The organism is Shinella sp. (genome assembly GCF_052438155.1).
Taxonomy (GTDB): Bacteria; Pseudomonadota; Alphaproteobacteria; order Rhizobiales; family Rhizobiaceae; genus Shinella.
Genome location: NZ_JBQVPI010000013.1, coordinates 56041 through 113711, shown reverse-complemented (window position 1 = coordinate 113711; position 57671 = coordinate 56041). Strand labels below are relative to the sequence as shown.

The following is a 57671-nucleotide window of genomic DNA, read 5'->3' as shown; positions in this document are numbered from 1 at the left end:
CGGTAAAGGCTTTCACGAAGGTCGATGGCCGCTGGGTTTCGGCGCCGACCAATATCCACCGCGTCAACATGGTCTGGGGATCAAAGGCGGCCTTCGACAAGATCGGTGCCACCCCTCCGACGAGCTGGGAAGAGTTCAATGCGCTGGCGCCCAAATTCCGGGAAGCCGGCATCGTGCCGCTCGCCCATGGCGGCCAGCCCTGGCAGGACGTGACGCTGTTCGATAGCGTGGCGCTCGGCATTGGCGGGCCGGACTTCTACCGCAAGGCGTTCGTCGACCTCGACGATGCCACGCTGCGCGGCGAGACGATGGTGAAGGTCTTCGACCAGATGCGGCTGTTGCGCGGTATGGTCGACGACAATTTCTCCGGTCGCGACTGGAACCTCGCCACCGCCATGGTGATCGAGAACAAGGCGGCCATGCAGATTATGGGCGACTGGTCGAAGGGCGAGTTCACCAATGCCGGCAAGAAGGCGCAGGCGGACTTCCTCTGCTTTGCCGCGCCCGGAACCGGCAATGACTTCGTGTTCCTGGTCAACTCCTTCTCGATGTTCGAGCAACCCGACGCCGATGCGAAGAAAGCGCAGGCGATTCTCGCCAACGCGATCATGGACCCGCAGGTGCAGCTCAAGTTCAACATCGCGAAAGGGTCGATCCCCGCGGTTTCCAACGCTCCGACGGATGGTCTCGACAGTTGCGCGCTCAAGAACGTCGCTGACCTTGCAGCATCCTCGAAAAGCGGCACTGCAATGCCGACCGTGGCGTACACCCACGCTGCCAAAGCCTCGGTGACGGCCGCTATCACAGACGTGGTGACGCGCCATTTCAACTCGGAGCTTGCTTCCGCGGATGCCGCCGCCGAACTGGCCGACGCCGTCGCCGCCGCCCGTTGAGGAGGCAAGCAATGTGCCGGGGCGGTTAGCCCCGGCACTTTTTGTTTCGGCTGCGTCATGCCAGGTGCCGCGCCCCGCTTTGCTGCAAAGTAGCCCGGCCCTTCATTTTTTTACCCGGATCGTATGCTTGATCTTGCCCTTGAGCTCGGGATAGGCGATCGGGATCGAAGCGCGGTTCTCCTGTCTTCTTCTGGTCGAAATAGTCCTTGGTCAATTTGGTGACCGTGCCCGAGAGCAGCAGGATGGCAATCAGGTTCACCGATGCCATCAGGGCCATGGCGGCCGTGTTGAAGATCACGACGACCGTTGCATAGGCACCCCAGATGACTATCAGCAGCACGTCAACCTGACGCAACTTCGTGACAATCTCTTCCGCCTTGTGTCTTTTCACTGCCATTTCAACGGCCTTCTTCGGCTCATAAGCCGTACTTCAAAAAGGATCACTTTTCAGGGGGCAGGCCATTAGTGCACCAGCAAGTACGCCTTGCAGGCAGCAAGTCGCACGCCGTTTGCCTGCCCCTCGTCCAGGTCCTTGTGGAGGCTGGCAAAGGAAAAACCCGCAGCCTTGATCGGGACAGTGATGAGGCAGGCGCTTCGGGCGTTCCGAAGTAGCGACTCAAGCTGCTCAATTCTTTGCACTCGAACGTCAACGACAATCGCTCAACTGCTTCTGGGCTCGATAGTGGTGGAACAAGAACCGGACAATACGATATGACTTTAGTCGAGGCCATCCGACATACAGCGCCCCGTCGGCCAAAATTGATCGATGCCGGCAATCCCCCACCGTATATTGTTGCCGGAAAATCAACAATTAACGCCGTATTATGGCTCTTCTGGTGAATGCGCACCGGGCTTATCTCTTGCTCAACGATGAAGCCGTGAGTGAGGACACTGCCATGCTTACCCAGATCAAAGGTCTGCATCACGTCACCTCGATGGCCGCCGATGCCCAGGGAAATAACGACTTCTTCACCAAGGTGCTCGGTTTGCGCCGGGTCAGGAAGACTGTCAATTTTGACGCGCCGGGTGTCTACCATCTCTACTACGGCGACGAGGTCGGCTGGGCCGGCACCGTCATGACCTATTTCCCCCTCCCGCATATTGCTAGGGGGCAACCGCGGCGCGGGCGAGGTCTCCGAGACGATGCTCTCCGTGCCGAAGGGATCGCTTGGCTGCTGGAAGGAGCGTTTCACCGGCAATGGGCTGACAGCCCTTCAGGACGATGAGACCTTCGGCAAGAAGCGTCTACGCTTCTTCGGGCCGGACGGCGACGGCTTCGTGCTTGCCGAGGTCGATGGCGATAAGCGGCCGCCGTTCGTTGAGGGCACGGTGCCGGTTGAGGATGGTGTGACCATGCGGCTGCGTGGCGGAGGTGCCACGGGCGAGCTTCTGAAATACATGGGCTATGAGAAGGTCGATCGCCGCGGCGCGCTCACCGCTAGGCCGTCAAGGGCGGTAACGGCGCCGGCTCCGTCCACCATGTCGCCTTCGCGGGCGAAAACCGCGCAGCGCAGGAAGACGTTCGCAAGGCGCTGATGGACACGGGCTATCACGTCACTCCGGTCATCGACCGCGACTACTTCTGGGCGATCTATTTCCGCACACCTGCGGCGTGCTGTTCGAGGTGGCAGCCAACGAGCCCGGCTTCACCCGCGACGAAGACACCAGCCATCTCGGCGAGGCGCTGAAACTGCCGCGCCAGCATGCCCACCTGCGCGACCGGATCGAGGAGACCCTGCCGTCCATCATCGACTGACGCAGTCATCCCGCTGCCAGCCTCGCCTGTCGGCTGCGGACGCAAGAAGAGATTATCATGTCCCGTGACGTCTACCCCCATTTTGCCAGAGCGCAGGAATCTGGTGCCCCGCTGGCTTTCACTTTCCATGGCACCGGCGAGGACGAACACCAGTTCACCGGCTCGTGCACCAGGTCCTGCCGAAAGCCGGCATCGTCTCGCCACGCGGCGACGTTTCCGAACAGGGAGCAAACCGCTTCTTCCGCCGAAAGGCGGAAGGGATATATGACATGGACGACCTTGCGCTGCGCACGCGGAAGATGATCGGCTTTATCCGCGCCCACAGGCAAGAAAACCCGGACGCGCCGATCTACGGCCTCGCTACTCCAACGGCTCGAATATTCTCGCCTCGGTGTTAGTCGAGGCGCCAGACCTCCTCGGCCGGGCTGTTTTGATGCATCCGCTGATCCCCTGGACGCCCAAGCCCAATCCGGCACTCGGCGAACGGAAGATCCTGATTACCGCCGGCCGCACGACCCGATCTGCCCCTTCCTCTGACCGAAGCGCTCGCCGCCTGGCTTCAGGGCCAGGGGGCGAACTTGCCCTGCACGACGGCGGCCACGAGGTGCGCCAACAGGAAATCAAAGCAATAGCTGCCTTCCTCGCCGATCTGGTATAAGGCGACTATGCACGGCCGGTTCCCTTGGGAGCCGTGATCTGCGATTTGCCCCATCAAACTGGACCAGTTTGGGGTAAAGTTTTCCGGTGCATTTTCCTGGCGGGAAAAGGATCGGAAAACGATGACGGCATCGCAGGTTCCGGACGCCTAAAAGAAGTTCATTCCAAATCAGAGTGATGAGGGTGTGCTGGTGGCGGGGATTTGCGGGAAGGCGGAATCAGGCAGGTGGCCTATTTCAAATGGAAGAAAGAATACGCCGGTATTCCGCCACTTGAGGTGAAGCAACTCAAGGAAGAGAATTTGCGATTGAAGAATATCGTCGCGGATTTTACAAATATCTGACCCGAAATTGCGGAACAAGGCCCCAGCCGCAGGGTGAGGGCAAAGCTTCGGGACGATCGGCAGATTGCTATCGGGCCGAACGACCTGTGGGCAATGGACCTCGTGCATGACCAGCTCGCGACCGGAAAGAAGCTACGGGCTCTGACGGTCGTCGCACCTTCTCACGTCATGTGCCAGTGCTTGGTCTGCGTCACAGCCATTGAGGTGAGGGCGTTGTGCAAACGCTCGAATGAGTGTGCTGCGGGCGGGCTATCCCAAAACGATCCGTGTCGATCATGGGACGGAGTTGATGTCCCGCGATCTCGACCGGTGGGCCTACGCCAAGGGTGTGACCTCGACTTCTGACGTCCGGGAATGCCCACGGACAACGCCTTCACCGAGGCACTCAACGGTCGCTTCCGAGTGGAGTGCCTAAATCAGCACCGGTTCCTGACTCTTTCGGATGTCCGCGAAAAGATGGAGGGTTTGTGTCGAGACTACAACGAGGTTCGGCCACACGGTGCCGATCTCGCTGATGAAATCGGGAGGTGCAGCCAGCCCGCTTCCCTGAATGCAGCCGGAAAACTCTAGCCTTCGCTGGTCCAGAAACCTGGGCCGATCCACCGGCGTTGAAAATCCTGTCAACGAAGGGCTTTATCGAGGTAAAGCCGCAGCTTGGTACGCGTGCGGGGCAGCGGAACATTGGAACACGGCCGAGCAGCTTTTGAATCCGCCTTTCTATCGAGCCATTTGCAGGACGCCTTGCCGCCCGTTTCTTCGGTGAAGCCGGCCGCGCTCTCGATCAATATTCCGAAAACTATGGCCGCTGCCGCAACGCTTATCGCATCCACCCACAAGCGGAATTTCGGTTAAAAGGCGGCCACCGTGACGGAAGACGTCACGGAGCGTCTTCCGCCCGCGAAAGCCGTCGTGCGACGTCGAAAAATGCGCTGACGAGTTTGCCGTTGCTGCGCTCGCGCAGGCAGATCATCGCCTCGTCCATCAGCATTTCTGGCGCCTTGATGTAGATCGGAACAAGGCGGTTGTCCTGGCCGAATTCGGCGGAGGAGACAAAGCCCACGCCGCCGCCGGCCGCGACGATCTCGCGAACCGCCTCGCGTCCCTCCGCTTCGATGAGTGGTGTCAGGGTGACGCCGCATTGTTCGGCCATGGCCTCCAGCTTCTGGCGGGTCTTCGAACCGCGCTCACGCAGGACAAGGGGGTGTTTGGCAAGTTCGGCGAACGAGACTTCCTTCTGATCGCCCAGTGGATAGTCGCGGCTCGCGAAGGCGATGATCGGCGTGGAGTTGAGCTTCAGGATCTCGAAGTCGCTGGATTGCGGGATTTCGCCGAGAACGCCGATATCTGCCTCGTAGGCATGCAGGCTGGTGATGACCGTCTCCGTGTTGCCGGCATTGATCGAGACCTGCACGGATGGGTAGGCGCGGCGGAAGGCGGCGAGGATGTGGAGCAGGTGGTGTGCGGCGTCGGCGACGATCCGCAGTTTTCCAGCGCGCAGGGCCCGGGATTCCGAGAGCAGGTCGAGCGCCTGCTGCTCGACGTCGAACATGCGCCGGGTGATTTCCAGAAGCTGCTGGCCGGCCTGGGTCAGCGTTACCTGCTTCTTGTTCCGGTTGAAGAGGAGGACGTCATATTCTTCCTCGAGCTTGCGGACCTGGTCGGAAACCGCGGGCTGGGTGAGGAAGAGCGCCTCCGCCGCGCGCGAAAACCCGCCATGGATGGCCACGTTGTGGAAGGCGCGAAGCTGGACATAGCGCATACGGCACGCTCTCCTTTGCATAGGTTGAATTTATGAATTCATTAGAACGAACGATTTGATTTATGTAAAGCGGCGCGGGATAGTTTTCGGATTCCTATCCTCGTCGTGGAGCGCGTCCATGAATCTTCCGGCCGTCGCCCTTGAACTTGTCGCCGCAACTGTTCTGTTGCTCTACGCCGTGAGCCTTGTGAAAAAGGGCGTTGAAACGGCGTGGGGGGACGTGGTTGCGCGCACTGTTGGCGGCGCGGGCGGCCGACCGCGCGCTGCGGTCTATGGCTGCTTGGTGGCGATCGCCCTGCAGAGCTCGACGGCAGTCGCCATGCTCGCCGCCGGCTTTGCCATCAGCGGCGCGCTGGCTCTCGATGTTGGTCTGGCGGTGCTTCTCGGCGCCGATCTGGGCTCGGCGCTGGTCGTGAAGATCCTCTCCTTCGACCTGCATTGGCTGGGGCCGCTGCTGATCGCCGGCGGGGGCCTTCTGCATTTGAAGGCACACACGCGAAAAGCCGTTGAAGCCGGGCGTGCTGTGCTCGGTATAGGCTTGCTGCTGCTGTCGCTGCAGATGATCGGCCATGCGACGCTGCCGCTGGCGCAAAGCCCGCTTCTGCCGTCCGCCATCGCCTTCATTGGCAAGGATGCGTTGACGGTGATGATCCTCGCTGCCCTCTTTACCTGGGCGCTGCATTCGAGCGTTGCCGCAATCCTGCTCATCCTTACCTTCGCGGCGAAGGGGCTTGTGCCGCTTGACCTCGGCATTCCGCTCATCCTCGGTGTCAATCTCGGCGGCGGATTGATCGCGCTCTGGCTGACGCGCGGTCTGTCGGCGGAGGGCCGGCGCCTGCCGTTGGGAAACCTTCTTTTCCGTGCCGTGTTCAGTGCGATGATCTTTGCGTTGTTTTCACTGCACGCGCCCTTTGACTGGCTTCCTGGCGAGACTGTCGCCGCCAAGCTGGTCAATCTGCATGTGCTCTTCAACGCTGCGCTGGTCCTCGTCGGCCTGTTGTCGTGCGGCCTGATGGGACGTTTCGTCAGGCTTCTTACACCCGAGGCGGCGGGAAAGGGCGACCTGACCGCCCATGCCAGCGCGCTAGACCGTTCGCTCATCGACAAGCCGGCGCAAGCGCTCGCCGCGGCTGCGCGCGAAGTACTGCATATGGGCAATTTGACGACACGCATGCTGGAGCCGGTAATGACGGTCATCCAGTCCCCGACGCCCGAGGCGGTGAAGGCGCTTCGCCGCATCGATGGCGACATCCATCGGGCACATAGCGAGATCAAGCTTTACATTGCGGCCGTCAATCGCGGTGTGCTGACGGAAGAGCAATCCCGACGTGGTCTCGAACTGACCGAAGCGGCTATCCATCTGGAATATGCCGGCGACGTTGTGGCAAAAAGCCTCCTCCAGATTGCCGAGGAGCGGCTTGCCGGGGCCGGCGCATTTTCGCCGGAGGGGTGGCGGGAGCTGATGCTGCTGCATACAGCGGTGTTCTCCAATGTCCGGCTTGCGGCCAACCTGCTCGTCTCGCCCGATCCGATCATCGCGCGCGAAATGGTTCGTCAGAAGGAGCATGTACGCCGCCTCGTCAATGACAGCAGCAAGAGCCACCTGGAGCGCTTGCGGCAAGGTATCGCGGCAAGCATTCAGTCCAGCGACATGCATCTGGAGATTGTGCGCGCGCTGAAGGAGGTCAATTCGTTGGTCACAACCATGGCCTATCCGCGCCTGCGCGAGACCGGCGACCTTCTGGAAAGCCGGCTGATCCCGGCGGCTTAATGTCATAAGTTAAATCTATAGATAGATACAAAAGAACGATTTTACAGATATGTTTTTCAGCCGCATTGTCACCCCCGGATAAGCAAAACGTGAGGACGGACCATGCCGAACACCGCTTCTGACAGAACGATCGCGCCACTGGAATCACCGAAGCTCGGTGAACCCTATCTGCTGACCCCCGGCCCGCTGACGACCGCCTATTCAGTCAAGGAAGCCATGCTGCGGGACTGGGGTTCATGGGATGGCGACTTCCGTGCCATGACCAGCGACCTGCGCCGCCAGCTCCTCGATATTGCCGGTGACACCAAGGGTGAATTCGATTGTGTCCCGATGCAGGGCAGCGGTTCTTTCTCGGTCGAGGCAATGCTTGGCAGCTTCGTTCCGCGTGACGGCAAGGTGCTGGTGCTGAGCAACGGCGCCTATGGCAAGCGCATTGCGCAGACGCTCTCCTATCTCGGGCGCGACCATATCACGATCGACAAGGGCGACTACATGCCGCCACGCGGCCCCGAAGTCGCCGCAGCACTCGATGCCGATCCGGCAATCACCCATGTCGTGGTCATCCATTGCGAAACCAGCTCCGGCATCCTCAATCCGCTCAAGGAAATCTCTGACACCGTCTATGCCCGCGGCCGCAAACTGCTCGTCGATTCGATGAGTGCCTTCGGTGCCGTGCCGGCCGGCCTTGCCGATTTCCGCTACGAGGCCATCGTTTCTTCCGCCAACAAGTGCATCGAGGGCGTGCCGGGCTTCGGCTTCGTCATTGCCCGCAAGAGCGAGCTGGAAGCAGCCAAGGGCCGCAGCCATTCGCTCAGTCTCGATGTGCATGCCCAGTGGGACTACATGAACAAGACGGGCCAGTGGCGCTTCACGCCGCCGACCCATGTCGTTGCCGCCTTCCTGGAGGCACTGCGCCTGCATCGCGAAGAGGGCGGCGTTGCGGCCCGCGGCGCGCGCTACGCCCGCAACCGCGATGTCATGGTGGCCGGCATGCGTGAAGCCGGGTTCGAAACGCTGCTTGCCGACCAGTGGCTATCGCCGATCATCGTCACCTTCTTCAGCCCGGCCCACCCGGCCTTCGCCTTCGACCGTTTCTACAGCCTGATGAAGGACAAGGGTTTCATCATCTATCCCGGCAAACTGACAGTGGTGGAAAGTTTCCGCGTCGGCTGCATCGGCCGCATGGACGAGCATGTCATGCGCCGCGTGGTCGAGGCTGCCCGCTCGTCGCTGGCTGAAATGGGCGTCGATAGCGCCGCTCCGCCAGCCATCGCCCTTGAAGAACGCAGCCGTCTCGCCGCTTAACGAAGAATGGAACTCCCGATGAACCAGATGTCCACGATCACCGTCACCGCCAACCGGCGCACCTATCCCTGGCCGAACGTCCCGGCGATTGCCATCTGCCTGGACGGCTGCGAACCGGCCTATCTCGACGAGGCCATCAAGGCCGGCCTGATGCCGACGCTCGCCCGCATCCGCAAGACGGGCACGGAACGCACCGCGCTCAGCGTGATCCCGAGCTTCACCAACCCCAACAACCTCTCCATCGCCACCGGCCGCCCGCCTTCGATCCACGGCATCTGCGGCAACTATCTCTACGAGCCGGCGACCGGCAAGGAAGTGATGATGAACGACCCGCGGTTCCTCCGCGCGCCAACCGTCTTCAAGGCCTTTTATGATGCCGGCGCTCGCGTCGCCGTAGTGACCGCCAAGGATAAGCTGCGGGCGCTGCTCGGTCATGGCCTGAAATTCGATGAAGGCCGTGCGGTCTGCTTCTCCTCCGAAAAATCCGACACGTCGACCAAGGCGGAACACGGTATCGACAATGCATCGGCCTGGCTCGGCCGCCCCGTGCCGGAAGTCTATTCCGCGGAGCTCTCGGAATTCGTCTTTGCCGCGGGTGTCAAGCTCCTCAAGGAGTTCCGTCCGGACGTCATGTACCTGACGACAACCGATTATGTGCAGCACAAATACGCCCCCGGCGTGAAGCAGGCGAACGACTTCTACGAGATGTTCGACAAGTACCTGACCGAACTCGATGCCCTCGGTGCGGCGATCGTCGTTACCGCCGATCACGGCATGAAACCGAAGCACAAGGCGGACGGAACGCCGGACGTCGTCTACGTGCAAGACCTGCTGGATGAATGGCTCGGCAAGGATGCGGCCCGCGTCATCCTACCGATCACCGACCCCTATGTCGTGCATCACGGCGCGCTCGGTTCGTTTGCCACCGCTTATCTTCCGGAAGGCGCCGACAAGGAGGAGATCATCGAGCGGCTGAAGGCGATCGAGGGTATCGATGTCGTCCTGTCCCGCCCGGAAGCCTGCGTGCGCTTCGAACTGCCGGACGACCGCATCGGCGATATCGTGCTCGTCTCGTCGGAGAACAAGACACTCGGCACCAGCGAGCATCGGCATGACCTTGCAGCGTTGAACGAGCCGCTGCGTTCGCACGGCGGCCTGACGGAGCAGGAAGTGCCCTTCATCGCCAACCGCACGCTGCCCGAGCTTCTGTCCGCTGGCACATTGCGCAACTTCGATGCCTTCTACTACGCGCTCGTCGCAGCCGCGCAGCCGGCAAAATAAGGAGCGAATGATGACCAAGGTGGAAACGACATTCGCGATCCGTCACGAGCCGATGCGAATTGCCGGCAAGATGGTCGATACCGAGGGCGTAGTCGAGGTGCACTATCCCTGGAACGATGCCGTCATTGGCACCGTTCCGGCTGGTAATGCGGAGCACGCCCGCAAGGCCTTCGAGATTGCGGGTGCCTACCAGCCGAAGCTGACGCGCTACGAGCGCCAGCGCATTCTCCTGAAGGCTGCCGAACTGCTGGTCGCCCGCAAGGAGGAGATTTCCGACCTCATCACGCTGGAACTCGGCATTTCCAAGCAGGATTCCCTCTATGAGGTCGGCCGCGCGTTCGATGTCTTCACGCTCTCCGGGCAGATGTGCATTCACGACGATGGTGAAATCTTCTCCTGCGACCTCACGCCCCACGGCAAGCAGCGCAAGATCTTCACCACCCGCGAGCCGCTGACCGCCATCTCGGCGATCACCCCGTTCAACCATCCGCTCAACATGGTGGCGCACAAGGTGGCGCCGGCGATCGCCACCAACAATTGCGTGGTGCTGAAGCCGACCGAGCTGACGCCGATGACGGCTTTGGTCCTCGCCGACATTCTCTACGAGGCCGGCCTACCGCCGGAAATGCTCTCCGTCGTCACTGGCTGGCCGGGCGATATCGGCATGGAGATGATCACCAATCCGAATTTCGACCTCATCACCTTCACCGGCAGCGTGCCGGTCGGCAAGCTGATCGCGACGCATGCGCATTACAAACGCCAGATCCTTGAACTGGGCGGCAACGACCCGCTGATCATCCTCAACGACCTTTCGGATGACGACCTCGCGCGAGCGGCAGACCTTGCGGTCGCGGGTGCCACGAAGAATTCCGGCCAGCGCTGCACGGCGGTCAAGCGCATCCTCTGCCAGGAGCGCGTAGCTGACCGCTTCGTACCGCTGGTGCTGGAGCGGGCGAAGAAGCTCAGGTTCGGCGATCCCATGGATCGGACGATGGATCTGGGCACGGTCGTGCATGCCAAGGCTGCGGAACTCTTCGAGCGCCGCGTGCACAAGGCGGCCGAGGAGGGCGCGCAGATTCTCTATGATCCGGGCCGGCACGGTGCGCTGCTGCCGCCGATCGTCGTCGACCACGTGTCCCACGCGAGCGAGTTGGTGATGGAAGAGACCTTCGCGCCCATCATCCCGATCGTCCGTGCACCGGATGACGACGACGCGCTGATTGCGCTTTCCAACTCGACGGCCTTCGGTCTGTCCTCGGGCGTCTGCACCAACGACTTCCGCCGCATGCAGAAATACATTGCAGGGCTGAAGGTCGGCACGGTGAACATCTGGGAGGTGCCGGGCTACCGCATCGAGATGAGCCCCTTCGGCGGCATCAAGGATTCGGGCAACGGTTACAAGGAAGGCGTGATCGAAGCCATGAAGAGTTTTACCAATGTGAAAACCTTCTCTTTGCCCTGGTGATCTCAAGCAATCCCCTACGGGATCACCTTTTCCGGGAGCCGCTTCGTGCGGCTCCTTTTTTGTTGCCTGCGGGTGGAGCGGGTTATGACAATTGCGGCGGCAAACGTGACGCGGCTGCCTGTTTTAGCGGCAAGTGATCTATAGGTTTTATCTTCCGATTGATAAGAATAATAAATTTTACTTACTGAAAACCAATGCGCAGAATGCCTCCTGAAGCCGACCACACAAGGGTGACGCCTAGATTGCCCGCCGCGCTTCCCCGGTTTTTCCAGGCCTTCAGAGGAGATTTTCAATCATGAACAAACGCATGCTTTTTTTGCTGGCGGGCACTGTCACCGCCGTGCTTCCCACCATTGCTTTCGCTGAAACCCAGCTCACGGTCTATACCGCTGTCGAAGCCGTCGACCTTGACCGCTACAAGGCGACCTTCGAGAAGGCCCATCCCGACATCAAGATCAACTGGGTGCGCGATTCCACTGGCATCATGACCGCCAAGCTGCTTGCCGAAAAGGACAACCCGCAGGCCGACGTCGTATGGGGCCTTGCGGCGACGTCGCTGCTTCTCCTCAAGACCGAAGGCATGCTGGAGGCCTATGAGCCAAAGGATGTCGCGGCGCTGGACAAGAAATTCGTCGACAAGGACACACCGCCGAGCTGGGTCGGCATGGACGCCTATGTCGCGGCGCTCTGCTACAACACCGTGGAGGGTGAAAAGCTCGGCCTCAAGGCGCCGACGAGCTGGGATGACCTGACCAAGCCGGAATACAAGGGCCACATCGTGATGCCGAACCCGGCCTCGTCGGGCACCGGCTTCCTCGACGTCTCGGGCTGGATGCAGATGTGGGGCGACGAAAAGGCCTGGTCCTTCATGGACAAACTGCATGAGAACATCTCGGCCTACACGCATTCCGGCTCGAAACCCTGCAAGATGGCGGGCGCCGGTGAGGCTGTCATCGGCGTGTCGTTCGAATTCCCGGGCGCCAAGGCCAAGAGCGCCGGCGCGCCGATCGACATCATCTTCCCGTCCGAAGGTTCGGGCTGGGAAGCCGAGGCGACGGCCATCATCGCCGGAACGGCGAATCTCGATGCTGCCAAGACCTTGGTCGACTGGTCGGTGACCAAGGAAGCCAACGAGATGTACAATGTCGGCTATGCCGTCGTCGCCTATCCCGGCGTCGCCAAGCAGGTCGAGCATCTGCCGTCCGACATTGCCTCCAAGATGATCGACAACGACTTCGAATGGGCCGCAAACAACCGCGGCGCCATCCTCAAGGAATGGCAGAAGCGTTACGACGCCAAGTCGGAACCCAAGAGCTGATCCTGATCGACCGGGCGGGGCGTTTTCGCGCTCCGCCCTTCGCATTCTCGACCATTGCCTGACAGCCAGCGGAGCTTGCAGATGAGACATGCCATGTCGATCGAACCGACACCCACAAGCATTGCCCGCGACACCGGAGAGGCACATAAGCCGTCGCCCTATCTGGAAATCACCGATCTCTGGAAGAGCTATGGCGATTTCATTGCACTGCGCGACATCTCGCTCACCATTGCAAAGGGCGAATTCATCTGTTTCCTCGGCCCGTCGGGCTGTGGCAAGACGACCCTGCTGCGCGCGATTGCGGGTCTCGATCTCCAGACGCAGGGCACCATCCTGCAAGGTGATCGCAATATCTCGACCCTGCCGGCATCCCGGCGCGATTACGGCATTGTCTTCCAGTCCTATGCGCTCTTCCCGAACCTCACCATCGAGCAGAACATTGCCTTTGGCCTGGAAAATACCGGCCGCTCGAAACCGGAGATTGCCGCCCGCGTCGCCGAGCTTCTGGCAACGGTCGGTCTTTCGGCGCAGGGCAAGAAATATCCAGCCCAGCTTTCCGGTGGCCAGCAGCAGCGCATCGCGCTTGCCCGTGCGATCGCGATTTCGCCCGGCCTGCTCCTGCTCGACGAACCGCTGTCGGCGCTTGATGCCAAGGTGCGTGTGCACCTGCGCCACGAAATCAAGGCGCTGCAGCGCAAGCTTGGCGTGACGACAATCATGGTTACGCACGACCAGGAAGAAGCGCTTGCCATGGCGGACCGGATCGTCGTCATGAATCACGGCGTCATCGAACAGGTCGGCTCGCCGACAGACATCTACCGTCATCCCCGCACCCTGTTCGTTGCAGACTTCATCGGCGAGACCAATCAGTTTCCGGCCAAGGTGCTGCCGGATGGCCAGGTCGAGATCGGTCATTCGGCCTTCTGCTGCCCGACGGAAGGCTTTGCGACGGGCGACACCGCAACAGCCGTCGTACGTCCGGTCGATATCATCCCCCATGGCGCCGATGCGCATGCCGTCAACGCGGCCGACCGACCGGCGACGCCGCAGAACCTCATCGATGCCGAAGTGCGGGAGATGGAGTTTCTCGGCATGTTCTGGCGCACGCGGCTGACCGCGCCACGGCTCGGGGAGCGCTCGCTTGTCGCCGACTTCTCCGTCAATGCGGTCCGGCGCCTGAGCATCGAGACGGGTGCCGTCATCCAGGTGGAAATCCCGCGCGATCGCCTGCTGCTCTTTCCGAGGAGTGCGTGAGGATGAACATCGACCTTGAAGCACCATACCTGCCGCTTGTCGGCAAGCGACTGCGGCAGGAAACCTCCCGCGACGACCGCATCAAGCTCGGCTTCATGGCCGTCATCGGGCTCTACCTGGTCATCGCCCTGGGTGCGCCGCTCTTCATCATGCTGTCGAAATCCCTTTCGACCTACCGCTTCGACCTAGCCGCCTTCGAGTTCCAGGTGAGCGACGAAACGCGCACGAACTGGGGACCGGTCGTCACCGCGGACGCGCTCAACCAAGAGCTCGGTGTCGTTGCGGAAGACGAGCTTGCCAGCAGTTCCGATGGTCGCCTCGCCGCGACCAAGTTCTTCCCGGACTTCAGCTTCCGCAGCCCCGTCCATTACCGCATTCGCGGCACGACTGCCGACACTGCCTTCCTCGCCGGCTCGACGCTGGAGAAGGGAACGGAATGGAGGGAATACGATTCCGGCACGTTCCGGCGCGTCGTGCTGCGGCCGGCGAGCAGCCTTGGCCTCGAAAACTTCAAGACATATTTCTCGACGCCCGCACTGGCGCGCTCCATCTACAATTCGGTGCTGATGGCGGCGATCAGCACCGTGGTGACGATCTCCATCGCCTTTGCGCTCGCCTATGGACTGACGCGCAGCTGCATGCCGCTGAAGGGTCTGTTCCGCGGCATCCTGACGATCCCGATCCTTGTGCCGTCACTGCTGCCGGGCATCGCGCTCGTCTATCTCTTCGGCAATCAGGGTGTTTTCAAGGACTGGCTGATGGGCTACTCCATCTATGGTCCGATCGGCATCGTCATCGGCTCGGTCTTCTTCACGCTGCCGCATGCCTTCCTCATCATCTTGACGGCACTGTCCATTGCCGATGCGCGGCATTATGAGGCCGCCGCGTCGCTGAAGGCCAGCAAATGGCGCACCTTTACCACCGTCACGGTGCCAGGCGCGCGTTACGGCATTGTCTCAGCCGCCTTCGTCGTCTTCACGCTGGTTATCACGGATTTCGGCCTGCCAAAGGTGATCGGCGGCCAATACAGCATGCTCGCCGTCGATATCTACAAGCAGGTGATCGGCCAGCAGAATTTCGAAATGGGGGCGGTGGTTTCCGTCATCCTGCTCGTTCCGGCAATCCTCGCCTTCGCCGTCGACCGGCGCATGCAGAAGCGGCAGGTGGCACTTCTATCGGCCCGCGCCGTGCCCTATGCACCAAAACCCAATGCCGGCATGGACAGGATCTGCTTCGGCTTCGCTTGCCTGGTCAGCCTGTTCATTCTCGGCATGATTGCCATGTGCCAGATCGCGGCGCTTGTGAAATTCTGGCCCTATGACCTGACGCTGACGACGAAGAATTTTGCCTTCGACCTGATGGATGGCGGCGGCTGGTCGGCCTATGGCAATTCGATCAAGCTGGCGCTGCTGACGGCGTTCTTCGGCTCGCTCGTCGTCTTCGCCGGCGCCTATATGGTGGAGAAGACGGATGGCTTCCGCTTCGGCCGCAGCCTCTTCCACTTTCTGGCGATGATGCCCATGGCCGTGCCTGGCATGGTGCTCGGCCTTGCCTATATCTTCTTCTTCAACAATCCCGCCAACCCGCTGAACTCGATCTACGGCACGATGGCGATCCTTGTGATCTGTACCGTGACACATTTCTATACGGTCGCGCATCTGACGGCACTAACCGCGCTGAAGCAGATGGATCCGGAGTTCGAATCTGTCGCTTCTTCGCTGAAGCAGCCTTTCCACAGGCTGTTTTTCCGGGTCACGGTGCCGGTCTGCCTGCCGGCGATCCTCAACATCGCGATCTATCTGTTCGTCAATGCGATGACGACGGTCTCGGCGGTGGTCTTCCTCTACTCCACTGATACCAAGCTTGCGTCGGTTGCCGTGCTCAACATGGATGATGCAGGCGATATCGCGCCGGCAGCGGCGATGGGCATGATGATCTTCTACACGAACGTTGCTGCCAAGCTCATCCACGCGCTGATCGCCCGTGGTCTATTGGCTCGCACCCAGGCGTGGCGATAGGAGGTCCCCACGATCCTGATCAGACCGCACTGGAGTCGTTCTTGCCAGGCCAGGCAAACGCGACTACCGTGAGGTAGGATTAGAAAAATTAAGGGTGTCATGACCTCCGCACATTTGCCGCTGAATTGGCTTCGGGCTTTCGAGGCCGCCGGGCGGCTCGGCACGTTCGCCGGCGCCGGCGTTGAACTGAACGTCACGCCGTCCGCCGTCTCGCAGCATATCCGCGCTCTTGAAGGCAGGCTCGGCAAAGAGCTGTTCACACGCCATGCTAATGGTGTCAGGCTGACGGTTCGTGGGCGGCGTTATGCCGAGGAGCTCGGCCTGGCCTTCGCCGCGATCGACGAAGCCAGCCGCCGTTTTGCCGGGCATGGCACACGCGAAATGCTGGTCGTGCACGTGCCCACGTCGTTTGCCAGTCAATGGATTGCACCACGGCTCGACCTGTTTCGTGCGAGCCAGCCTGAGATCGATCTTAGACTGACGGCGCTCGACCACGGTGAGGACAAGGTCGATGCGACGATCGCGTTCGGGCTGGGCAACTGGCCGAAGCACCAGGCTATGCTCCTGCTTCGTGACGAGGCATTTCCAGTCTGTGGGCCGAAATATGCCGAGGCGCTTGCTTGCCCGCAGGATCTGAAGGGGCATGATCTTTTGCATGTGCCCGGATATGCGGAAGACTGGGACACGTGGCTCACCCATGCCGGCGTCAAGGGCATCGATACGTCGTCCGGGTCATTCTTCGATCAGTCGATCATGGCGATTCGGGCCGCCGTGGAGGGCAAGGGCGTCTTGCTGGGCCGGGCAGCCCTGATCGAGCGTGAGCTTTCCAGCGGCTTGCTCGTGGAGCCTTTCGGCGTCCGCCTTCCTGCTGCTGGTTCCTACTGGTTCCTCACCTCGGGGCCGAAGGAAAACCTGCCGAAAGTTGCGGCATTCCGTGACTGGCTGTCCGAGATGACCGCGGCCTAGATCAAGGATCGCAACGCGCCTCGCTCGACACCGATCGCGCGGTTGCGAAGAAGGCCTGGATCGACTTGCTGTTGCGACGATCCTTCAGGCAGATCAGCTTTTCGTGCATCGAAAGCGGATGGCCTTCGAGTGCGATCTTGACCAGCCTCGGATCGTTGTCGAACTCCGCCTCGGAGACGACCCCGACGCCGAGCCCGGCGGCAACGATCCGTCGGACGGCTTCGCGCCCCTCGGCCTCGACTGCGCAACGGAGGGCTACGCCTTGCGCCTCGGCAAGCGTCTCCAGCATCTGCCTGGTGCGCGAACCCTGCTCCCGCATGACAAGGGGCCACGCGCTCAATGCTTCCAGCGGAAGGCTTGCCCGGGTCGCAAGGGGATGCGACTGCGCGACGAAGAGTACAACGGGTGAGACATTGAGCGAAAAAACCTCGAACGGCCGCTCATCGACGATGTCGCCAAGGACCCCGACGTCCACATCATAGGCGAGCAGATCCTCGACGATGCTATGCGAGTTTCCGCCGACGATCTTGATCTGGATGCCGGGAAACCGGCTCTGGAAAACGGCGAGCACGTCGAGGACGTGATCAACCGAATCGGCCGCGATCCTGAGCATGCCCGCCCGTAGTGACCGCTCCTCCTGAAGAACCTCGAGCGCCTCGCCTTCGGCATCGAACAGGCGGCGCGTCGCCACCAGCAGCCGTAACCCTGCTGGCGTCAGCTCGATCTGGCGGCGTTTTCGCACGAACAGGGCGGCGTCATACTCTTCTTCCAGCCAGCGCACCTGGTCGGAAATGGCGGGCTGCGTGAGGTGCAAGGTGCGCGCTGCCCGCGAAAAGCTGCCGGCGAGAGCCACATGGTGGAAAGCCCGAAGCTGGACATAACGCATGAGAGGCCAAGACCTTTGAGGTTTCTTTGATATCGAGGAATTCTTAATTTGATCCAATAATATCGATTTTATCCTTGCTCCGATAGATGCGATAGGTTTCGCAACACGATGTTGCGAGGATCGGAGAGAACGATGAAGGCCACAGCATCCGCCTTGGTGCACACGGAGGGCGAAGCCAACACGTCGGCGGCGCGTGGGGCCTGGAACGCCCGGATGGGCGATGAGCGCACGCATTCCCTCGTGGCGCGCGACGCCGCCGCGTTCCTCCACCAGAGCCTGTCCAGCCCCTGCCTGACGGCCATCGCCAAGGCGGAGGGCATCTGGATCGAAGACACCGCCGGCCGGCGCTACATGGATTTCCACGGCAACAGCGTGCACCATATCGGCTATGGCCATCCGCGACTGAAACAGGCGATCAAGGCGCAGATCGATGATCTGTGTTTCGCGCCGCGTCGTTTCACCTGCGAACCCGCTGTCGAGCTTGCCGAAATGCTGGGTAAACTTGCGCCTGGCGATCTCGGCAAGGTGCTGTTCACCACGGGTGGCTCGGATGCGATCGAGGTTGCACTGAAGCTTGCGCGCGCCGCCACCGGCCGCTTCAAGACCCTTTCGTTCTGGGACGCTTTCCACGGCGCCGGTTTCGGCGCGTCGAGCGTCGGCGGCGAGGCGACCTTCCGTTCGGGGATCGCCGGCCCGCTCCTGCCGGGCGCCGAGCACGTCGCGCCCTGGGCGAACCGCCACTGCGCCTATGGCCAGGACAATCTTGAAAGCTCGGCCCGCGCCTGCGCCAACATGATTTCCTACGTGCTGGCGCGCGAGGGCGATTTTGCAGCCTTTGTCGCCGAGCCGATGCGGGCAACGCCCAATCCACCCGCACCGGGCTTCTGGAAGCAGGTGCGTGAGGCCTGCGACCGGCACGGGACCTTGCTGATCTTCGACGAAATTCCGACCGGCCTCGGCAAGACCGGCCGCTTCTTTGCCTGCGAGCACGACGAGGTCATTCCCGATATCCTCGTCCTCGGCAAATCACTCGGTGGTGGCATCCTGCCGGTTGCAGGCGTGATCGCCCGGCGCGATCTCGATGTCGCGGGGGATTATGCCATCGGCCACTACACCCATGAAAAAAACCCCGTTACCACGCGTGCGGCGCTGACGACCATCTCCATCATCCTCGAGGAGGGGCTCGCCGAGCGTGCCGCCGAACTCGGTGCCTACGCGATGGACCGGCTCAGGACCTTCGGCGTACGCTGCGCAGCAATCGGCGATGTGCGTGGCCGCGGCCTGCTCTTCGGCGTCGAGATCGTCGCGAGCCGGACGGATTTCACACCGGACAATGCGCTGGCCGAACGGGCCTATTATCGCTGCCTGGATGCAGGTTTGAGCCTGAAAATCAGCCAGGGCAACGTCATGACGCTCTCCCCACCCCTTGTGATCTCCCGCGAGGAGCTCGACCAGGCACTGACAATCGTCGAACAGTCGATCCTCGCGGGCTGACGGAACCGGTATCGGACAAACGAGGAGCAATGCCATGAAAGCCGTCCGGACGGATCAGGAAATCGAATGCCCGGAAATCGACGCTGGTCTCCGCGCACGCGGCGTCGAGCTGGTCACGTTGCCGGATGGCGTCCCGGAGGGCAGGCTGATGCGGGAGGTGGCGGACGCCGACCTCCTTTTGATGTGCTACACGCCGATCACCGCCCGCATCATCGCTGCGGCAACGCGGCTTCGGGGCATTGTCAAATATGGTGTCGGCATCGATGCTATCGACATTCCGGCGGCCATGGCGCGTGGCATACCGGTCGTCAACGTGCCGGACTACGCGCAGGAGACGGTGGCCGAAGCGGCCTTTGCCCTGACGATTGCGCTTGCCAGGCGCCTGCCCGAGATTGGCCGGGCCATGGAGCGCGATGGTTGGATCTGGCCGGATGGGCGTTGGCTGGGGCGCGACATCGCGGGTGCGACGATGGGGCTGGTGGGCACCGGAAAGATCGGCCGATGCATGGCCCGCATGGCGGGCGCCGGCTTTCGGGCGCGCGTTCTCGGCTACGATCCGCATGTCGATGCAGCAGCGATGGCCGCATCCGGAATCGAGAAGGTCGATGATCTTCAGGCGATGCTGCGGCAATGCGATTTCGTTTCGCTGCACACCATGCTGAACGCCTCGACACGCCATCTGATCGGCCGGGCCGAACTCGCCTGCCTGAAACCATCGGCAATACTCGTCAACGTTTCGCGTGGGGCGCTGATCGACGAGACGGCGCTGGTCGAAGCCGTGCTTGCAGGCCGCCTCGGCGGCGTCGGGTTGGATGTCTACGGCCAGGAACCCCTGGCGAAGGAGGGCCATCCCCTCAGCGCCCTCTTCGGGCGTCCCGACGTCATCCTGTTTCCACACCTGGCATTCTTCACCGACGAAGCGATGCGGCGTCTTTCCGACGACACGCTGGCCCGCTGCTTCGAGGTGTTGGAAGGCAGGCCGGTCGAGATACGATCGCATGACCCGCGCCTGCGCATGCAGGAGCACAACGTCGTCTTCGTGTGAGGCATTCTTGGCTGTCGTCTCTCAACTTTGTCCGGGCAAGCCCGTTAGAAGCTGCCGTGGGCGGGGGTTGCCTGCCAAAATCTCGCGGATCGGCGCTGAAATGCGCCTGGGCCGCGCTAGGCGACACGGCGCTCCTCGAAAACCATTCGGCTTTCCTCCTTACCGCCCGCGAGGGTGAGGCGGCGGCGGTCGGCTTCGGCCATTCGCGTTGCCAGCGGAGTGCAGCCGTGGCGCTCCCGATAGGTCCGGGAAAAATGCGATGCGCTGGAGAAGCCGCAGGCCATCGCGATTTCGATGACGGCCTGGGATGAACTGAGCAGCAGCAGGTGTGCCCGCTCCAGTCGCATATCGAGGTAATAGCGCGCCGGCGATCGCCCCATCTCGCGCTGGAACAAGCGCTCCATCTGGCGGCGCGAAAGCCCGCTTGCCGGCGTCATGTCGGCAAGCTTCAGCGGTTCGGCAAGATTCGCCTCCATTTGCTCGACGATGCGGATCAGGATCGGGTTGTCGATGCCGAGGCGCGCCTGCAGCGGCAGTCGCTGGCGTTCGCCCGCTTCGCGCACGCGCTCGGAAAGCGAAAGCTCACAGATGCGATTGACGACATCCTGCCCCAGATCCTCCTCCACGATGCGCAGAAGCATATCGAAAGGCGCGTTTCCGCCGGCGCAGGTATAGAGGTCATTGTCGATCTCATAGGCGCTCTGGCGTGTGTCGACGGCGAAAAACCGTTCGGAAAAATCCGGGAAATGTTCCCAGTGCACGGTGCAGCGGTGGCCGTCGGCCATGCCGGTTCGCGCCAGACAGTAGACCCCGCCGGCGACGCCTGCGAGCGGAACCCGATTGCGCCGGGACAGCCGGAGCCATGCCTCGAGCGCCCTGTCCTCCGGCGGTGATGCTCGCCCGCCGCAAACGACGATGAGGCGCGACTGTACCGGCTGATGCGGCCATGCGCGTGCCTCGGCAAGCGCTCCATCAGGCGCGATGCGGGTTCCGCAGGCGCTCAACACCGGCTGGCCATCCCCTGTCACGACATGCCAGCAATAGATCGGGCGGCCCGCCACCGCATTGGCGAGGCGAAGCGCCTCGACCGCTGCGGAAAAGGCATGCAGGGTGAAGTCATCGAGCAGATAGAAAGTGAAGCGGCCGCCCCGCGCGCATGTCTGCTGCATTGTGCTCTCCCGTGGTGGTGGAGGCATTGTGCAAAAAATAATTACATTATGCAACATAAATGGACAGCAAAGACGTTAGGCTGGAGCTGGAATCGCCATGCCAGGGGCGTGGAGCGACCCAGGCTCGTCTGTTTTACAGCGCGGCTTGCCAAAACAACAAAAATGACCGCAGATATCCATATGACTGATCCTCAAAGCGCCCGGGCCCTTGCCCCCCGCCGTCACGGCGAGATTATTCGCCGCCTGGCTGCTGACGGCACAGTCGGCATCACCGAGCTTGCCGATTTCTTCGACGTGTCGCGGCAGACGATCCGCCGCGATCTGAAGCTTCTCGCCGATCGGGGTCAACTCGATCTCGTGCATGGCGGCGCGACCCTTTTCGGGCCGACAGAGGCGGCCTTTACCGCGCGGCGCGAAGAGAATGCCGATGCAAAGGCTGCAATCGGCCGGGCTGCGGCGGATCTGGTGCGTGATGGCATGGTGGTCTTTCTCGATTCCGGCACGACCACGCTTGCGACGGCCCACGCGTTGTTGGAGCGGAAAAACCTAACGATTTGCACGACTTCTCTTTCGATTGCGCTTCTGATGTGCCGGCAATCGATGACGCGTGTGCACATGCTGGGCGGCGAGATCGATCGAGACGAGGAGGCCTCCATCGGCGTTGATGCGCTGGAGGCGATCAATCACTTCCGCGTCGATGTCGCCTTTCTCGGCGGTGGAGGCCTTTCCCCGGATGGCGAGGTGACGGACTTTACCCGCAACGGCGCCGAACAGCGGTCGCGCATGGCGACGACGGCCGGCAAGGCCTACTTCCTCCTCGATAGCTCGAAATTCGGCCGACTGACGCCGCTGCGGATTCCACGGTTCGAACTTGCCGCCGGCGTGGTCGTCGATCGCCGTCCGCCGGAGGCAATCTGCGAAGCTCTGGAGCGAAAAGGGCCAGCCTTGATCGTTGCAAAGTGATGAAATGTAATAATTTGTAACTTTTTGTCTTGTCCTTTCCGGTCGTTTTGCTACGGTGCGGCCTTCCAGAGCTTCGGGAGGTCGCTTTATGGCGCAGGAATTTCCAACACAGGCACAGGTCGTCATCATTGGCGGCGGCATCATCGGCTGTTCGGTCGCCTATCATCTGACCAAGCTTGGCTGGACCGATGTCGTCCTCCTGGAGCAGGGGCAGCTCAGCGGCGGCACGACCTGGCATGCCGCCGGTCTCGTCGGTCAGTTGCGCAGCCATGCCAACATGACGAGCCTTATCAAATACTCGACACAGCTCTACAGCGAACTGGAGGCCGAGACGGGGCTTGCCACAGGCTGGAAGAACTGCGGCTCGGTCTCGGTGGCGCGCACGGCCGATCGCATGACGGTGCTCAAGCGCACCGCGGCCTCCGCCCGCGCACAGGGCGTCGCGATCGAGGTGATCTCGCCGAAGGAGGCGCAGGATCTCTGGCCGGTCATGGCGATCGACGACCTCGTCGGCGCTGTCTGGTTGCCCGGCGATGGCAAGGCCAATCCGACCGATCTCACGCAATCGCTCGCCAAGGGCGCCCGCAACCGCGGCGCGCGCATTGTCGAGCGGGTGCGGGTCACCGGAATTTCGACGAAAAATGGCGCGGTCACCGGCGTGGAGACGGATCGTGGCGCGATCGCGGCGCAGATCGTGGTCAATTGTGCCGGCCAATGGGCACGCAAGGTCGGCCAGATGTGTGGCGTCTCCGTGTCGCTCCATTCGGCAGAGCATATGTATATCGTCACCGGCAAGATCGACGGCGTGCATCCCGACCTGCCGGTGATGCGCGATCCTGACGGATACATCTATTTCAAGGAAGAGGTCGGCGGCCTCGTGATGGGTGGTTTCGAGCCGGAGGCCAAGCCGTGGGGCATGACGGGCATTCCGGACGATTTCGAGTTCGCGTTGCTGCCGGATGACTGGGACCAGTTCGAAATCCTGATGCAGAATGCGCTGGAGCGCGTTCCGCAGCTGGCGACCTCGGAGGTCAAGAAATTCTACAACGGCCCGGAAAGCTTTACGCCGGACAACAACTTCATTCTCGGCGAAGCCCCGGAGCTGAAGAACTTCTATGTCGGCGCCGGCTTCAACTCCATGGGCATCGCGAGTGCCGGTGGGGCAGGGCGGGCGCTGGCGGAATGGATCGTCAATGGTGCCGCGACCATGGATCTTTGGCCCGTCGACATTCGCCGTTTTGCGAACTTCAACAACAATCCGCGCTGGCTGCACGATCGCGTCAAGGAAACGCTCGGCCTGCATTATGCCATGCCCTGGCCGAACCGCGAGCTGGATACGGCACGCCCCTTCCGCCGCTCACCGCTCTATGACCGGCTTGCTGCAAAGCGCGCCTGCTTCGGCTCGAAGATGGGTTGGGAGCGCGCCAACTGGTTTGCCGCCGCAGACGAGACGCCGGTCACGGCCTATTCATTCGGCCGCCAGAATTGGCACGAAGCCGTGCGGCGCGAAATGGAGGCGACGCGCACCGCAGCCGGCGTCTTCGACCAGACGTCTTTCGCCAAGCTGCTGGTCCAGGGACGGGATGCCGCGGCTGCGCTGAATCGCATCTGCGCTGCCGAGATCGATGTCGAAATCGGCCGTTCCGTCTATACGGGCCTTTTGAACGAGCGCGGCGGCTATGAGAGCGACCTGACGGTCATGCGTCTGGCAGTCGACCGCTTCCTTCTCGTCACCGGTTCGGCGCAGGCCGTGCACGATGCGGACTGGATCCGCAAGAACATCGCGGCTGATGCCCATGTGACGCTCACCGACGTTACCTCCGCCTATGCCGTCCTGGCACTGATGGGGCCGAAGTCGCGCGACATCCTCGCCCGTCTAACCTCCGCCGATCTTTCCAACGAAGGCTTCCCCTTCGCCACGATCCGCGAAATCGATATCGGTTATGCCACGGCCTATGCAAACCGCATGACCTACGTCGGGGAACTGGGTTGGGAACTGATCGTGCCGACGGAATTCGCCGTCGGCGTTTATGAGGCGCTGCACGAGGCGGGTCGCGATTTCGGGCTGCTGGATTGCGGCTACTATGCGCTGGAGGCGCTCCGGCTGGAAAAGGGCTATCGCGCCTGGAGCCGCGAGCTGACGCCGGATATCACCCCCTACGAAGCGGGTCTTGCCTTCGCGGTTGCCCTGGACAAACCGGGCGGCTTCATCGGCCAGGAAGCGCTTGTTGCCGCAAAGGCCAAGGGTGTGCCGACCCGGCGTATCGTGCAGTTCACCGTGGACGATGCATCGCCCATGTTGTGGGGCGGTGAACTGATCCTCAGTGATGGCAAGCCGATCGGTGAAGTGCGCTCGGCGGCCTATGGTCATACGCTCGGCCGCTCCGTCGCTCTCGGCCTCATCGAACATGCGTCCGGCGTGGACAAGGATTTTCTGACCGGGAGTCGCTTCGAGGTCGAGCTTGCGGGGGAACGGTTTGCGGTGACAGCATGCCTTTCAGCGGCCTATGACGCGAAAGGCCTTCGGGTGAAGGCATAGGCGAGCCCCAAACGCCGTTGCCTTCGCAAGTCTGGTATGGTTCCTCACGGTGGGCCGCGGTCGCGGGACATCCCACCATCAATGAAAGCGCGCAGCAGCGGCTGCGCGCGAGAAAATGCGCCGAGCGAGGACGACGTCTTGCATAACCCGAAAGTGCCTGTCGGTATCGTCATCGCGCTCGGCATGACCCAGATCATCGGCTACGGCAGCCTCTATTACAGCTTCAGCATCCTGGCGCCCGCCGTCGCCAGGGACATCGACCTCACGGTCGCGCAGGTCTTCGCCGTCTTCTCCGCGTCGCTGTTCGTCGGAGGTCTATCGGCGCCATATATCGGCAGGCAAATGGATCGCGTCGGCGCAGCGACGGTGATGACGATCGGTTCGGCCCTGTCGGCGCTGACCTTGATCCTCTGCGCGTGGTCGCCGTCCGTGGCGGCCTTCGCCCTCGCCATCGTTCTCCTGGAGATATCGTCCGGCATGGTGCAGTACCAGGCCGCCTTTGCGACACTGGTGGAAGCCGATCCCCGATCCGCCTCCAGAAGCATCACGTATCTCACGCTCATTGCCGGCTTTGCCTCCACGATCTTCTGGCCGATTTCCACGGCGCTGATGGGCTATCTGTCCTGGCGCGAGATCTATCTCGTCTATGCTGCGCTCAACTTCGCGGTCTGCATGCCGCTGCACCTCTGGATCATGAGGAAAGGCAGGCTTGCCGCTGCCGGCGGATCGCGGCCGGTGCGCGAACATGTCATCGGGCAATCCCGCGTGAACGACGTCACAGCGCCGTGTTCCTCGTGTCCGTCGCATTCGCGCTTCTGGCATTCACTCTGGGGGCGATGCTTGCGCATATGGTGCCTATGCTCGCAGCGCTCGGTCTTGGAAGCGGGGCCGTTGTCATAGGTGCACTGTTCGGCCCAGCACAGGTCCTCAGTCGGCTGATCAACATGATATTCGGCACGCGGCTGGCTGCGCCGGGACTTGCCGTGGTGTCCGCAATGCTCTTGGTTCTCAGCGTCGTCATCCTGGCGCTGTCCGGCGCCTGGCTTCCGGGCGCGGTCGCCTTTTCCATTTGTCTCGGTCTCGGATCGGGCATCCACAGCATTGCCCAGGGCAGCTTGCCCCTCTATCTGTTCGGCTCGGACGGGTACGGCGCTCTCACCGGAAAAATGGCCGCTGCGCGGCTGGCTGCCGCCGCTGCAGCACCCTTCGCGTTCGCGGTAACGATGGAGACGTTCGGGATAGGAGCTTCGCTTGTCGTCAGCGCCGCCCTTGGTGCCATAGGGATCGGTGCGTTTGTCGCGGTCGCCGTGTCGGCGAAGCGGAGCCTCGTCCGCGTCTCCTGAGCCGCTAAACCGATCTGGGAGCAGCGGTTATAGTTGCCCACCAAGGATGATGACGCGCTCTTGCTGCGGTCGCGGCCGTGCCACCTCGACACGTGCGGCCGCCGTCCGTCCGATCGCCTCCTGGCCGGCCAACGGCGGCGAGGCGCCCCGATATTTCGTCGTGACTTCGCGGGGCGAAGTGCCCGGGGTTTGGCAAACGTAAGATGCCGCCAATGTGGCGGCATCTTACCTTCCATGCAGGGGTTTTGGTGCAGATCCCGTGTCGAACTACATGCGGATGCGCTCGCCGGAAGGATCATAGACGCATCGGTCCACAACCCTTGCCCTGCTGCGGCGGCCGAAGGCCTCGACTTCGATTTCGCTGAGGGCCATGTCCTCGCCCTTGAGATATCCGAAGACGATCGAAGCGCCGACGGTGTGGCCGAAATCGCCGCTGGTGGTCATGCCGACGACGCGGCCGTTTACCGACATTGCTTCGCCGCCATAGACCGGAAGAGGCTCATCGAGCTGGAAGCAGGCGAGTTTACGGGCGATGCCGCTCTCCTTCTGGGCCGCGATCGCGTCGTGACCCAGGAAATCGCCCTTCTTCATCGACACGGCAAAGCCAAGTCCCGCCTCCAGAGGTGTGTCGTCAGGGGTGATGTCCGCGCCCCAATACAGGTAACGCTTTTCCATGCGCAGACTGGAGATTGCCTTGTAGCCGACGTCGGCGATGCTGAACTCGGCACCTGCCCCTTTCAGCAGCTCGTAGACGTAGGCCATGTATTCGGTGGGCACATGCAGTTCCCAGCCGAGCTCGCCGACATAGGTGACACGCGCGGCCATGACCGGCGCCCAGCCGATGCGGATGTCGCGACACGTCATGTAGGGGAAGGCCTCGTTGCCGACGTCGTTTTCACTCACCTTGGCAAGGACGTCGCGCGAAAGCGGGCCGCAGAGGTTGATGACACCATATCCGCCCGTCACATCCTGCACGTGAACCGATCCGTCGCGCGGCATGTGGCGGCGAATCCAGCCGCCGTCGCGCGTGCCGAAGGCAGAGCCGGTCACCACATGGAACCGGTCCTCGCGCCGTCGCATGATCGTGAGGTCGGCCTCGATGCCGCCGCGCCTGTTGAGGAGCTGCGTATAGATCACGGCATGTTCGCTGCGGTCGACATTGGCGGCCGCCAGCCATTGCAGGTAACGGAGGGCACCCGGACCGGTAACCTCGAATTTGGAAAAGGACGATTGGTCTACCAGCACCACGCCCTCGCGGGCCGCCCGGTGCTCGCGGCCGATGACTTCGGCATAGGGCGCGCGCTCAAAGGTTTCGAGCGGCGGTTTCGGCTCGCCGGCTTTCAGGAAATAATTGGGCCGCTCCCAGCCGAATTTCACGCCGTTGACTGCCCCCCGGGCAGTAAGGGTCTCGTATAGCGGCGAGCGGCGGAGTGGACGGCAGGCCGAGCGTTCTTCTTCCGGCCAGGCGACAGCGTAGTATTTCGAATAGGCCTCAATGGCACTGTCACGCAGATAGGCAAGCCCGCCATGCGGTTGACCGAAGCGGCGCAGGTCGAACGCCCAGAGATCCATGCCGGGGTCGCCTTCCAGGATCCAGTTTGCCATGGCGCGCCCAGCACCACCCGAGGCCGCGATTCCGGACGTGAAACCGCAGGCGACGAAGAAATTCTCGAAGTCGCCGGCAAGGCCCATGACCGGCTCGCCATCGGCCGAGATCGGTATGGGACCATTGACCACGGAGCGCACGCCAAGTTCGTTCAGGATCGGAATGCGGTTCGACGCCCCTTCGATCACCCCGGCGATACGCTCGAGGTCGTCGGCGAACAGTTCCTGACCGAAGCTCATCGGCAGCTTGCCGAGGCCATAGGCGGCGCGTGTTTCCTTCTCCCAGCCGCCGATCACCATCGCGCCCGGCTCCGGCTTGACGTAGAAATTGGCGTCGGGGTCGCGCAGTGTCGGCAGATTGTCCGGCACCAGCGGTGATTTCTCCGTCACGAAGTATTCGTGCTCGACCACGGTGATCGGCAGGTCGATGCCCGCGAGCTCGCCGAGCTGGCGCGCCCAGAGGCCGGCGGCATTGACGACCACCTCGCAGCCAATGTCGCCCTCGGTGGTCTTGACGGTCGTGATGCGGCGATCCTTGATGGCAAAGCCGGTTACGGTAACGCCCTCGACAATGCGCACGCCGCCGGCTCGTGCACCCTTGGCATAGGCATGGGTCAATGAATAGGGATCGACATGGCCGTCCGAGGCGATCCAGGTCGCGCCGCGCAGCCCCTTGACGTCGACAAGCGGAAACAGTCGCTTGATCTCGTCGGGGCCAACCAGCTCCATGTCGAAGCCGTAACTTTTGGCGGCGGTGTGGGCGCGTTTCAATTCCTCCCAGCGGGCATCGGAGGCGGCAAGTCTGAGGCTGCCGACGTTCTTCCAGCCGACGTCCTGGCCAGTCTCGGCACCGATCCGGGCGCAGAGATCGGCGCTGTATTGCATCAGACGGGTGAGGTTCACCTTGCTGCGCAACTGCCCCATCAGCCCGGCGGCATGCCATGTGGAGCCAGCGGTCAATGCGGTTTTCTCGAGGAGAAGGACGTCTTTTTCTCCCGCTTGTGCGAGATGATAGGCGATGCTGGTGCCGATTGCGCCTCCGCCGACAATGACGATGCGGGCGTGGGAGGGAACTTTGCTGGGCATATTCGGCCTTTCCGGTTGGGGCTTTCGACAGCGAGATGGTTTGTTTGCCCGTTGAAGCGGCCTCTTGCCGGCGCAACGCGATTTTCTTAGAGGTCGAGGACGAGCCTTGGTGAACGCGCCCGGGAGCAGCAGACCGTGAGATAATCCTGCCGCTCGACTTCGCAGAGCGCCTCGTCCCGATGGTCAGGAATGCCGTCTATGTAGCGGACCATGCAGGAGCCGCAGATTCCCTGCCGGCAGCTCGTCGCAATCCCATGTCCACGCTCGGCCAGTGCAGCGAGCAACGTCTTGTCGGCCGGTACGGTGATGACCTCACCACTTGAGGCGATCTCGACTTCGAATGCCCGGTCACCCTCGGCCAAGCGCTCGTTCGGAGCGAAGGACTCGACATGAATCTGATGAGGCGGCCAGCTTTCGGTCGCCTTGCCAAAGGCGTTGAGGAACCCTGGCGGGCCGCAGGCATAGACATGCGTTCCGGCGGTAGTCTTGCCGACCATTGCGGGCATGTCCGGGCGGCGGGCGGGATCGTTGCCGTCGTGATGGAGCGCCGCGCGACCGGCGGCGATTTCGTCGAGAATGAATGTACAGAACGCTGTTTCTTCGAGAGAGCGTGCGCAGACATGAGCGAAGTAGTCCGCCCCGGCCTGCCGTAAATGATGGATCATCGCGATGATTGGGGTGATGCCGATTCCGGCGGCGATCAGGAGATGACGCTCCGCATCTTCGGCCAGCGCAAAACCGTTGCGCGGGCGGTCGGCACGCACTATGGCCCCGTGCGTGAACGTTCTGGCCACCTCCAGTGATCCGCCCTGGCCCTGCTCTTCGCGCTGGACGGCGACCCAGTATTCGGACGTTCGCGCCGGGTCGCCACACAGCGAGTAACAACGCAAGTGACCGCTTGGGAGGCGGAAGCTGAGATGAGCGCCGGCGTCCCAGGCCGGAAGGCGCTCACCGGAGGGCGAGACCAACCTGTAGGCCGAAGCTCGGGCGGTCAGCGCCTTGATATCGGTGACTTGAAGCAGGATTTCCGGCCCGGAGAGCATGGCTGGCATCAATTCGGCAGGATCAGGTGCTCATCCGCTGGGCATACCAGCGGATGTAGCGATCGACGTTCTGCTCTTTGGTTGGGGAATAGGGCCCGGGTTCGAAGCCGGGCGAGGTGATGCCGATCCATTGCCGGCGACAGATCTCCCAGTCCTCCGACATGACCTGGTCATGGAAAGCCACGATCTTTTCGGGGTCGTAGTCGCGGCCCTCGACGGCCGCCTCATCGACAAGCCAATAGCCGCGCACGATCGTCTTTGTCGGCGAGACCGGCGTGATGCGCACTGTATGGGCATAGTCGGCGTTCGCGTGGCACCAGAAGTTGATGTTCGTGTTGGCGCGGGCCGTTCCCATGTCGGGATCGGTGAAACCGGCCATCAGCACGTCGCATACCAGCTGGCCATCCGGGCTTTCGGTGACCATGCCCTTGCGCACCGGCGTGCGGTTGGCGCGGAACCACTCGGCGGTGTTATTCGACGACGTGTTGACGCGGGCGACGTCGAGACCTGCCTTTTCCCAACGGATCGTACAGTCGGCGAGGCGTTCGGCGATCTCGTCCTTCAATGCCGGATTGTCGTTTTCGGTGTCATACTGAACCGAAACGTATCCGTGATGGTTGGCCTCACAATGGTAACACTCGCGGTTGTTCTCGACGACGATTTTCCAGTTCACGTCGAGATGATAGTCGCGGACGAGCGCCATTTTCGCTCGGGCGATACCCTGGGATTTCATTATGGGCGAAAGGTGATCATGCAGTTCGTGGAACGGCAAAGGCATCTCGGCGAGATTGACGAAGATCAGCCCATGCAGTTCCCCGACATGAACCGGTTTCAGCCTGTGGGCGCTCTTGTCGAAATCGTCGCCCATCATCGGCGCGCCGATCAGCGCTCCGTCATGGGTATATGACCAGGAATGATAGGGGCAGACGAGGCGCGCCGCCGTGCCCTTCTCCTTGGTGCAGATGATCGAGCCACGGTGTCGACAGACATTGTGGTGGGCGTGGATCTTTCCGTCACGGTCACGCACCACGACGACCGGCGCACCGCCGACATCGAGCGTGATATAGTCTCCCGGCTTCGGCAACTCGATCGTGTGTCCGGCAAAGAACCAGTTGTTGCGGAATATCTTCTCCTGCTCGGCCGCAAAGATCTCATCACTCAGGTAGAACTGGCGTGGCAGGCCCTTGCCTGGGCTATAGGTCGAGAACATATCCATTTCGGCAGATCCTAAACGCAGGTTTGATCGACTGGAGATGAGGCTACCTGCATCTCGTTCCGTCGAGCAAACGCGAATACCTTCGGGTCTGCGCAAGAAAATCTAAGGGTACCGTGCGTGCCGAACGTCTCCCGCCGGGCAACATCATGCCCAAGGGGCTCGTGGTGAAAATCGCACTGGAAAAACAGATCCGGGCCAGATCGAAATGCCCTGGCCCGGAGATTCCATTGTCCGCCAAGCGGTCGCTTGCCTATGTTGAGCTGTGAATGCCGGCGGTGAGCTTGTCCCCACGGCTTTGCACCAGTGTGTCCTGCCGAGGCGTCTCCATAGGGGAGAAGCCGAAGCGCTTCTTGTAGCAGGTTGCAAAATACTGGCTGGAGGAGAAACCGCAGTCAAAAGCGACGTGGGTGACGGATTGCCGGCCGTCTTCAAGGAGTTGGCGCGCGGCGTTGAGCCGGAGCATCTGGAGATAGCGGACAGGCGTCATGTTGGTCAGCACCTGGCAATGCTGGGTGAACTGGGTGCGCGAAAGGTTGCACTCGGCCGCCATGTTCTCCAGCGTCCAGTCTTCGTCGAGCGCGTGCCGCAGTCGTTTCAGAAAAATCTCCACGGTGCGTTTCGAGCTTGCCAGCGCAAGATCCAGCACCGGCGCCTGGCTCTCCAGCATCTGGCGGAACTGCAGCAGCATCATCGAGATCAGCAGGCGAAGCCTCGCCTCGCCGCCCTCGATATCGCCACCTGCGACCACCTCGTGTATCTCCAGGAAGGTACGCGTGACGTCGCGTGAAGCGAGATAGGAAATCTGCTCGTTCTTCGACAGGAGTTCGCTCAGCCTTTTGCGGTCCCGCTCCGGCCAGCCGATCCAGTCGGGCCAGAGCCAGGTCTCGTGCGGACGGCGCACACCCATGTCCATCAGGACCCAGATGATGTGGCTGGCGCCGATGGTCGGGTCGCCGAGCGCATGCAACTGCCAGGGCCGCACGACGAACATCTGGCCTTCGTTGAGCGTGGTCTTCCGGCCATCCATCGTGATGGTCAGCGAGCCGCGCGCGAGATAGGCAATCTTCACGCCTTCATTGCAATGTTCGCGCAGCCCCCAGTCCTGTGGCGTCGTCGCGTCCCAGCCGCCGACGGAACACACTTGTGGCAGCGCCTTGCCGAGATCCGTTCCCGGATAACCCCGCCTCGTCCAGGCATTGAGCGAGACCTGTCCGGCAAGCGACGCCTTCATCAGGTCCTGGCAGTTGCCGGCGTAAAGCAGGGCGCCCGGCTCACGAAAAACAGCGGGCCGGCTGACCGCCCGTTCGTTGTTGGCTTTGTTCATCACTCTCCTCCGCCGGTGTTCAAAATTTACCACTCCTCTATTTCGAACGCGGGCAACGATTTATTGCGCAATGCTTGGCCATCATCAAGCGACAAATCGAGGCGCTGGTGATTTGCCGTTGAAACTCAACGGCATGGAGGAGAAATGGGGAGGATTTGCCGGTGCGGATAGGCTTCCACACGGATGCGTTCAATTCGGCCTACTGGTCGTTCGAAAAATGCTTGCAGTGGGCGAGCGACAACGATGTGCACTTCATCGAGTGTGGCCTGATCGACGGCGTGAGCTGGATTCACGGCCTCGGCTATCAACCTCATGTCGCGCTCTACGAAGACCCCGCGCTGCTGCGCCGCAAGATGGATCGCTACGGCGTGCGGTTTTCCCAGGTCGATGCCGCCTATCCGCTTTCCGGCGAGGACGGGCCGCTTCGGGGCGTGCCCTATGTGCTGAAATCGATCGCCTGGGCCGCACAGGCCGGAAGCCCCTGCGTCGACACGACCGACGGGCTTCACATGCCGGAGGGCTTGAGCGAAGAGGAATCGATGGCGCTGATGAAGCGCAGCTACGAGAAGATCATCGAGGTCGCGGAAGCACACGAGATCATCGTCAATATCGAGCCGCACGGGCATTTCACGACACGCCCGGAATTTATGGCGCGCATGCTGGCCTTCGTCGATTCGAAGTGGCTGCGCATGAACATGGATACCGGCAACACCTTCATCGCCGGCCAGGAGCCGACCGAGTTTCTTCCGCGTTTCATCGACAAGGTCAGCCATGTCCACGTCAAGGACGTGTCGCAATCGCTGGCAGATGCGGTGCGCGGCGGGCAGACCGGCATTGCTGTCAGTCATTGCGCGCTTGGCGATGGCGTCAATGCAGAGAACATCAAGGCCTGCCTCGCCCAACTGCGCGACCATGGCTATGACGGCGTGCTCAGCCTCGAATGCGAGGGCGCGGCCGGACCGATGATCGAGAAGTCGCTCGCCTGGATCCGCGGCACCTGCCGCGATCTCGGCATCAAGCTGCATTGAGCGCGCCATGAAACTCGGCATCAACCTTCTGTGCCTGACGGACTTCGTCGAGGACAGTCATTTCGACAGCATAGGGCGGCTGCGTGACCTTGGCTATGATGGCGTCGAGGTGCCGGTCCTCAAGGGGGCGGTCGGCCACTATGAGCGCCTGGGCAAAAAACTCGACGCTCTCGGCCTTGGCCGGTCGACCACCTCGATCGTGCCGACGCCGGAGGCCAGCCCAGTCAGCAGCGATGCCGATGTGCGGGCGCGCGGGCTTGCGCATCTCGACTGGGCGCTCGATTGCGCCATCGCGCTCGGCGCCGAGAGCATGGGTGGCCCGTTTCACGCGCCGATCGGCGTCTTCACCGGCACCGGCGCCAGCGAGGACGAACTGAAATACGGTGCGGATGCACATCGCGCGCTGGCCGAGCGGGCGGCGGCTCACGGCATGTATCTGAGCCTGGAGCCGCTCAACCGTTTCGAGACCTACTACCTCAACACGATGGAGCAGGCCCGCGCCTATGTCGATCGGGTCGGACACCCCGCCTTCAAGATCATGTACGACACGTTCCACGCCAATGTGGAGGAGCGCCGGCAGGAAGAGGCCATCCGCCTGATTGGCCCGGATATCGGCGTTTTCCATGTGTCGGAGAACGACCGTGGTATCCCTGGGCGGGGGCACATAGACTTCGCGGCGATGTTCACCGTGTTGAAGGAGATCGGTTATGACGGCTGGTTGACGCTTGAGGCCTTCGGGGCCGGCCTGCCGGCCATCGCGGCGGCGACCCGCGTCTGGCGGCCGCTGTTTCCGGATTTCGAGACGCTTTTTTCCGAAAGCGCAACGTTCATTCGCAAGACATGGGCAGCAGCATGAGCAATCCCGCAATCGAGATGCGCGGCATCACCAAGAGTTTCCCCGGCGTGAAGGCGCTGAAGAGCGTGAGCTTTTCCGCCTATCCGGGCGAAGTGCACGCGCTCGCCGGTGAAAACGGTGCCGGCAAGTCGACGCTGATGAAAATTCTTTCCGGCGTCTACAGGCTGGATGGCGGCGCCGTTGTCGTGGGTGGCGAGGAGCGACATTTCAGCCATCCGCTGGAGGCGATCCGCGCCGGCATCGCAGTGATCTACCAGGAATTTTCCCTGCTGCCGGAGCGCACCGTCGCACAGAACATCTTTCTCGGCCGCGAGCCGACGCGGTTTGGCCTGATCGACCACAAGGCAATGAACGCGGAGGCGCGGCGCGTGCTGGCCCTGTTCGGCTCGGCGCATCGGATCGAGCCGGATACGGTCGTGGCAGACCTCGAAGTCGCGAGCCAGCAGCTTGTCGAGATTGCCAAGGCGGTGTCGCTCGATGCGAAGGTCATCGTGATGGACGAGCCGACCGCAGCGCTCAACGAGGCGGAATGCGAGGTGCTGTTCGGGCTCGTCGATACGCTGAAGAAGCGCGGCGTATCGATCGTCTATATTACCCATCGAATGCGCGAGATCACGCTGCTGGCCGACCGGGTTACCGTGCTGAAGGACGGCGAGACGGCCGCGAGCTTCGACCATGTGCCGGAACCCGATACGATCGTGCGCGCCATGGTCGGCCGCGATATCGGCGATTTTTATGCCGCACCGGCAACGCTGGAGGAGATCGGCAACGTCGTGTTGTCCGTGCGCCATGCCGGCAATGAGCGGCTGAAGGACATTTCCTTTGACCTGCGCGCCGGCGAGATCGTAGGTTTTGCCGGGTTGCAGGGGGCAGGGCGGGTTGCGCTTGCCCAGGCGATTTTCGGCTTTGCGCCGTTCACCGAAGGCGAAGTTTTGCTTGCCGGTAGACCGGCGCGTTTCACCAATCCTCGTGACGCCATCCGCGCCGGCATTGGCCTGTTGCCGGGTGACCGCAAGGCCGAGGGACTGGTGCTGATGCAGTCGGTTGCGGACAATGGTTTGCTGACGGCGCGTGCGCTTTCCGGCCTCGCGGGCAAGGCCGATGCGACGCCATTTGCCTCCGCCGAAGAGATGGACAAGCTACTGCACGAGCTCGACGTCAGGGCCGGCAGCTTTTCCCAGGAGATCAAGGCCTTGTCCGGGGGCAACCAGCAGAAGGCGATCGTCGCGCGTTGGCTGGCGCTGGCGCCGCGGCTGCTGATCTTCATCGAGCCGACGCGCGGCATCGACGTCAATGCCAAGGCCGGCATCTACCACCTGATGCGCGATCTCGCGCGCAAGGGCACGGCGATCATGATGGTGTCGTCTGACCTGCCGGAGGTGCTGGGCGCCGCCGACCGTATCCTCGTCATGCGCGCCGGCGAACTCGTGGCCGCGTTCCCGCGCGGCGTGTCGGAAGCCGATGTCATGCTCGCCGCAACCGGCGAAGAAGCGGTGGCGGCATGAACACGGTGGCTCTCACCAAACGTCCCGCCTGGCGCATGGAGCGCTATGCACCGGCTCTGCTGCTTGCTGCGGCACTTTCCATCTATATCGCGATCGCGCTCAGCCTCGGCCTCACGCGATTCCTGACGCCGGAAGCGGCGATCTCCATCCTCAATCGCTCCATCGCGCTCGGCATCACCGCCGTCGGCCAGACCTTTGCGATCCTCGTCGGCTCGATCGACCTGTCGGTGGCGCATCTGATCTCGGCGTCCGCCATCGTCTCGTCGGCGATCATGAATGGCGATCCGGCGATGATGCTGCCTGCGGTCCTCGCCGTGCTGCTGATGGGCGCCGTGGTCGGCACACTGAACGGACTGATGATCACCAGGCTGGAGGTCAATCCGCTGATCGCGACACTCGGCATGGCGCTGATCATCCAGGGCTGCCTCGCCTCCTTCCATGGTCGCTTCGGCGGCTCGGTGCCGGATGCCTTCCAGTATTTCGCCTATGGCGAGGTGCTCGGCCTTCCGGTGAGCCTCATCGTTCTGGCGCTCCTCGTGCTGGCGGCCTGGGCCGTGTTGCGCTTCACCCGCTTCGGCTCAAACATCTATTCGGTCGGCGGCAATCGCGATACGGCGCGCGCGGCCGGCATCAAGACGGCGCGCGTGGTGATGGCGAGCCACATCATTTGCAGCCTGTGCGCCTCGTTGGCCGGCCTCTACCTCGCAAGCCGGCTGAAATCCGGCTCGCCATGGATCGGCACGGAGGGCGCTTATGATCTGGAATCGATCGCCGTGGTCGTCATCGGCGGCACGATCCTTTCGGGCGGGAAGGGCGGAATTTGGGGCACGGTCGCCGGCGTCATCATCTTCTCGCTGATCGACTCGATCTTCAATCTCGCCGGCGTTGATGCTTTCGCCAAGCAGGTGATGCGCGGCATCATCATCGTCGCCGCCGTCGCCTTCTACGCCGTGCGTTCGAAGAGGATAGTGGCATGATCCAGGAAACCGTCGGTTCCGCAAAGGCGCCCGGCGCCGCAAGGGGCGGCCGCCTGCCGAAGATCAATCCCGTCTTCTTCGTGCTCGCAGCGCTGCTTGTCGCCATCACGTTGTCCAACCCGAATTTCGTCGAGCCCACGGGCTACATGAATTTCCTGAAGCGGGCCGCACCGCTGGCCATCCTCGCCGCCGGCCAGATCTACGTCATCGTCTCGGGCGGCTTCGATCTCTCGGTCGGCTCGGTAATCACGCTGACGGTGGTCGGCTCCTCCATGCTGCTCAACAACAATGCCGATGCCACCTGGTGGGTGATCCCGGTCATGTATGCGGTCGGGCTTACCGTCGGCGTGGTCAATGGGCTCGTCGTCAGCTATCTCCGGGTGCCCTCGCTGATCGCCACGCTCGGCATGATGATCACGCTGAACGGTGCCGCCTTCATGTGGTCGAGTGGCTCGCCGCGCGGCTACCTGCCGGAGACGTTCCGTTTCTTCGGGCGCGTGAACATTCAGGGCATTCCGCTCATCCAGTTCCTGCCGGTGGCACTACTCGTGCTCATCGTGGTCGGGATTGGCCTGTTCTGGCTCATGCACCGCACCAATCTCGGGCGTTTGCTGCATGCCATCGGTGACAATCCGCGGGCGGCGCAGATGTCGGGTGTTCCCTTGGAGCGGGTGCGCATCATCGCTTTCGTCGTCTCGTCGCTGAGTGCCGTGACGGCCGGCATCCTGCTTGGCGGCTTTGCCGGTGTCTCGACGGATGTCGGCGTCGGCTACGAATTGCAGGCGATCACCGCCTGCGTCATCGGCGGCGCGCAGCTTCTCGGCGGGCGCGGCTCGGTGCCGGCGTCGATTGCCGGCGCGCTGACGCTGACGGCGATCTTCACGCTGCTCAACTTCATTGGCTTGCCAAAACCGGTGCGCGACGTCGTGCAGGGCGTGATCCTGATCGTCGCCGTCGTGCTTGCCACCTACCGGCGCAACCGCGCCGGCCGGACCTGAATTTCGCCGGCCGCAAGGCCGTCGGGAGGAACCTGACATCATGATCAAATGGGAGTGAGACATGAAAAAACTGCTGACCGCCGCCCTTTCGGCTGCCCTGCTTGCGAGCACGGCACAAGCCCAACAGCTGAACTTTGACGACCCCGCGGAATTCGCCAGGCAGCGTGAGATGTTGACGGCGAAAGCCAATGGCCCGGAGGGGGAGCCATGGGTGCAATATTACGGTGACCAGATGGCCGACACCGCAAAATACAAGAAGGAAGGTCCCCATACGATCTGCTTCTCGAATGCCGGTGTGAACAACGCCTGGCGCGTGACCGGCTGGACGAACATGCAGGCAGAGGTGAAGCTCCATCCGGAGATCAAGGAACTCATCCATGTCGATGCCGAAGGCTCCGACGACAAGCAGATTTCCGATATTGACGACCTGATCAACGGCGGCAAGTGCTCGGTGCTGATCGTCTCGCCGAACACCACGGCTGCGCTGACCCCCGCCGTCGAGAAGGCCTGCGCCAAGCTTCCGGTCATCGTCTTCGACCGCGGCGTTAATACCAAGTGCCCAGTGACCTTCATTCACCCGGTCGGCGGTTACGGTTTCGGCATCCAGGCCGGCGAGTTCGTGGCGGCCACAGCCCCCGCTGGTGCCAACGTGCTGATGCTGCGCATCGTGCCCGGTGTCGATGTGCTGGAAACGCGGGCCTCGGCCGCCAAGCGCATCTTCAAGGAGAAGGGCCTGAACGTCATCGGGGAGGAGTTCACCGAAGGCGACAATGCCAAGACCAAGTCGATCGTCGAGGACTACCTGCAACGTGGCTCGATCGATGCGATCTGGATGGATGCCGGTGCGACGGCGGTTGCGGCGTTGGAAGCTTTTGAGGATTCCAGCCTGCCGCTGCCGATCATCACCGGCGAGGATCAGCAGGACTTCTTGATGAAATGGAAGGCCGAAGGCTTCAAGGCGATCGCGCCGACCTACCCGACCTATCAATGGCGCACGCCGATCATCGCGGCCGTCAAGGTGTTGAAGGGTGAGGCCGTGCCGGGTCCGGAATGGGTGATGCCGCAGCCGGCGATCACCGCCGAGACGCTCGATCTCTACGTCAACGACAAGATGCCGCCGCTGCACCACGCGATGTGCGGCTGTGAGAAGCTGCCCGACTACCCGGCAGCCTGGGGCGGACAGTAAACATGGGCGGGGCCGCGTGACACGCGGCCCCGTTTCGCCAATCGCGGCGGTGAGGCATGGTCCGCGCTAGGCTGCGCGTCGGCCGGTCGAAGCATCGAAGATATGCAGTCGCGAGAAATCCGGTAGCACGCGAACCGTCTCGCCCGGGCGGACGTGCAGGCGCTCGCGGCCGAGATAGGTGAGTTTCTGGCCGTGCATGTCGAGTAGCAACAGTGTTTCCGCGCCGGTCTGCTCGACGACCACGACGGTCGCCTCGGTGCCGGACGGATCGAGACGGAGATGCTCGGGACGGATACCAAGAACGACGTCCGCAGGACTTGCTGTGTTCTTGATTCCGGCTGGAGCGGAGAAGCCGCTTTTTCCGGTGAAATACCCGTTTTCAAGACGGCCTTCAAACAGGTTTATCGCTGGCGAACCAATGAAGCCGGCGACGAATACATTGTCGGGGTGATCGTAGAGGTCCAGCGGCGATCCTACCTGCTCGACGACGCCACCTCGCATCACCACGATCTTGTCCGCCATTGTCATCGCCTCGACCTGGTCGTGGGTGACGTAGACGGTCGTGGTGCCGAGGCGCTGCTGCAGTGCCTTGATTTCCGCGCGCATCTGCACCCGCAGCTTGGCGTCAAGGTTCGACAGGGGCTCGTCGAACAGGAAGACCGCAGGATCGCGAACGATGGCGCGGCCCATGGCAACACGTTGGCGTTGTCCGCCCGAAAGCTGGCGCGGCAGCCTGTCCAGCAAGGGGGAGAGGTCGAGAATTTCGGCGGCGGCGGTCACGCGCCGGTCGATTTCGTCGCGCGCCTTGCCGGCGAGCTTCAGGGAGAAGCCCATGTTCTTGGCGACGGTCATATGCGGATAGAGCGCATAGTTCTGGAAGACCATGGCGACGTCGCGCTGCTTCGGCGGAATGTCGTTGACGATCCGCCCGTCGATCCGCACCTCGCCGCCGGAAATGCCCTCAAGGCCTGCGATCATGCGCAGCAGGGTGGACTTGCCGCAGCCGGACGGCCCGACAAGAGCGACGAATTCGCCATGTTCGACCGCGACATCGATGCCCCGCAGGACCTCCACAGTACCGTAGGATTTGCGAACATCCCGGATCTGGACCTGTGCCATGGTTACTCCGTCCCCTCTGTGGCCGCGTCGAACGCCAGCCGCGAAAATGCTTCGGGCGGCGCGCTGTTTGCCTGCATCAATCGCGTCATCAGGTCCGTCAGGCGCTGCTCCTCTTCGGGGTTCGCCAGCGGTGTTTCCTGCCCCGGATCGGCGGTGAGGTCATAGAGGCGCGTCTCGGATTCAAGCAGCGCGCCGGGGCCGTAGTTGTTGTACATCGGCGATCGATCGATCACCGGCACCTTGAGCAGTGTCGCGCCCTTGGTGAAGTCGAGCGGCGGCGACAGTTCGACCGAGGCCAGTTCCGCCGGCGAGAACGGCGAGAAGATGTGCGTCGGCATCAGCGTGTACTGGTAGAGTTCCTGCTGCGACAGGTCCTCCGGGAAGCGGTGATAGGTATAGCGGCCATCGGCAACATTCACCGCGCCGCCGAAATAGCCGAACAGGGCGCCATCGCGCAGGTCCGTGCCATCTGCCATCGCGCAGAGCGAAAACCCTTCGTTCTCGACTGGCGGCGTGGCGCCGAACAGGTCGAGGAACGTTGCTGCGAGATCGATCGACTGGGTGAGGGCCTGTGACCGGCTGCCCGGCCGGGCATCTCGGGGGTCGTGCAGGAAGAGTGGAATGTGCGCCACCTCTTCATAGAGGTTCATGCGGTTCTTCGCCCAGAAATCATGTTCGCCAAGCAGGAAGCCATGGTCGGTGGTGACGACGAGCGCCGTGTCCTTCCACAGGTCGTGGCGATCGAAATAGTCGAGCAATTCGCCGAGCAGATGGTCGCACATCGCGACCACGGCGTAGTAGTTGGCGCGCAGCTCCTCGCATTCTTCGGGCAGTTCGTCGACACGACCGTAACGCGGCCAGTCGCGGATCGGGCCTTTCCAGCCGGTGTCGAATGGCGCCTTGAAGCGTTCGGGGGCCGTGAAGGGCTCGTGTGGGTCGAAGGTCTCGATCTGCAGAAGCCAGTTGTCGGCGTCGCGGTTGCGGTCGAGGAAGTCAAAGCCCTCGGCAAAGCAGCGCACCGAAGGGAAATCCTTCTCTTCCTTGATGAACTCGCGGTTGACGATGTTCTGGCCGAAATAGGAGCGCTTCTGATCGCTGAACTGCCGGGCGTGGTATTTTTCGCGAAGCCGCTCCCAATGCGGCTGCACCATCGCCTTCCACCGGTCGCCTTCCTGGCCGCGCACGAATTCATAGGAATCGTAGCGGTTGTGATAGGTCGCACCACCGTCTTCCCAATAGTGGAAATGGTCGGTCACGAGGTGGCTGTAGGTGCCGCGCTGCTGGTGCAGGATTTCCGGAAAGGCATTGTCGAACGGCTCCAGCGGCCCCCAGCTGCGATGCAGGAAGGTAAGCCGGCCAGTCAGCATGTCGCGCCGGGCCGGCATGCAGGGCAGACTGCCGACATAGTGCTTGTCGAAGGTCACGCTGCGGGCGGCGAGGCGGTCGAAATTCGGCGTCGGGATTCGTGTGCCGCCATAGGGACCGAGCAGATGCCTGTTCAGGGAATCGAAAAGAACAAAAACCGCCTTCATGCTATTTCACTGCTCCTTGCGTGAGGCCCTTGACGATGTAGCGCTGGGCGACGAGCAGCACGAGAATGGCCGGCACCATCGCCAGAGCAGCGCTTGCCGCCATCTGGGTGTATTGAATCTCGAAATCCTGGGCGAACTTGGCGATGGCGACGGGAACCGTTGCGGTCTGCTTCATCGTCAGCGTCAGCGCGACGGCGAACTCGTTCCAGGAGAAGATGAAGGTGAGGATCGACGTCGCGGCAAGGCCGGGCGTGATGAGCGGCAGGATCACGTACCACAGGATATGCGGCGTATCCGCACCGTCCATGATCGCCGCCTCTTCCAGTTCCTTCGGCACGTCGCGAACGAAGACCGCCATCAGCCAGATCGCCATCGGCAGGTTGAGCGTCGCATGTGCGAGGATCAGCCCTGTGAAGGTGTTCTCCAGTCCGACGGCGCGCGCCATGGAAAACCATGCACTCGCCAGCGCCACCGGCGGGATCATGTGGAAGATCATCGTCCAGGCGAGGAAGAGATGCACGACCCATCCGGGCCAGCGCATCCGGTTGAGCGAGAAGGCGGCGAGCGTTGCGACAACGACGCAAAGCACGGTGCTGACGAGCCCGACGATGATCGAGTTGCGGTAGTTGAGCAGGAAGTCCGAGGTCTTCGACCAGAGAACTTCGGAAAAGTTGCTCCAGATCGGCGTGAAGAGCACATCGCCCATCAAGAGCGATATCTGTGTGCGAAAGCCAGCTGCAACGGTCCAGATGATCGGCGCAAGAACAAGGACGGCACCGGCGGCGAGTGCCAGGTGGACGGGAACAATGGAATTGGTGCGACGGCTCATGATGTCGCTCCCGTGCGACGGCGCGCTGACAGAGCGATCACCAGAAGCAGCGACACGAGGAAGATGACGGCCACCGACATGGCCGAGCCATAGCCCGCCTTGTCTTCGGTGAAGAAGCGCTGGTAGAGGGTGAAGCTGATCACCTCTGTCGCGGTGCCAGGCCCGCCGCTGGTCAGGAGATAGACCTCGTCGAAGACCTTGAAGGCGAGCACGAGGCGGAAGGCGAAGGTGACGATGATCGTCGGGATCATCAGCGGCAACGTGACATAGACCAGTTCCTGCCACGGGCCGGCACCGTCCATCTCGGCAGCCTCGAAAACGTCCTGCGGCAGGGATTCGAGCCCCGCCAGGAACAGCAGGAAGCAGAATGGCGTCCAATGCCAGATGTCGACCGCGATCACTGAAAGCAGCGCCGTCTCGGGCGTTCCCAGCCAGTCATGCGGCATGATGCCAAGGAGAGAGAGCGCCTTGTTGACCAGGCCGAAGTCGTAATTGAGCATCAGCTTCCAGATGGCGCCGATGACGATGCCGGGGATCAGGATGGGCAGGATGAAGATCGCCCGGTAGAGCACGCGCCCACGGGTTATCTTGGTGCAAAGCAGAGCCATGGCGAAGCCGAGGATCATCTGGCCAGCGACGGCCCCGAAGGCGAAGATAAGCGTGTTGGAGATACCGGCGCCGAACAGGCTGTCCGAGAACAGCGCCTTGTAATGAGCAAGGCCGACCCAGGTGCGCACCTGCTGCCCGTCCGCCCAGGTGACGTTCTGAAAGCTTGTGAGAAACAGGTTTGCAATCGGGAGCGCGCTGAGTGCCACCATCATGGCAAGGGCTGGCCCGAAGGTCAGCCAGCGCCAGAGACGCTGGCCGCCATCCTCGGCGGGATTGCTTGACCGCCGCAGCGGGCTTTGGGTTTGCGCGTTTGCGGCGGTCATGGGTGGCCCTTATTTCAGAGGGGTCAGCTTGTCGGTCTTGTAGGCATGGCCGGCCATGATCTTCTCGATCTCGTCGGACATGCCGTTCAGCGCATCGACCGAGGTGATCTCGCCGGCAACCGCACGGTTGAGGCCGAGTTCCAGCACGGCAATCACTTCGCTCGCCTCGGGAAACTGGTAGATGTTGACGGCGTGCGGCAAGGCTTCGGCCAAGGGCTTCATCCAGCGATACCGGTGTTCGTCGGCAATCGGCTCCTTATAGACGGCGGCGTGGATCGGGATGCCGCCGGCCTTGGCAGTTTCGAGCTGGGCTGCCTTTGTCTGGAACCAGCGCAGAAACTCGACGGCCGCGCGCTTGCGATCGTCGGGAACGTTCTTCGAAATGCCGGCGAGCCAATGGCCGAGACCGGGCGCGGTCTGGAGGCCTTCCGCGGCCGGCGGCGGCGCCCATTCGACCTTGTCGACGATCGCCGACTTGTTCGGATCGTCCATCTGCGACCAGGCGGCGATCACCATCATGATATGCGCGGAATGGCCGGTCACCATGGCCTGGATGACTTCGGCCTGGTCTGCGGCCGCCGTCTTCGGGTGGCCGGCTTCCTTGGCGAGCCGGATGTAGTAGTCGAGCGCCTCACGGCCGTGGTCGGAGTTCAGCGTGACCGAATAGTCACCGGCTGACTGGTCGTTGAAGATGCCGCCGCCAAAACCGTAGAGGTAGGGGTAGAAGTCGTAGGCCACGGTATGCGGCCCGCGCGCGCCGCGCTGGACGATGCCGTACATGTCGGGCGGATTGTGGAACTTCTTGGCGTTGGCTTCCAGTTCGGCAAAGGTCTTCGGCGCCGACAGGCCCGCTTCCTTGTAGAGGTCGCCGCGATAATAGAGCATCGGGATCAGCGGCGAGACCGGCATGGCCATCAGCTTGCCGTCGCTGGTCATGGTCTTCTTCTCGGCATTGTAATAGACCGTGTCGCCGAGCGTATAGACCTCGGGATCGAGCGTGAAGCCGGGGTCGATGTCGGTGATGGCCTCCACGAAGCCGCCGGCATACATTTCGGCAAACCAGCCCGAATTCATGATCAGGATGTCGTACTGGCCATCGCTGGCGCGCACCGAGTTGCGCTGCTTTTCCAGCGAGCCGGCAAAGGGATTGACGTCGAGTTCGACCTTGTTTCCGGTCTCCGCCTCATAGGCCTCAACCGTCTTGCGAAAGCTTTCGAACCAGGGCGACTGGTTGATCACGATGGTGATCGGAGCGACGCTTGCCGCGTAGAGCGGGCGGAATGCGCCTGGCGCGAGGCTGGCCGCCGCGGCCATGCCCACGCCTTTTAGGATCGTACGTCTGTGCATGCTGGTCTTGAATGTCATCGATGAATCTCCCTTGCCTCATTCATGCTGAACATCTATCGGCCTTCAAGAAAACAGGTGCTCCCCGCGGCCTTCGCGCCGCATTGCGGTTGCCCCCGCCCTCCTATTCGCAGAAAATCGGACTGGCCCAGTTCCACTGGCCATTGGCCTGGCGCATGCGGGCATAGATCCAGTCGCCCTTGCGCAGCGGTTCGATTGCCATCTGCCCGCGCCACTGCCACTGGTGCGGGCGCGGCAGCGGGTGGAGTCGGAAGGCGGGACTGTCGATCGGCCCGAGATTGCCCGAGAGTGCGCCCTGCAGAAGGCGGCCGGTGCTGACCTCGAAGGTCTGCCCGTCGACCACCAACCGGACTCCGGCATCCGGCCGGATGCGGATGCGCGCGGCAATCGCCTGCATCGAAGCGGTGGTGTTGTTGGGGTTGCCGATCGAGCGGATCGTGAAATCGATGCGATTGCCGGAAAGCCGGACCGCGTTGTCATCCTTCGCGTCGCCGCCTCCTTCCAGCGGCGAGACCACTTCGGACCCGCGCAGCCGTGGCTCGACGGACAGGATGTCGCCGCCGATGAGTTCGAGGGAGCCTTGCCAGTCGTGGAATTTTCCGCGTGCGCCCCAGCCGAGTTCCAGCACGAGCAACGTTTCCAGCGCGCTATTGCCGGCATCGATCGGGCTGCGCTGCAGGTCCGGCGTGATCCGGCCGACGACATCACCGTTGCGCACGAGGTCGATATAGTCGATGGCACCGCCGCCGACCGCCTCGAGTTCCAGCGTTGTTGGCCCGCCCGCCGTCACGCTGCCGCCCTGCATGGTGTCGCCGATGGAGAAGAACAGGTGGCTTGCGTCGCCGGTGAGGGCATTGGTGCGGCGTCGGTGGATGCCGTCCCACAGGGCTGAACGGGAATTTTCCGCAGCATAGACCGCCGAGCGCCCGTGACCATAGGAGCCGGGATAACCGCTATGGTGATCCGTATTTCCGAGGAAGCCGAAGCGGAGGCCGCGATTGAGACCATGGCGGGCGGTGGACTGGCCATCACTCGGCCCCATGGAATGCAGGAAGGGACGGTCCATGACCGACGTCTCCGAACAGCCGTGCATGGAGATGATCTCCATCACCGGCGACAGGTCCTCGATGACGCTGTCCCAGTTTACGCCGCGTGCGCCGAGGCGGTAGCCGATGTGATGCGGGAAGGCGAAGACGGCATCACCATAGGCGGCGCGCAGCCTTGCATGCAGTTCCGACGGCGTGTCGGCCTTGATCAATTCCTGGCCCGCGATGTCGCGGTAGACGATCGTGTAGTCGCCATGTGCAAAGGAGTGGATTTCATAACCGGGGAAAACGGTGAAGACGCCCGGCTCGTCTGCCTCTGCAAGCGTTTCGAAATGGGCGCCCCACAGTCTGTCGAGCTTGGCAAAACCTTTGACGTGAAAATCGACGATATGCTCCACGCTGGGATCGTCGACCGGCATATCCGGCCAATATGCGTGTCCCGTGACGGAGACGAAATCAAGCTGGCGGCGCGCGCGGCGCAGCGCCTGTTCGAGGCTGCCGTGGCCATAGGAAATGTCGCAGTGGTTGTGGATATCGCCGTAATAGGCCCGTACGCCGAAACGCGAAGCCAACGGCGCCAGCCGCTCCGGCAGACGCTCACCCAACATGCCGTACCTCTCCTCCCTGGACGATGCGCGACCGCGAAGGTCCAATCATCATCAGATACAATATGTATTGTACGCTAGCAGATGTATGGGCGGATGCAAGCGTGTTTTGGGGTGATGGCGGGAAATTATGGTGGGGTTTGGCATACGCCAGCGCATGCCGCCGCGAATGCCGGCAATGGCGTCAGATGGAAGGTACGCCTGTGCTGCCGCGAGCATTCGAGATGCAGTCGAGATAGACGATCTGGGGCGGCTCGTGCGGCGCGGCGATACGCTTGCGGATCGTGTCGATCAGGCTTTTGGCGGCATTGAGATAGGAGCTGCCGGCCATGGTCATGAAGCCGAAATGTTCGGTCGGGACGTCGTGATGCCCCAATACGAAGAGGCTGAGATCCTTCGGGCAGGCGATCTCCATCTCTTCCAGGCATTGGCGAATGCCGAGAGAGTCGGAAATGCCGAGTGTGACCATCGCGGTGAACGGCAGTTTGCCATGCTCGTCGAGCAGCGCGGACAGTTCTTGTCCCAGCGCGTCGCCGACGCGCTGCGTCGGGTGCAGCACGCCGCGAAGCGCGATGCTCTGCGTGTGCCGCCAGACGGTCTCATGGCGCTGGCTTATCCGGTCGAAGGCACGCCGTGCGGCGAGGATCGGCTGGGCCATGGAGTCCAGCGAAACAAGGGCTACGGAGCGGTGGCCGAGTTCCGACAGATATTCCAGGGCCAGATCGAGCGCCGCTTCCCAGTCGGTTCCGACGCGGTCGATGTCGACGCCGGCGACGGAATGGCCGTCGACGACGAGGGCGCGCGTCTTGCTTTGCAGCAGGTTGAGCAGGCGGATCGGAATGTTCTCGTAATGCGACTGGAGAATGGCCGCATCGAAATCCGGTACCGAGGTGAGGATCTCCAGCAGGTGCCCCGTATTGTGGTAGGAAATCTGGACGACCTTGCTGCCGGACCGCGACAATTGCTCGACAATATGGTTCTGCACCAGCACGCAGCGTTCGTTCAGGCTGGCGTTCGACAGGATCAGCAGGCTCTCCAGATGCGCCACGGCACCGTCATCGCTGGACGCCGATGCCTCGCCGCCCTTGACCACGTAGGTGCCACGTCCGACCTGCGAGGTCAGCATGCCCTCGTCGCGCAGGCGGGTCAGCGCCTCCTGCACGGTCGCCTGGCTGACCTGATGAATGCGCATGAGATCGCGTACCGTCGGCAGCCGCGCGCCATCCTCAAGCCGGGAAATCTGATCCCTCAGGGAGGCGAGAACCGTGTTTGAGGACGCAGCGCGCAAGGATCTGCCTCGACCTTCGAATCGTGTCTGTTTTTTGTCGCTTCCATCTCGATACATTTTGAATCTCGCCCCGGCAATCCCGCGCCCGAAACGACGGGATAAAGGGTAGTGAAGTCGAATTGTATTATAGCTGATACAAATTGAACTTTACAATTTGAATTTCACGTATACGCTTTGGATCGAGACGGCGGCAGGTCGTCCGCGCAACGACCGGAGGGGAGTCCGTCGTGCTGGAAAACAATGTCCTTGTTCATCAGAGACCAACCGCTCGTGCCGAGCGGAACAACCCGGCCTTCATTCGCGTCGATGGCGTGCGCAGGACATTCGCGCAGCGGGACGGCGGCGGCGGTAAGGGTGTTGACCAAGGCGCAGGCTTATGTCGCCGATCCTGCGAACAAGGACGAGGTTCTGAAGATCGTCTCCGATTTCCAGAAGCAGCCGGTCGGCATGAACGCGGCGTTGCTTTCGGACTACACGTTCAGGCCGAATGTCGACAAATCCTACGTCGACGACATGCTGGCCATCGCCGGCTACCTGAAGGCGACAAACCGCATCCAGGGCGATGCAAAGGACGTGCTCAGCTATACCTTCACCGGCCCCCTGAAGGCGGCGAATGCTGCTGCCGTCGAGGTCGAGGGCCAGTGGGCGCCCTAACGTCATGAAAGCACCAGGCGCCTGCCACGGCAGGCGTTCGGCATATGTCACGCAAGCGGATTGATCACCATGTCTCCTTCGGCTGCCGATAGGATTGCCGTCGCCGTCATCGGCGCGGGCTTCATCGCCGACTACCATATCAACGGTCTGCGCGCCGCAGGCGGGGCGGATATCGCCGCACTCGTCGGCCGGCGGCCGGACGCGACGCGCGCAAGAGCGCAGGCGCTCAGCATCGGCAGGGCGGAAACCGACTACCGTCGCGTGCTGGAGGACAGCACGATTGACGCGGTGGTGATTGCCACCCCGGACGATACCCACGAGCGCATCGCGATCGACACGCTCGACGCCGGCAAGCATGTCTTGCTGCAAAAGCCGATGGCGCTGAACAGCGCTCAATGCCGCAGCATCCTTCAGGCGGATCAACAGGCCGGACGGCGCCTCACCGTCAGCTTCATGCACCGCTATTTCCCGGAAGTACGCTGGCTTTGCGAGCGGCTGCAATCCGGCGCGCTCGGCACCGTCCATTCCGCGCGCATTCGAAACGCCACGCCGGGGGCGGACTGGAACGACTGGTTCTTTACGCCCGGTAATGTCTCGGGTGGCGTCGTCATGCAGCTCGGCGTGCATGGCATCGATCTCGTTCAGCACCTGCTCGGTCCGATCAGAACCGTTGCCGCCGACATGACGACCGCGCGGCCGGAACGGCAGCTTGCCGACGGTCGCACGGTTCGCACGGAACTCGAGGACAATGTGTTTGCCGCCTATCGCCTCGAGGGCGATGTGCGGGTGAGCCATGAGATGAGCTACACCGAGCTTGCCGGTTGCGATCGCTTCCGGCTGGAACTCTATGCGGAACGCGGCACGGTCTGGCTTCGGACGGAGCGCGGCAGGGCGGCAATCCACGCCCCAGCAAGCGTTGGGAAGACGGGTTGGGTGAATCCGGAATTACCGGAGGAAGCGCTCGGCGAAGCCCATCATCGTCATTGGCTTTCCATCATCAGGGGCGAGACGCCGCCGGATGATACGGCCGGAGCCGGTCTCAGCTCGGTCCGGGTGGCCGAAGCCATTTATGCAGCAGCGCTTTCCGGCATGAGAACGCCGATTGGCGAGGATGGGGAGAAGGCCGGATGCGCCTGAAGATCGCGATACTGGGCGTCGAACATTACCACGCCAATTTCTGGGCCGGCGCCTTCCTGCAACGGCCGGAGGTCGAGATCATCGGTGTCTGGGATCAGGCCGCGGACAAGGCGGCCGAATTTGCCGGTCGTCACGGCATCGAGGTACAGGACGACCTCCACCGCCTTATTCGGAAGAGCCACGCGGTTGCGATCTGCTCGGCGACGAGCGGGCACCTGATGCTGGTCGAAGCCGCCGCGGCTCTCGGCCGGCCGGTGCTCTGCGAAAAGCCGCTCGGGATCGACCGTGCCCAATGCGACGCCATCGCCGCAGTGGTGGCGCGCACGGGCATTCGCTTCATGCAGAGCTTTCCGAAGCGCTTCGACCCTGCCAACCATGAGATAGCGCGGCTTTTACAGGAGAAAGTCCTTGGCCGGGTGACGCTCTGCCGGGTCCGGCACGGCCATAGCCATGGTCTTACGGAGGTTTTCCGGTCCGCCTGGTTCGTCGATCCGACGCGTTCCGGTGGCGGTACGCTGCTCGATGAGGGCGTGCATGCCGCCGATTTCCTCCGTTGGATGTTTGGCGAACCCGAGTCGGTTTTTGCCACACTGTCGTCGGCGGCCCTCGGCCTACCCGTCGAAGACACGGCCGTCGCCACCTTCCGCTATGCGGATGGCCTGATTGCCGAGGTGACGACGAGTTGGTGTTTTGCCGCAGCGGACACGTCGATCGAAATCTACGGAACGGAAGGCTCGATCCTGCTCTCCGGCGTCGACATCGCCTCGCGCCCGACGCGCGAAACGGACTTTCTGCGCGTGTTCCGACGCGGGGAGGGGGAGGGTTGGTCCGCTTCGGACGTCGTCCCGTCCTTCAAGACGGGCGTTTTCCACGAGCACGTCGCCTGGGCTTTTGTCGACGCACTGAAGAAAGGCGGCCCCATGCCGGTTACCATCGAGGACGGCCGAAAAGCCTTCACGATGATCGAAGCGGCCTATCGCTCGGCCGCTACGGGTCGCGTGCAGATGATCGGGACATAAAATCCAGCGAAGGCGACCTCAATGCGAGGGCTGCACAGGCTAGCGCGCCCATGGACTGGGCGCGCAATTTTTTTCGTGTCAGGTTGCTGCTGGGGGCCGGACAGACTGCTCCTTTCCGGCATAGGATTCGACTCCTGTGACGGTATTCCGCCTCTCGCGGGCGATGGCCATACGGCGCACCAAGACGTAGAACACGGGTGTTAGCACGAGGCCGAACAGGGTGACGCCAAGCATGCCGGCGAACACGGCGATGCCCATGACATGCCGCATCTCGGCACCAGCCCCCGTCGCGATCATCAGCGGGACGACGCCGGCGATGAAAGCGAGGGAGGTCATCAGGATTGGCCGCAGGCGAAGCCGGGCTGCTTCGAGAACGGCGTTCAAAGGATCGACGCCTTCGTCTTCCTTCGCTCTGGCGAACTCCACGATCAGGATCGCGTTCTTGGCAGCCAAGCCGACGAGAACAACAAACCCGATCTGCGTGAAAATGTTGTTGTCGCCTCCAGTGAACCACACGCCCGCGATAGCCGAGAGCAACGCCATCGGAGCGATCAGCAACACAGCGAACGGGAGTGACCAGCTGTTGTATTGCGCTGCGAGAATCAGAAAGGCGAGCAGCACAGACAGGGGGAAGACGTACATGGCGGCGTTGCCGGCTTGCTTCTCCTGATAGGCGAGGTCCGTCCACTCGAAGGCCATGCCGGGTGGCAACGTTTCCGATGCGATCCGTTCCATTGCCGCGGTCGCTTGCCCGAACGAATATCCGGGCGCGGGGCTGCCGCTGATATCGGCCGATGGAAAACCATTGTAGTGCATGACGCGGTCCGGCCCCGAACCGTGCTTGATGGTCAGCAAGGCCGACAACGGGATCATTTCGCCCGCCGCGTTACGCACCTTCAGTCGGCCGATGTCTTCTGGCTGCATACGGAATGGCGCGTCGGCCTGAACCATCACGCGGTAGGTGCGGCCGAACAGATTGAAGTCGTTCGCGTAGAGTGAGCCCAGGTTGACCTGCAAGGTTTCAAAAATCGTGTCGAGCGACACCCCTTGCGACTTGGCCTTCACCCGGTCGATGTCCACCTGCACCTGCGGCGCATTTACCTGGAAGCTCGCGAGCATGCCAGCCAGTTCGGGTGTTTGCATCGCCTTGCCCATGAGAGCGCCCTGCGCCTGCGCGAGGGCCTCGAAGCCAAGCCCTGCCCGATCCTCGATCTGAATCTTGAATCCGCCGGTCGAGCCAAGGCCTGGAACAGGAGGTGGTGGGAAGATGCCGGCAAAACCATCGGGTATCTGGCTGAATTTTCCCATCAGGCGGCCTGCAATCGCGAAAGCCGACAAGGACGGATCCTTGCGCTCGTCAAACGGCTTGAGCATCGTGAACATGACGGCGGCATTCGGAATATTGACCATGCCGTTTACCGAAAGCCCCGGAAACGCGACGACGCTTTCCACCCCAGGTTCGGCAAGCGCGATTTCCGACATTTTCTTGACAACCGCCTCGGTGCGATCAAGCGAGGCGCCGGTTGGAAGCTGCGCGACGCCGACGAGGTAATACTTGTCCTGAGCCGGTACGAACCCGGTGGGCACGGTCTGGAAACCCATCCACGTCATGCCGACCAGGCCGGCATAGATCAGCAAGACGAGCGTGCTGAGCCTCACGGCACGGCGTACCGACCAGACATAGGCATTCGAAGCGCTGTCGAAGGCGCGATTGAACAGGCGGAAGAACCATCCGAACACGGTGTCGATGACGATCGTCAGCCGGTCGCGCTTTGCATCGGCATGATGCGGTTTCAGGAGCACGCCCGCGAGTGCTGGGGAAAGCGTCAGAGAGTTGATCGCCGACAGGATGGTCGAGATTGCGATCGTGAGGGCGAACTGCCTGTAGAACTCCCCTTGCAAGCCGGACAGGAAGGCGGAGGGAATGAACACCGCCGACAGCACCGACGTAATGGCAAGGATAGGCCCGGTCACTTCGTCCATGGCCTTGCGGGCAGCCTCTTTCGGCGTTTCGCCGAGCGCAATGTGACGTTCCGCGTTCTCGACGACCACGATGGCATCATCGACCACGATGCCGATCGAGAGCACGAGCCCGAAAAGCGACAGCGTGTTCAGTGAGAAGCCGAACAGGTACATGAGGGCGAATGTGCCGACCAACGATACAGGCACGGCAACGAGCGGAATGATCGAAGCACGCCAAGTCTGAAGGAAGAGTACGACCACCAGTACGACCAGCGCTATGGCTTCAAGCAGTGTCATGACCACGGCTTCCAGAGAGGCCTTGACGAAGACGGTAGGGTCGTAGGCGATGCGATGCTCTACTCCATCGGGAAAACCTTTCTGTAGGTCTTCCATGGTGCCGCGAATGGCGCTCGAAACATCGAGCGCATTGGCGCCGGGGCTCTGGATGATCTGGATCGCCACCGCCGGTTTGCCGTCAAGAAGGCTGCGCAGCGCGTAGGAATCGGCACCAAGTTCGATGCGGGCAACATCCCGCAGACGGGTGACCTGGCCCTCGGCACCCGTCTTGACGACGATGTCGCCGAACTGCTCCTCGTTCGAAAGCCGGCCGAGGGCGTTGACCGTGATTTGGAACGCCGCCGAAGCATCCGGCTGCTGGCCGACCGAGCCGGCGGCCACCTGCACGTTCTGCTCCCGGATTGTCGCCACCACGTCGGAGGCGGTCAGGCCGCGCGCCGCCACCTTGGCCGGGTCGAGCCAGATGCGCATCGAGTATTCGCCGGCACCCCAGACCAACACGTCACCCACACCCGGTAGGCGCGCAAGCTGGTCACGCACCTGCAAAGTGGCGAAATTCGAGAGGTAGAGAGGGTCGTAGCGATCGTCAGGTGAGACGAGATGCACGACCATCAGAATGTCGGGCGAGGTCTTCTGCGTCACGACGCCGATGCGCTGCACGTCCTGTGGCAGGCGGGGGAGCGCGCGCGCGACGCGGTTCTGCACCTGGATCTGCGCCATGTCAGGGTCGGTGCCCTGCTGAAAGGCCACCGTCAGCGTCATGCGCCCGTCGGTCGCGGCCTGAGAACTCATGTAGAGCATGTTCTCGACGCCGTTGATCGCCTGTTCAAGCGGTGCCGCGACCGTTTCGGCAATAACCTCGGGATTGGCGCCTGGATAACTTGCGGTGACCTGCACCGTTGGCGGGGTGACCTGGGGATATTCGCTCAACGGCAGCTTCAGGAGTGTCAGGCCACCGGCGATCAGCATCAGGACAGACAGAACGACCGCAAAGATCGGGCGGTCGACGAAAAAGCGCGGAATATTCATCGACGCGCCTCCTGCGTTTCAGCTGCGGGCCGGTCTCCATCGGCGGATTGGTCTGCCAGCATGGAAACCATCTGCGGCACGACCTGCATGCCGGGGCGGACGAGCCCCTTTACGATGATCCTCTCACCCGGATCGAGGCCGGCTGAGACCACACGCAGACCATCGATCATCGGGCCGAGTTCGACCGGGCGGTATTCGGCCTTGTCCTCGGCTCCCAGAACCAGCACATAACGGCGTCCTTGATCGATACCGATCGCCTGATCGTCGATAAGCACGGTTTGAGCTGGATGGGCCGCAACGAGGTTCACGCGCGCAAAAAGGCCGGGCGCCAGTCGACCATCAGGGTTTTTGACAACAGCCCGCGCGCGGATCGTTCCCGTGCTTCGGTCGACGCGATTGCCGAGAAAATCGAAGGCGCCTTCATGCGGAAAGCCGGTATCGGTCATCAGCCCCACCTGCACCGGCAACTTGTCGGCAGCCTTTCCACGTTCTATCTCGCGCACATCCGCGATGAACGCGAGATAGGTGGCTTCATCGATGTCGAAATAGACATAGAGGGGATCGGTCGAGACGATCGTTGTGAGAAGTGTCGCGGCTCCGGCATTGCCCCCGGTGACAAGGTTGCCCTCGGAGACCAGAATCCGGTCGATGCGCCCACCAATCGGGGCTGTGACGCGTGTGAAGGAAAGATCGAGTTCGGCGGACGCCACAGCCGTCTTCGCGATCTCAGCCTGTGCCTGCCGCTGACGGCGAGCAGTTTGCGCGTCGTCAAAGGTCTTGCGCGATACACTGCCATTGCGCGCCAGCATTTCGGCGCGGTTGAAATCGATCTCGGCCTGATCAAGCAGTGCCTTCGCCTGCTGCAACTGCGCCTTGGCGGCATCCAGGGCGACCTGGAAGGGCCTGGGGTCGATTTGGAACAGAAGCTTGCCTGATTCTACGAGCCCCCCTTCGGGAACACTGACTGCGTCGATTGCACCGCCGACACGTGGGCGCAGTTCGACGAACCTGGTCGCTTCGAGATAACCTGTAAACTCCACCGGCAGCGCCACCTTGCGCGTGACGACCTCGGCGACGGGCACCTGTGGTCCGGGTGCTTCTTCCGACTGGGCAGCCGCTTCTGACACGGCGGTCGACGATACCAGCGCGAGAAGGCGGCTCGCATGGGGCTCCACTTCGTTGCGATAGACAAAAGTGCCACTGGCAACGGTGACGCCAGCCAACAGCAGGGCGGCGGCTTTCTTGTTCATTTTCTTTCACCTTCATACGGGCCGTTCCAGGCTTTCAGGAGACGGCAGCAGTCAATTTTGATGAAGGTGAGGTTTCCAACGACGGGAAGGTCAAGGCCCTTATTTTCCGAAATGGCGCTCGGCACATCTGGCTCATCATTCGCAGCTTCTAGGTGGGTAACGCCTCCGTGTTGCACGTTTTGGCTCATTGCTCCGGGCAGCAAGGCCGCAGGCTTCCATGTTCGAAAAAGTACATTTCTGTCCAACAACCGCCTTGACCTTGCAACGGCTGGAAGCAGCACCCTGACGGCAATGCTTCTCTACCCGGCCGCTCTCTGGGCACCCGGTCGTGAGCAAAACCATGTCGGATTCAGAGAAAGTCGAGACCATGACGGAAACCAGCGCCCCGCACATTCTTATCTACACGACCCCGACCTGTCCGGACTGTCATGCACTCAAGCGCTGGCTCTCCGAGCGGGGGCTAGCTTACGAAGAACGCGATCTCACCGACCCTCGGATCGCGGAGGAGGCAAAGGCGCGAACGGGTGTGCGGGTGGCACCGATCACCATCGTCGGTTCGGAAATCTTCTACGGCACGTTCCAGAGCCAGAAGCCGGGCCTGTCGAAGGTGCTCGGACAGACGCAAGGCATGTGAGGGATCGGACGTGACAGCCAAACGAATTGACATCCGGCAGGCTCGAGCCCGCCTTGAAGTCCAGAATGGGCAGACCATACTCGATACGGCACTCGCCGCCGGCATTCCCTACCCTCATGGCTGCAAGTCCGGGCGCTGCGGCTCCTGCAAGTCCCGGTTGATCGAGGGGGAGGTGGACCTGCTTCAGCATTCGCGCTTCGCCCTGACCGATGAAGAGAAAGCCGACGGTCTTATCCTGGCATGCCGGGCGTTGCCCCGGACGGATGCAGCCGTGGCTTGGCTAGGCAGCGAAGACGACACCATTCAGGCGCCAAAACATGTAGAGGGCATCGTGACCTTCCTTGATGACCTCACCCACGACATCAAACTGGTTCGGATTGCACCCGGGGGCGGAATTCCTTTGCAGTTCACAGCAGGGCAGTATGCGCAGGTCGAGTTCAATGGCGTTCCGGCCCGCAGCTATTCAATGGCCAATATGTACGGCGACGACGGTCTCGAATTCCATATTCGTCGTGTTCCGGGAGGGACTACCTCGGAGCATGTGCATGGCACATTGAAGGTCGGTGACAGGGCAAGATTCACACTCCCCTTGGGCTCTTCCGGCCTACGCCAGCAGCATTCCGGCTCGATCCTGTGCATTGCCGGCGGCTCCGGGCTGGCGCCGATCAAGTCCATCGTGGAAACTGCTCTCACTTACGGGATGAAGCAGCAGATCCATGTCTATTTCGGCGTCCGGGCCGAGCGTGATCTCTATCTTGTCGAGCATTTCCAGGCTCTCGCCAAGCGGCATTTCAATCTCACCTTCGTGCCCGTGCTGTCGCAGGCGCAGCGAAAACAATATCGGAGCGGTGTCGTGACGCAGGCTGTGGCGGAGGATCTCTCCAGCCTTGCCGACTGGAAAGCCTATGCTGCCGGCCCACCGCCGATGGTGGACGCGGCCATGGAGATGGTATTTGCGCGCGGATTGCGCAGGCAAGACATGCACGCCGACGTGTTCTTTACCCTGGAGGATTTGCCGGCGCCGGCTGTCGAATGATGCTGCCGCTGACGATGAGGCCCCCTCGCTCGCCCGCTAATGACAAAGGTCCGCCGCGAACATCCTCGCGGCGGACCTTTGTTTCGTGTGCTGATCCAGACTAGGCCTGGATGTCGATCGTGCCCATCATGCCGAGCTGTTCGTGCTCGAGGATGTGGCAGTGATACATGCGCGGTCCCGGCAAATCCTGGCGCAGCAGGATCCGCACCGTCTCACCGGCCGTGATGTTCACGGTATCCTTCCACGCTCGATAGGATGGCATGGAGACCTTCCCATCCTTCTCATGTTCCGTGATCTGAAACTGCGTCCCATGCACATGGAACGGATGATCCATATCCGCCTCGTTGACGATTTCCCAAAGCTCGACTTGTCCGACTTTCGAGACTTCGTCTATCCGGTTCATGTCGAAGCTGGCACCGTTGATCAGGAACTTCATCCCCATGCTGTCGGACGACAAGGACATGCTGGAGTGATCCATGCCGCTCATTGTCATGCTGCCATGGTCCATTCCGCCCATCGATTCCGTCAGCACGAACCGGCGCGTGACAGCCGGGGTCCCGAGAGGTTCGATGGTGCGTAGCTTTGCTGGCAGGGGCGGCATTGCGGCCGTTGCCTCTTCTGATACGTTTGCCGTCAGCAGGATCATGCCGGCCTCGTTCGGTTTGCCCGGCCCCATCCATCCACGCTCGTAGTCGAGCGTCGTGAGCTTGGCTTCGCCCGGCTTGTCGAAGGAAACGATCAATTCAACGCGTTCGGCCGGCGTGAGCAACAGTTCGTTGACGGCGACGGGTGCCTCGATCAGGCCGCCGTCCGTTCCGATGACGGTCATGCTGGCATTCTCGAACGCGAGGCGCAGGAACCGCGCATTCGTCGCGTTGTAGAGACGTA

The 57671-nt window shown here is 62.2% G+C and carries 42 protein-coding genes and 4 pseudogenes (2 of these 46 only partly in view); 28 read left to right on the top strand and 18 right to left on the bottom strand.

The features are described 5' to 3' along the window. On the top strand, positions 1-893 hold the 3' portion of the coding sequence (locus ACT6VE_RS21875) for an ABC transporter substrate-binding protein (protein ID WP_444800544.1). Its footprint begins 376 nt before the window's first position; only the last 893 of its 1269 coding nucleotides appear in the window; the start codon falls outside the window, past its left edge; the stop codon is at positions 891-893. Positions 894-948: 55 nt separating this feature from the next. On the opposite strand, the gene ACT6VE_RS21870 is transcribed toward ACT6VE_RS21875, so the two are convergent. Next, positions 949-1290 (bottom strand): alanine:cation symporter family protein, encoded by a 342-nt coding sequence (locus ACT6VE_RS21870; protein WP_444800543.1) that lies wholly within the window; start codon positions 1288-1290, stop codon positions 949-951. 499 nt (positions 1291-1789) lie between these two features. Between ACT6VE_RS21870 and ACT6VE_RS21865 the strand changes: the two are divergent. The 3 pseudogenes from ACT6VE_RS21865 to ACT6VE_RS21855 all read left to right on the top strand — a co-directional run. Further along, positions 1790-2649: pseudogene (locus ACT6VE_RS21865) on the top strand (VOC family protein). An 818-nt stretch (positions 2650-3467) separates the two neighbouring features. Beyond that, a pseudogene (locus ACT6VE_RS21860) lies at positions 3468-3622 on the top strand (transposase); the annotation flags it as partial. A gap of 48 nt (positions 3623-3670) precedes the next feature. Continuing rightward, positions 3671-4199 (top strand): annotated as a pseudogene (locus ACT6VE_RS21855) (integrase core domain-containing protein); the annotation flags it as partial. A gap of 327 nt (positions 4200-4526) precedes the next feature. Here ACT6VE_RS21855 and ACT6VE_RS21850 read toward each other — a convergent pair. Then, positions 4527-5408 carry a LysR substrate-binding domain-containing protein gene (locus tag ACT6VE_RS21850; protein ID WP_444800542.1) on the bottom strand — a complete coding sequence of 294 codons (882 nt, stop codon included), beginning with the start codon at positions 5406-5408 and terminating at the stop codon, positions 4527-4529. 118 nt (positions 5409-5526) lie between these two features. On the opposite strand from ACT6VE_RS21850, the gene ACT6VE_RS21845 reads away from it, so the two are divergent. From ACT6VE_RS21845 to ACT6VE_RS21810, 8 genes are all read left to right on the top strand, one after another. After that, positions 5527-7179, top strand: a complete 1653-nt coding sequence (locus tag ACT6VE_RS21845) for a Na/Pi cotransporter family protein (RefSeq protein ID WP_444800541.1) — start codon at positions 5527-5529, stop codon at positions 7177-7179. Positions 7180-7281: 102 nt separating this feature from the next. Next, the gene (locus ACT6VE_RS21840; protein ID WP_444800540.1) at positions 7282-8484 is read left to right on the top strand and encodes a 2-aminoethylphosphonate--pyruvate transaminase; all 1203 of its coding nucleotides are present in this window, start codon (positions 7282-7284) and stop codon (positions 8482-8484) included. Positions 8485-8502: 18 nt separating this feature from the next. Further along, positions 8503-9765, top strand: a complete 1263-nt coding sequence (phnA, locus tag ACT6VE_RS21835) for a phosphonoacetate hydrolase (protein WP_444800539.1) — start codon at positions 8503-8505, stop codon at positions 9763-9765. A gap of 10 nt (positions 9766-9775) precedes the next feature. Next, positions 9776-11230: a phosphonoacetaldehyde dehydrogenase gene (phnY, locus tag ACT6VE_RS21830; protein ID WP_444800538.1), complete on the top strand. Its 1455-nt coding sequence runs from the start codon at positions 9776-9778 to the stop codon at positions 11228-11230. Between the two features lie 295 nt (positions 11231-11525). Next, positions 11526-12548 carry a putative 2-aminoethylphosphonate ABC transporter substrate-binding protein gene (locus ACT6VE_RS21825; RefSeq protein ID WP_444800537.1) on the top strand — a complete coding sequence of 341 codons (1023 nt, stop codon included), beginning with the start codon at positions 11526-11528 and terminating at the stop codon, positions 12546-12548. Between the two features lie 81 nt (positions 12549-12629). Then, positions 12630-13802, top strand: coding sequence for a putative 2-aminoethylphosphonate ABC transporter ATP-binding protein (locus ACT6VE_RS21820; protein WP_444800536.1), 1173 nt, complete (start codon positions 12630-12632; stop codon positions 13800-13802). A gap of 2 nt (positions 13803-13804) precedes the next feature. Continuing rightward, complete coding sequence (locus tag ACT6VE_RS21815) at positions 13805-15820, top strand: putative 2-aminoethylphosphonate ABC transporter permease subunit (RefSeq protein ID WP_444800535.1); 2016 nt, start codon at positions 13805-13807, stop codon at positions 15818-15820. Between the two features lie 99 nt (positions 15821-15919). Continuing rightward, positions 15920-16786, top strand: coding sequence for a LysR substrate-binding domain-containing protein (locus ACT6VE_RS21810; RefSeq protein WP_444800534.1), 867 nt, complete (start codon positions 15920-15922; stop codon positions 16784-16786). Position 16787: 1 nt separating this feature from the next. Here ACT6VE_RS21810 and ACT6VE_RS21805 read toward each other — a convergent pair whose 3' ends face one another. After that, complete coding sequence (locus ACT6VE_RS21805) at positions 16788-17672, bottom strand: LysR substrate-binding domain-containing protein (RefSeq protein ID WP_444800533.1); 885 nt, start codon at positions 17670-17672, stop codon at positions 16788-16790. A 132-nt stretch (positions 17673-17804) separates the two neighbouring features. Here ACT6VE_RS21805 and pbfA point away from each other — a divergent pair, with 132 nt between their 5' ends. Together pbfA and ACT6VE_RS21795 are read left to right on the top strand one after the other, a co-directional pair. Further along, positions 17805-19166, top strand: a complete 1362-nt coding sequence (gene pbfA, locus ACT6VE_RS21800) for a (R)-1-hydroxy-2-aminoethylphosphonate ammonia-lyase (RefSeq protein ID WP_444800532.1) — start codon at positions 17805-17807, stop codon at positions 19164-19166. Between the two features lie 34 nt (positions 19167-19200). Next, complete coding sequence (locus tag ACT6VE_RS21795; RefSeq protein WP_444800531.1) at positions 19201-20211, top strand: 2-hydroxyacid dehydrogenase; 1011 nt, start codon at positions 19201-19203, stop codon at positions 20209-20211. 116 nt (positions 20212-20327) lie between these two features. On the opposite strand, the gene ACT6VE_RS21790 is transcribed toward ACT6VE_RS21795, so the two are convergent. Beyond that, a complete protein-coding gene (locus ACT6VE_RS21790) occupies positions 20328-21380 on the bottom strand; it encodes a GlxA family transcriptional regulator (RefSeq protein WP_444800530.1) in 1053 nt (350 codons plus the stop codon). A 180-nt stretch (positions 21381-21560) separates the two neighbouring features. Here ACT6VE_RS21790 and ACT6VE_RS21785 point away from each other — a divergent pair, with 180 nt between their 5' ends. From ACT6VE_RS21785 to arsK, 3 genes and pseudogenes are all read left to right on the top strand, one after another. Then, positions 21561-22343: a DeoR/GlpR family DNA-binding transcription regulator gene (locus ACT6VE_RS21785; protein WP_444800529.1), complete on the top strand. Its 783-nt coding sequence runs from the start codon at positions 21561-21563 to the stop codon at positions 22341-22343. An 88-nt stretch (positions 22344-22431) separates the two neighbouring features. Continuing rightward, complete coding sequence (locus ACT6VE_RS21780) at positions 22432-24882, top strand: GcvT family protein (protein WP_444800528.1); 2451 nt, start codon at positions 22432-22434, stop codon at positions 24880-24882. Between the two features lie 183 nt (positions 24883-25065). Further along, positions 25066-26225 (top strand): annotated as a pseudogene (gene arsK, locus ACT6VE_RS21775) (arsenite efflux MFS transporter ArsK). 267 nt (positions 26226-26492) lie between these two features. Here the strand turns inward: arsK and ACT6VE_RS21770 are convergent. The 4 genes from ACT6VE_RS21770 to ACT6VE_RS21755 form a co-directional block, all read right to left on the bottom strand. Continuing rightward, positions 26493-28916, bottom strand: a complete 2424-nt coding sequence (locus ACT6VE_RS21770; protein WP_444800527.1) for a GcvT family protein — start codon at positions 28914-28916, stop codon at positions 26493-26495. 86 nt (positions 28917-29002) lie between these two features. Further along, on the bottom strand, positions 29003-29968 hold the full coding sequence (locus ACT6VE_RS21765; protein ID WP_444800526.1) for a PDR/VanB family oxidoreductase: 966 nt from the start codon (positions 29966-29968) through the stop codon (positions 29003-29005). Between the two features lie 13 nt (positions 29969-29981). Beyond that, positions 29982-31175 carry an aromatic ring-hydroxylating oxygenase subunit alpha gene (locus ACT6VE_RS21760; RefSeq protein ID WP_444800525.1) on the bottom strand — a complete coding sequence of 398 codons (1194 nt, stop codon included), beginning with the start codon at positions 31173-31175 and terminating at the stop codon, positions 29982-29984. A 250-nt stretch (positions 31176-31425) separates the two neighbouring features. Next, positions 31426-32499, bottom strand: coding sequence for a helix-turn-helix domain-containing protein (locus ACT6VE_RS21755; RefSeq protein ID WP_444800524.1), 1074 nt, complete (start codon positions 32497-32499; stop codon positions 31426-31428). A 161-nt stretch (positions 32500-32660) separates the two neighbouring features. Between ACT6VE_RS21755 and ACT6VE_RS21750 the strand changes: the two genes are divergently transcribed. From ACT6VE_RS21750 to ACT6VE_RS21725, 6 genes are all read left to right on the top strand, one after another. Beyond that, positions 32661-33527 carry a sugar phosphate isomerase/epimerase family protein gene (locus ACT6VE_RS21750; RefSeq protein ID WP_444800523.1) on the top strand — a complete coding sequence of 289 codons (867 nt, stop codon included), beginning with the start codon at positions 32661-32663 and terminating at the stop codon, positions 33525-33527. 7 nt (positions 33528-33534) lie between these two features. After that, on the top strand, positions 33535-34383 hold the full coding sequence (locus ACT6VE_RS21745) for a sugar phosphate isomerase/epimerase family protein (protein WP_444800522.1): 849 nt from the start codon (positions 33535-33537) through the stop codon (positions 34381-34383). After that, entirely contained in the window at positions 34380-35888 is a 1509-nt protein-coding gene (locus ACT6VE_RS21740; RefSeq protein WP_444800521.1) for a sugar ABC transporter ATP-binding protein, read from the top strand. Before ACT6VE_RS21745 ends, ACT6VE_RS21740 begins: the two co-directional genes overlap by 4 nt. Further along, a complete protein-coding gene (locus ACT6VE_RS21735) occupies positions 35885-36865 on the top strand; it encodes an ABC transporter permease (protein WP_444800520.1) in 981 nt (326 codons plus the stop codon). The genes ACT6VE_RS21740 and ACT6VE_RS21735 overlap by 4 nt, the downstream gene beginning before the upstream one ends. Beyond that, positions 36862-37863, top strand: a complete 1002-nt coding sequence (locus tag ACT6VE_RS21730) for an ABC transporter permease (protein WP_444800519.1) — start codon at positions 36862-36864, stop codon at positions 37861-37863. The genes ACT6VE_RS21735 and ACT6VE_RS21730 overlap by 4 nt, the downstream gene beginning before the upstream one ends. Positions 37864-37924: 61 nt before the next feature. After that, the gene (locus ACT6VE_RS21725; protein WP_444800518.1) at positions 37925-39049 is read left to right on the top strand and encodes a substrate-binding domain-containing protein; all 1125 of its coding nucleotides are present in this window, start codon (positions 37925-37927) and stop codon (positions 39047-39049) included. A 66-nt stretch (positions 39050-39115) separates the two neighbouring features. Here the strand turns inward: ACT6VE_RS21725 and ACT6VE_RS21720 are convergent, their stop codons facing one another. The 7 genes from ACT6VE_RS21720 to ACT6VE_RS21690 all read right to left on the bottom strand — a co-directional run bounded on the left by ACT6VE_RS21720 (position 39116) and on the right by ACT6VE_RS21690 (position 47765). Then, a complete protein-coding gene (locus ACT6VE_RS21720; protein ID WP_444800517.1) occupies positions 39116-40168 on the bottom strand; it encodes an ABC transporter ATP-binding protein in 1053 nt (350 codons plus the stop codon). Between the two features lie 2 nt (positions 40169-40170). Further along, the gene (locus tag ACT6VE_RS21715; RefSeq protein WP_444800516.1) at positions 40171-41700 is read right to left on the bottom strand and encodes a sulfatase; all 1530 of its coding nucleotides are present in this window, start codon (positions 41698-41700) and stop codon (positions 40171-40173) included. A 1-nt stretch (position 41701) separates the two neighbouring features. Then, on the bottom strand, positions 41702-42529 hold the full coding sequence (locus ACT6VE_RS21710) for a carbohydrate ABC transporter permease (RefSeq protein ID WP_069063210.1): 828 nt from the start codon (positions 42527-42529) through the stop codon (positions 41702-41704). Next, positions 42526-43461 (bottom strand): carbohydrate ABC transporter permease, encoded by a 936-nt coding sequence (locus ACT6VE_RS21705; protein ID WP_444800515.1) that lies wholly within the window; start codon positions 43459-43461, stop codon positions 42526-42528. Before ACT6VE_RS21705 ends, ACT6VE_RS21710 begins: the two co-directional genes overlap by 4 nt. Before the next feature lie 9 nt (positions 43462-43470). Beyond that, positions 43471-44826 carry an extracellular solute-binding protein gene (locus tag ACT6VE_RS21700; protein WP_444800514.1) on the bottom strand — a complete coding sequence of 452 codons (1356 nt, stop codon included), beginning with the start codon at positions 44824-44826 and terminating at the stop codon, positions 43471-43473. Positions 44827-44929: 103 nt separating this feature from the next. Then, positions 44930-46480, bottom strand: coding sequence for a hypothetical protein (locus ACT6VE_RS21695; RefSeq protein WP_444800513.1), 1551 nt, complete (start codon positions 46478-46480; stop codon positions 44930-44932). Positions 46481-46661: 181 nt separating this feature from the next. Beyond that, positions 46662-47765 carry a GntR family transcriptional regulator gene (locus tag ACT6VE_RS21690; RefSeq protein WP_444800512.1) on the bottom strand — a complete coding sequence of 368 codons (1104 nt, stop codon included), beginning with the start codon at positions 47763-47765 and terminating at the stop codon, positions 46662-46664. A 357-nt stretch (positions 47766-48122) separates the two neighbouring features. Between ACT6VE_RS21690 and ACT6VE_RS21685 the strand changes: the two genes are divergently transcribed. The 3 genes from ACT6VE_RS21685 (at position 48123) to ACT6VE_RS21675 (ending at position 50575) form a co-directional block, all read left to right on the top strand. Continuing rightward, the gene (locus tag ACT6VE_RS21685) at positions 48123-48419 is read left to right on the top strand and encodes a hypothetical protein (protein ID WP_444800511.1); all 297 of its coding nucleotides are present in this window, start codon (positions 48123-48125) and stop codon (positions 48417-48419) included. Between the two features lie 69 nt (positions 48420-48488). After that, positions 48489-49556: a Gfo/Idh/MocA family protein gene (locus tag ACT6VE_RS21680; protein ID WP_444800510.1), complete on the top strand. Its 1068-nt coding sequence runs from the start codon at positions 48489-48491 to the stop codon at positions 49554-49556. Then, complete coding sequence (locus ACT6VE_RS21675; RefSeq protein ID WP_444800509.1) at positions 49547-50575, top strand: Gfo/Idh/MocA family protein; 1029 nt, start codon at positions 49547-49549, stop codon at positions 50573-50575. The genes ACT6VE_RS21680 and ACT6VE_RS21675 overlap by 10 nt, the downstream gene beginning before the upstream one ends. Positions 50576-50653: 78 nt before the next feature. Here ACT6VE_RS21675 and ACT6VE_RS21670 read toward each other — a convergent pair whose 3' ends face one another. Together ACT6VE_RS21670 and ACT6VE_RS21665 are read right to left on the bottom strand one after the other, a co-directional pair. Then, positions 50654-53863 carry an efflux RND transporter permease subunit gene (locus tag ACT6VE_RS21670; protein ID WP_444800508.1) on the bottom strand — a complete coding sequence of 1070 codons (3210 nt, stop codon included), beginning with the start codon at positions 53861-53863 and terminating at the stop codon, positions 50654-50656. Next, on the bottom strand, positions 53860-55113 hold the full coding sequence (locus ACT6VE_RS21665; protein WP_444800507.1) for an efflux RND transporter periplasmic adaptor subunit: 1254 nt from the start codon (positions 55111-55113) through the stop codon (positions 53860-53862). Before ACT6VE_RS21665 ends, ACT6VE_RS21670 begins: the two co-directional genes overlap by 4 nt. Before the next feature lie 340 nt (positions 55114-55453). On the opposite strand from ACT6VE_RS21665, the gene ACT6VE_RS21660 reads away from it, so the two are divergent. Both ACT6VE_RS21660 and ACT6VE_RS21655 read left to right on the top strand, forming a co-directional pair. Further along, complete coding sequence (locus ACT6VE_RS21660; protein ID WP_444800506.1) at positions 55454-55747, top strand: glutaredoxin family protein; 294 nt, start codon at positions 55454-55456, stop codon at positions 55745-55747. A 10-nt stretch (positions 55748-55757) separates the two neighbouring features. After that, a complete protein-coding gene (locus ACT6VE_RS21655; protein ID WP_444800505.1) occupies positions 55758-56783 on the top strand; it encodes a 2Fe-2S iron-sulfur cluster-binding protein in 1026 nt (341 codons plus the stop codon). Between the two features lie 100 nt (positions 56784-56883). Here the strand turns inward: ACT6VE_RS21655 and ACT6VE_RS21650 are convergent, their stop codons facing one another. Then, positions 56884-57671, bottom strand: partial view of a multicopper oxidase family protein gene (locus ACT6VE_RS21650; protein WP_444800504.1) — the 3' portion only. Its footprint extends 754 nt past the window's final position; 788 of the gene's 1542 nt are visible here — the last part of the coding sequence; its start codon lies off the right edge, out of view; it ends in the stop codon at positions 56884-56886.

Coding starts and splice junctions, on each gene's coding strand:
- ACT6VE_RS21810 (WP_444800534.1), top strand. CDS start 15,920: ATGACCTCCGCACATTTGCCGCTGAATTGGCTTCGGGCTTTCGAGGCC.
- ACT6VE_RS21790 (WP_444800530.1), bottom strand. CDS start 21,380: ATGCAGCAGACATGCGCGCGGGGCGGCCGCTTCACTTTCTATCTGCTC.
- ACT6VE_RS21700 (WP_444800514.1), bottom strand. CDS start 44,826: ATGACATTCAAGACCAGCATGCACAGACGTACGATCCTAAAAGGCGTG.
- ACT6VE_RS21735 (WP_444800520.1), top strand. CDS start 35,885: ATGAACACGGTGGCTCTCACCAAACGTCCCGCCTGGCGCATGGAGCGC.
- ACT6VE_RS21720 (WP_444800517.1), bottom strand. CDS start 40,168: ATGGCACAGGTCCAGATCCGGGATGTTCGCAAATCCTACGGTACTGTG.
- ACT6VE_RS21870 (WP_444800543.1), bottom strand. CDS start 1,290: ATGGCAGTGAAAAGACACAAGGCGGAAGAGATTGTCACGAAGTTGCGT.
- ACT6VE_RS21850 (WP_444800542.1), bottom strand. CDS start 5,408: ATGCGCTATGTCCAGCTTCGCGCCTTCCACAACGTGGCCATCCATGGC.
- ACT6VE_RS21740 (WP_444800521.1), top strand. CDS start 34,380: ATGAGCAATCCCGCAATCGAGATGCGCGGCATCACCAAGAGTTTCCCC.
- ACT6VE_RS21840 (WP_444800540.1), top strand. CDS start 7,282: ATGCCGAACACCGCTTCTGACAGAACGATCGCGCCACTGGAATCACCG.
- phnY (WP_444800538.1), top strand. CDS start 9,776: ATGACCAAGGTGGAAACGACATTCGCGATCCGTCACGAGCCGATGCGA.
- ACT6VE_RS21680 (WP_444800510.1), top strand. CDS start 48,489: ATGTCTCCTTCGGCTGCCGATAGGATTGCCGTCGCCGTCATCGGCGCG.
- ACT6VE_RS21755 (WP_444800524.1), bottom strand. CDS start 32,499: ATGAACAAAGCCAACAACGAACGGGCGGTCAGCCGGCCCGCTGTTTTT.
- ACT6VE_RS21795 (WP_444800531.1), top strand. CDS start 19,201: ATGAAAGCCGTCCGGACGGATCAGGAAATCGAATGCCCGGAAATCGAC.
- ACT6VE_RS21670 (WP_444800508.1), bottom strand. CDS start 53,863: ATGAATATTCCGCGCTTTTTCGTCGACCGCCCGATCTTTGCGGTCGTT.
- phnA (WP_444800539.1), top strand. CDS start 8,503: ATGAACCAGATGTCCACGATCACCGTCACCGCCAACCGGCGCACCTAT.
- ACT6VE_RS21660 (WP_444800506.1), top strand. CDS start 55,454: ATGTCGGATTCAGAGAAAGTCGAGACCATGACGGAAACCAGCGCCCCG.
- ACT6VE_RS21665 (WP_444800507.1), bottom strand. CDS start 55,113: ATGAACAAGAAAGCCGCCGCCCTGCTGTTGGCTGGCGTCACCGTTGCC.
- ACT6VE_RS21785 (WP_444800529.1), top strand. CDS start 21,561: ATGACTGATCCTCAAAGCGCCCGGGCCCTTGCCCCCCGCCGTCACGGC.
- ACT6VE_RS21695 (WP_444800513.1), bottom strand. CDS start 46,480: ATGTTGGGTGAGCGTCTGCCGGAGCGGCTGGCGCCGTTGGCTTCGCGT.
- ACT6VE_RS21820 (WP_444800536.1), top strand. CDS start 12,630: ATGAGACATGCCATGTCGATCGAACCGACACCCACAAGCATTGCCCGC.
- ACT6VE_RS21675 (WP_444800509.1), top strand. CDS start 49,547: ATGCGCCTGAAGATCGCGATACTGGGCGTCGAACATTACCACGCCAAT.
- pbfA (WP_444800532.1), top strand. CDS start 17,805: ATGAAGGCCACAGCATCCGCCTTGGTGCACACGGAGGGCGAAGCCAAC.
- ACT6VE_RS21715 (WP_444800516.1), bottom strand. CDS start 41,700: ATGAAGGCGGTTTTTGTTCTTTTCGATTCCCTGAACAGGCATCTGCTC.
- ACT6VE_RS21725 (WP_444800518.1), top strand. CDS start 37,925: ATGAAAAAACTGCTGACCGCCGCCCTTTCGGCTGCCCTGCTTGCGAGC.
- ACT6VE_RS21845 (WP_444800541.1), top strand. CDS start 5,527: ATGAATCTTCCGGCCGTCGCCCTTGAACTTGTCGCCGCAACTGTTCTG.
- ACT6VE_RS21760 (WP_444800525.1), bottom strand. CDS start 31,175: ATGGATATGTTCTCGACCTATAGCCCAGGCAAGGGCCTGCCACGCCAG.
- ACT6VE_RS21815 (WP_444800535.1), top strand. CDS start 13,805: ATGAACATCGACCTTGAAGCACCATACCTGCCGCTTGTCGGCAAGCGA.
- ACT6VE_RS21765 (WP_444800526.1), bottom strand. CDS start 29,968: ATGCCAGCCATGCTCTCCGGGCCGGAAATCCTGCTTCAAGTCACCGAT.
- ACT6VE_RS21705 (WP_444800515.1), bottom strand. CDS start 43,461: ATGACCGCCGCAAACGCGCAAACCCAAAGCCCGCTGCGGCGGTCAAGC.
- ACT6VE_RS21710 (WP_069063210.1), bottom strand. CDS start 42,529: ATGAGCCGTCGCACCAATTCCATTGTTCCCGTCCACCTGGCACTCGCC.
- ACT6VE_RS21770 (WP_444800527.1), bottom strand. CDS start 28,916: ATGCCCAGCAAAGTTCCCTCCCACGCCCGCATCGTCATTGTCGGCGGA.
- ACT6VE_RS21745 (WP_444800522.1), top strand. CDS start 33,535: ATGAAACTCGGCATCAACCTTCTGTGCCTGACGGACTTCGTCGAGGAC.
- ACT6VE_RS21825 (WP_444800537.1), top strand. CDS start 11,526: ATGAACAAACGCATGCTTTTTTTGCTGGCGGGCACTGTCACCGCCGTG.
- ACT6VE_RS21730 (WP_444800519.1), top strand. CDS start 36,862: ATGATCCAGGAAACCGTCGGTTCCGCAAAGGCGCCCGGCGCCGCAAGG.
- ACT6VE_RS21780 (WP_444800528.1), top strand. CDS start 22,432: ATGGCGCAGGAATTTCCAACACAGGCACAGGTCGTCATCATTGGCGGC.
- ACT6VE_RS21805 (WP_444800533.1), bottom strand. CDS start 17,672: ATGCGTTATGTCCAGCTTCGGGCTTTCCACCATGTGGCTCTCGCCGGC.